Raw genomic sequence first — 56,939 nt, 5'->3', positions numbered from 1 at the left:
TGGGCCTCGGCATCGGCGCGATGTACGTCCGTTCGCTCACGGTCTACCTGGTCCGCGAGGGCACCCTCGACGACTACGTCTACCTGGAGCACGGCGCGCACTACGCCATCGGCGCCCTGGCCGCGCTGCTGCTCATCACGATCAAGTTCCACATCTCCGAGGTCATCACCGGCCTCATCGGTGTCGCCCTGATCGCCGCCTCCTTCTGGTCCTCCGTCCGCCGCAACCGTGGGCTGGCCGCCGAGGGGCACGCGGAGGAGACCAAGGTGTCGCCGGGAGTGTGACCCGGCGCGGAGTGTGACCACGCTCCGAATGAGGAACGCTCTGTGCGGGGCGGCCACCAGGCGGCGGACCCGGAAACGTCCGGGCCGCCGGCCGCCGTGGCCGCCCCGCGGTGCTGCCCGGTCCGCGCTCCGGCGGCCGGGTGAGGGGACGAGAGCAGTGGGGGTGTGTCCAGCGTGGCGTTCTGGGACAGGGACTGGAACAGGGACTGGTCCTGGCCTGCCTGGCTGCGGCCCGGCGGCGGCCGGTCGGTCTTCGAGAGCGGCAACCCCGCGACCAACGCGATAGAGCTCACCAAACGACGGCAGACCGTCTCGCTCACCAAGCAGGGCGCGGCCGGCGGGAACCTCCGCGTCAACCTCTCCTGGCGGATGCGGACCTCGGACATCGGCGGCTACACCAAGCGCGGCGGGCTGCTGCGCAACCCGGGCAGCCTGTTCAAGCCGGAGATCGTGCAGGCGCAGGGCCCGGCCGTGGTCAAGATCGACCTCGATCTGGCGTGCATGTACGAGCTGAAGGACGGCACCAAGGGCGTCGTGCAGCCGCTCGGGAACTTCCTGGGCGACATCAACAGCCCGCCCTATGTGAAGCTCAGCGGTGACGACCGGTTCGGCGGCACCTCGGGTGAGACGATCTACATCAACCTCGACCACCGGGACGAGTTCAAGCGGCTGCTGGTCTTCGTCTACATCTACGACGGCACTCCCGCCTTCGACCGCACCCACGCCGTCGTCACGCTCTACCCCAGCAACGGCCCCCGGCTGGAGATCGGGCTCGACGAGCGGGCCCCGCAGGCCCGTTCCTGCGCCGTGCTGCTGATCGAGAACGTCAAGGGCGAGCTGATGGTGCGCCGCGAGGTGCGCTACGTCTACGGCTTCCAGGCGGAGCTGGACCGGCTGTACGGCTGGGGGCTCCAGTGGGGGCCGGGGACGAAGGAGAAGGTCTGACGACGGCGGGGCGGCCCGGGACGCCGGCGGCTTCCGCCGTCCGGGCCGTCCGGGCCGGTTCCGCTCCGCCGGCCGTCAGCGGTGACGCCGGCCGTCAGCGGTTCCGCTGGAACTGCGGCCCCTGCGGCGGCAGCGCGAAGGCCGGGTCCGGCACCGGCGGCGCGGGGGCCTGCGGATAGCCGTAGGCCGCCGCCGGCTGGTGCGGATAGCCGTACCCCGGCGCGTGCGCCGGAGGTGCCTGCGGGACCGGGGCCGGGGCGGCCGGCGGGGGCGGGAACGGCGGCTGCGCGGGCGGCGCGGCCGGCGGCGGCGGGGGATAGCCGTAGCCGGGCCGGTGTGCGCGGGTGGCGTCGTCCGGCGCCGCCGCGGGCGCGGTGGCCGGTTCCGGGCGGGGCGCGGGCACGGGCTCGGTGAGCGCTTCCGGCGCGGGTGAGGCCGGGGCGGACGGCGACGGGGCGGGCGCGGGCGCGCCGCCCTCGGCACGGGCGGTGCCGGACGGCTCGTCCTCGGGGTCCTCCACCGAGATGCCGTACTCGGTGGCCAGCCCGACCAGCCCGGTGTCGTACCCCTGGCCCAGGGCGCGGAACTTCCAGGTCTCGCCCCGCCGGTAGAGCTCGCCGCAGATGAGGGCCGACTCGTCGCCGGTCTCGGGCACGAGGTCGAAGACCGCGAGCGGCTCCGCGCCGTTCCCGGACGCTTCCGGTGAGGCGTCGAACAGCAGCAGCCGCAGATCCGGCACACCGCCGAAGGCGCCGCCGTCGGACGACGCGGCGAGCACCACCCGCTCCACCGCCGGCTCCAGCCCCGCGAACTCGGCCTCGACAGTGTCCGTCAGCGCGTCCGCCAAGCGCTTCTTGGGCAAGTGCCGTACCAGGCCGGAGGGGTGGCGGGGCTGGTTGTAGAAGACGAAGTCCTCGTCCGAGCGCACGCGGCCGTCCGCGTTCAACAGCAGCGCGGACGCGTCGACATCGGGCACCCCCGGGCCGGGAGTCCAGCGGAGCACCGCCCGTACGGCGGATGCGTCCAGCGGGATGTTCGACCCCTTCACCATCGCGTGCGTCATAGCGGTCATCCTGCCTTCCCGGGGCAGGCGGGTACAACGCGGGGACCGCATCAGCCGCCCGGCGGACAGCCAACGGACACGGGCGGGATACGCGATTTTCACGCCCGCAAGGGCTTTCGAGCCTGAACGCAACGTACGATTACCGGCCAGATCGCGTCACAGCGCGACAGATCACTGGGGAGTTCCATGCGTCACTTCGGGTATGTGCCACCCGATGTCCGGACGGCCCTGTTCCACCGGGAACCGGGCCGGTTCGACGTCGACTCCCCAGCTCAGCGCCTCGCCGTCGCGCTCGGTGCCACCCTGTACAGCCCCGCGACCCGGCCCACGCTGGCCGAGGACGTGGTCAAGCAGATGAGCCGCGGGGTCGTCTCCATGGTGCTGTGCCTGGAGGACTCCATCGACGACGCCGACGTGACCGGCGCGGAGGAGAACCTGGTCCGGCACTTCCACACCCTGCTGGAACACGGCTCCGAACTGCCGCTGCTCTTCATCCGGGTGCGGTGGCCGGAACAGATCACCGACCTCGTGCGCCGCCTCGGGCCCGCGGCGCGGCTGCTGTCCGGATTCGTCCTGCCCAAGTTCACCGAGGAGCGGGGCGTTCCGTTCCTGGAGGCGCTGGCGGAGGCCGAGAACGCCTGCGGGCGGCGGCTGTTCGCGATGCCGGTCCTGGAGTCCCCGGAGCTGCTGCACCTGGAGAGCCGCGCGGAGACCCTCGCCGGCATCCGGCGCAGCGTCGACAAGTACCGCGAGCGGGTGCTGGCCCTGCGCCTGGGCGTGACCGACTTCTGCTCCGCGTACGGGCTGCGCAGATCCCCGGACATGACGGCGTACGACGTGCAGCTCATCGCCTCGGTGATCGCCGATGTGGTCAACACGCTGGGACGGGCGGACGGCACCGGCTTCACCGTGACGGGGCCGGTGTGGGAGTACTTCCGGCTCCAGGAGCGGATGTTCAAGCCGCAGCTGCGGCGCAGCCCCTTCACCGGCCGCGCCGAGAAGCTGCGGACCGCGCTCATCGAACACGACATGGACGGACTGCTCCGCGAGATCGAACTGGACCGCGCCAACGGCCTGCTGGGGAAGACCTGCATACACCCCTCCCATGTCGCGCCGGTGCACGCCCTGTCGGTCGTGAGCCACGAGGAGTACAGCGACGCGGTCGACATCCTGCGGCCCGAGCGGGGCGGTGGCGGGGTGCTGCGGTCCGCGTACACCAACAAGATGAACGAGGTGAAGCCGCACCGCGCATGGGCCGAGCGGACGCTGCTCCGAGCGGAGGTCTTCGGGGTGGCACGGGAGGACGTGACCTTCGTGGAGCTCCTGGCGGCCGGCATCACGTGACGGGGGACGGCCGGGATGCGGGCGACAGCGAGAACATGGGAAGCACCGGAGACACCGCAGGCAGCGGAGACACCGGAACGTGCGGGAACAGCGGAGAGGCGAGGCGTTCACAGGATGCGGCAGGAGCGGGAGTGGTCCGGGGCATGGGTCGCGGAGCGGCTCGGGGTCGAGCTGCGCGAGGCGGACCGGCCGGAGGACGGCGACGGCCCCGGCTCCGCCACTGGTGACGCCGCGGCGGACACGGCCGGCGAGGCCGGCGTGGGCGGCGAGGCCGTGCACCGTGAGCCCGGGGAGCCCGGGGAGCCCGGGGAGCCCGGGGAGCCCGGGGAGCCCGGAGAGGCAGGAGAGGCAGGAGCGAGCATGCCCGGCGGCGCGCGCACGCTCCGCGGCCTGCTCGGGCTGGCGCTGCGGCGCAACCCCAGACGGGCCCATCTGCTGGTCTCCCAGGTGCTCGGCAAGCATGTGCCGCAGCGCCCCGACGTCGTCCACGGGGCCGGGCTCGACCTGGGCCGCCGGGTGCGGCGGCTGCTCGGCGAGGAGGCGGCCGTGCGCGCCGTCGTCCTCGGCTACGCGGAGACGGCGACCGGCCTCGGGCACAGCGTCGCCGACGGGCTGGAACCGGCCGCGTATCTGCACTCGACCAGGCGTCCCGTGCCCGGCCTCGCGCCGGTCGGCGGCTTCGAGGAGGAGCACAGCCACGCGACCTCCCATCTGCTGCTGCCGGAGGACCCGGACCTGCTCGGCGGGGACGGGCCGTTGGTGCTCGTCGACGACGAGTTCTCCACCGGCCGCACGGTGCTCAACACCGTCAGGGCGCTGCACGAGCGGTTCCCGCGCGACCGGTACGTGATCGTCGCCCTCGTCGACCTGCGGACCGCCGAACACCGGGACGCCCTGCGGAAGGCCGCGGCCGACCTGGGCGCCCGGGTGGACCTCGTGACGCTGGCCTCCGGAACGGTCCGGCTCCCGGAGGACGTCCTGGAGCGGGGGCAGGCGCTGGTGGCGGAGTACGAGGCGGCGGGCGCGGCGGCCGGCGCCCCGGCAGCCGGGGAGTCCCGGGCGGAGGGAGCTCCCACTTCGGCGACCGGTGCGCAGGTCAGCGGTGTGCGGCACCTGGAGGGCGCAGGCCTGAACGATGGCTCCGCCACCGGGGCCACGGCTGCCACGGCTGCCGCGGCCGTCCCGGCCCCCGCGCACACGGCTGCCGCCGCCTCCGGCGCGGTCGCTGCAACGGCCGCCCGCGTCACCGGTGTTCACATGCCTGCCCGGGTCATGACTGCCCCCGGGTGCTCTCCGGCGGCAGTACGGCGCGTGGAGCTCGGCTGGCCGGACGGACTGCCGGACGGCGGACGGCACGGCTTCACGTCCGAGCACCGGACGCGCCTGGAAGCGGCGCTGCCGGCGATGGCGGCCCGTATCGCGGAGGCGCTCACGGCGGACGGCGATGCGGCCGCCGTACCGGGCGCCGTCGCCGACGTACCGGGGTCCGGTGTGGCCGTACCGGGGAAGACCGTTCCCATTCCGGCGCAGGGCGGCCCCGTATCCGGGCAGGCCCCCGTATCGGGGCACGCCGACGCCGACGCCGACGCCGACGCCGACGCCGCCCCGGCCGGGCGGGCGGAGCCGGGTGCCCCGGGGCGCGTACTCGTCCTGGGCTGCGAGGAGTTGATGTACGCGCCGCTGCGGCTCGCCCAGGCACTGCAGCGCGCGCTCGGTGAGCGGACCGAGGTGCGGTACTCGACGACCACCCGCTCACCCGTTCTCGCCGTCGACGACCCGGGTTACGCCATCCGCACCCGGATCGTGTTCCCCGCGCACGACGCGCCGGCCGACGGTCCGGGGGAGCGGTACGCCTACAACGTCGCGCCCGGCGCCGACCCGTCCCGCCGCTTCGACGCCGTCGTGGCGGTCGTGGACTCGGCCGCCGACACGGCGGAGCTGCACGCGCCGGGCGGGCTGCTGTCCGAACTGGCCCGCCACACCGACGGGGTGCTGCTGTCGGTCGTCCCCTCCTACGCGCCGCGCCCGCACGCGGAGCGGGCGGAGGACGCGGCCGGGCCCGTACCGGACAGCCCGGCGCCGGGGGATTCCCTCCCGGCGGCACGAGCGGCACGAGCGGCACGAGCGGCACGAGCGGCACGAGCGGCCCGGGGACCGGAGTCCCCGGACCCGGGCCACCCGGGGACGATCCCGGACCCGGGCGCGGCGGAGGCCCGGGCTTCGGGCCCGCGGAGGATCGAGGCCCACGGCCCGGTGGCGACCCCGGGCCCGGGCGGGGGGCCGCGCGCGGCGCTGCCCGGGCCGCTGCGCGGGCCCGCCTTCTCCTCGTACCGGCCGGACGAGGTCGGCTGGCTGCTCCAGGACCTCTCGGACGTCCCGCTCGAAGCGCCCGTCGAGGAGCGGGAGGAGGCCGTGCAGCGCGGCGGCGCCCACTACGCCGAGTCGCTGCCGGTCGAGTACCAGCCCAGCGAGGACTACCAGCGGCTGTTCCGCACCGCCCTCGACACCTCGGCGGCGCGGATCGCCCGCGCCGTCGGCACCGTCACCGAGACGCTGCTCGCCGAGCGCGCGGGCCGGGGCACCGGCCGCCCTGTCCTGGTCTCGCTCGCCCGCGCCGGCACCCCCGTCGGCGTCCTGATGCGCCGCTGGGCGCTCCGCGCGCACGGGCTCGACCTGCCGCACTACGCCGTCTCCATCGTGCGCGGCCGGGGCATCGACACCACCGCGCTGCGCTGGCTCGCCGAGCACCACGACCCGGCGGACGCCGTCTTCGTCGACGGCTGGACGGGCAAGGGCGCCATCACCCGCGAACTCGCCGCCGCCATCGAGGACTTCACCCGCACCACCGGCATCACGGGCTTCGACCCGGAGATCGCCGTGCTGGCCGACCCGGGCGGCTGCGTCCGGACGTACGGCACGCGCGAGGACTTCCTGATCCCCTCCGCGTGCCTCAACTCCACGGTCTCCGGGCTGGTTTCGCGGACGGTGCTCCGCGCGGACCTGGTCGGGCCGGACGACTTCCACGGCGCCAAGTTCTACCGGGAGCTGGCCGCGTCCGACGTGTCCGGGGACTTCCTCGACGCCGTCTCCTCCCGCTTCGGCGAGGTCGCGGAGCAGGCCGCGCGGGACGCGGCGGAACTGCTGTCGGCCACCGGCCGCGCGCCGACCTGGGAGGGCTGGGCGGCGGTGGAGCGGATCAGCGAGAGTTACGGCATCCACGACGTGAACCTCGTCAAACCGGGTGTCGGCGAGACGACGCGCGTGCTGCTGCGCCGGGTCCCCTGGCGGGTCCTGACGCGGCGGGGCGCGGGTGCGGACCTGGACCACATCCGCCTGCTGGCCGAGCAGCGCGGGGTGCCGGTGGAGGAGGTCGGCGACCTGCCGTACAGCTGCGTCGGACTGATCCACCCGCGCTACACGCGCGGTGCGACGGGCGCGGACGGCAAGGCGGTGACGACCGCGTGAGCACCGACGAGACGGCGCCCGAGCCCGAGCCCGAGCCCGAGCCCGAGCCCGAGCCCGAGCCCGAGCCCGAGCCCGAGCCCGAGCCCGAGCCCGAGCCCGAGCCCGCAGTCGCAGCCGCAGTCGCCCGGTCCCGTCCTCGTCGCCAGCGATCTCGACCGCACCCTGATCTACTCCGCGGCCGCCCTCGCCCTCGACATGGCCGACGCCCTCGCCCCGCGTCTCCTCTGCGTCGAGGTGTACGAGCACAAGCCGCTCTCCTACCTCACCGAGACGGCCGCCGGGCTCCTCGAACACCTGGCGCGCGAGGCCGTGTTCGTCCCGTCCACCACCCGCACCCGGGCGCAGTACGGCCGCATCCGGCTCCCCGGGCCCCCGGCCCCGTACGCCGTCTGCGCCAACGGCGGGCACCTGCTCGTCGACGGGGAGTCCGACCCCGGCTGGCAGCGCCAGGTGCGCCGCTCGCTCGACGAGGGCTGCGCCCCGCTCGCGTCCGTGCGGGAACACCTGCTGCGCTCGGCCGACCCGGAGTGGCTGCTCAAGGAGCGGGTCGCCGAGGACCTCTTCGCCTACCTGGTCGTCGACCGCGCCCTGCTGCCCGAGGCCTGGGTCAAGGACCTCGGGGAGTGGGCCGACGGGCAGGGCTGGACGGTCTCGCTCCAGGGCCGCAAGATCTACGCCGTGCCGAAGCCGCTCACCAAGAGCGCGGCCGTCGCGGAGGTCGCGCGGCGCACCGGCGCCTCCCGGGTGCTCACCGCGGGCGACTCCCTCCTCGACGCCGACCTGCTGCGCGCGGGCGACGAGGGCTGGCGCCCCGGCCACGGCGAACTGGCCGACACCGGCTGGACCGCGCCGCACGTCACGGCACTCACCGAGCGGGGCGTGGCGGCGGGGGAGGCGATTCTGCGATCCCTGGTGCGGGCGGTGGCGGTGTGAACGAGGATGACGCCATGGCTGATACGAACACCACCACGGGGGCGGCGGCACGCGAGGCGGGGCAGCGCAGCCCGCTGGACCCGGACCAGGTCACCCCGCTCACGCCCGAGCTCTACGACTACGTCCTGCGGCACAACCCGCCACTCGACCCGGTGCGCCGGGAGCTCGTCGACACCACGTACGAGAAGCTGGGCGGCCGGGCCCGGATGCAGGTCTCCGAGGAGCAGGGGCCGCTGCTGGCCTTCCTGGCGAAGCTCGTCGGAGCCCGGCTGATCGTCGAGGTCGGCACGTTCACGGGGATGTCGGCGCTGTGGATGGCGGAGGCCCTGCCGGACGGCGGCAAGGTGATCACCTGCGACGTCTCGGAGGAGTGGACGGCGTACGGGCGCGAGGCGTGGGCCAAGGCGGGCGTCGCGGACCGCATCGACCTGCGCATCGGCCCGGCCCTCGACACCCTGCGCGCCCTGCCCGCCGAGCCGGAGATCGACATGGTCTTCGTCGACGCGGACAAGGAGAACAACGGCCGCTACTGGGAGGAACTGGTGCCGCGGCTGCGCCCGGGCGGGCTGATCGTCGTGGACAACGTCTTCTTCCACGGCGAGGTGACGGACCCGGATGCCACGGGCGGGGGCGGTGCGACCCGTGAGTTCAACGAGAAGGTGCTGGCGGACGACCGGGTGGACGCGGTGATGCTGACGGTCGCCGACGGCCTGACCCTGGCCCGCAAGCGCTGAGCCGCGGCCGGCCCCGGCCGGGCGGGGCGGGTGCTCGGCCGGGGCCGGCGGCCCGCCGTGCGGCACGGCAACTGCCGCCCCGGACCGGACAGTTCCGGGGCGGGTCCGGCCCGGCGCCGTCCCGGCCGAGTGGTCGTGACGGTGCCGGCCGCGCCCGGGCTGCCCGGCTCGGGGCCGGCCGAGCCGGGCCATCGCCGGAAGCCGCCGGGCGCGGAGCCGTGCGCGGCGGGAATGCCCGGACCGAACGGGGCCGCGCCCAGGGGGCGGCGCGGGCGGACCGCCCGGATCCGCCCCCTCGGCCGGGCGTCAGCCGCAGCAGCCTCCGCCGCAGCAACCGCCACCGCCGCCACCGCCGCCACCGGCGGGGGCTGCGGGGGCGGGACCGGAGGCCGTGCCTCCGACGGCCACGGTGGAGAGCAGCTTGACGGTGTCCTCGTGGCCTTCCGGGCAGACGGCCGGAGCGGAGGACTCGGCCATGGGACGGCTCAGTTCAAAGGTGTCGCCGCAGGACCGGCAGCGGTACTCGTAACGGGGCATGCGGCCAGATTAACCGCCCGTCGGGCGGGGTGGGGCGGGCCCCGGGTTCGCCGCCGGCCGTATCCCGGGCCCGAGGCTCGTCCCCTGCCCTACCGGGTGTCCGGCGGCTCCGCCCGGACGGGCCGGGGCCGAGCCCCGTCGCGGCCCAGCCGCCCGGGTGACAGCCGGGCGGTCACCCACCGTCCGGTCTGCCGGCCGCGCCGGCATCCGGTCGTCCGGTCCGCCGCTCCGGGAGCCTGCCGGCCGGCTCCAGGCCCGTAACCCGCCGCCGGTTCACCGCCGGAGGCGTCTCAGCGGCCCGCGCCCAGTTCCTCGCGGATGTCGCCGACGACGCGGGCGACGGTGCGCCGCACCGCCTCCGTCTCCAGCAGGAAGTGCCACCAGTCGGGGTGCCGCCCTTCCAGCCCGTCCACCGCGCGGTCCAGCCGGGCCACCGCGTCGTCCAGGGGGCGCGCGTGCCGGGGGTCCGGGGTGGAGCGGCCGGTCATCGCCAGCCGCTGCGCGTCGCGGATGGCGAAGCGGGTTCGTTCGATCTCCTGGGACGGGTCGGCGGAGACCTCGTCCAGCCGGCGCAGCCGGTCACCGGCCGCCGACACGGCCTCGTCGGCGTCGTTCAGCAGGGCCCGTACCGTGCTGAGCCGGGCCGTGGCGTCCGGCCAGCGCTGTTCGCGCCGGGCCTCCTGCGCCTCGCGCAGCTTCTCCTCGGCCTGCCCGACGGCCCGGGCGGCCTCCTCCGGCACCGGCTGGAGGTCCTGCCAGCAGGCGGCGCTGTAGCGGCGGCGGAGCTCGCTGAGGATCGGGCCGACGCCTTCCGTGCGGGTGGTGATCGCCTCGGCGCGGGTGCGCAGGGTGACCAGGCGCCGGTCGGTCTCGGCCGCCCGGGCGGGCAGTTGTTCGGCCTCGCTCCGTATCGCCTCGGCCTTGCGCAGCACGTCGTCCGCGCGCCGCAGGGTGTCCTGCACGCCGTGCTGCCCGGCGCCCTGGTTCAGCTTGGTCAGCTCCGGGGAGAGGGCGGCGAGGCGGGCGGCGAGGTCGTCGGCCCGGAGGCCGGAGGCCCGTACGGAGTCGAGGGCGCCGGTGGCGGCGAGCAGGGCCTGCCGGGCGCGTTCGACGGCGGGGGCGAGCCGGGCGAGCTGGGTCTCGGCCTTGTCGAGGAGAGGGGCCAGGCCGCTGGCGAAGCGGTCGAGCTCCGCCTTCGTCCGCCGGAGGTCGTCCTTGGCCCGGTCGAGATCGGCGCGGGCGCGGGAGGCGGTGGCCGAGTCCAGGTCGTCGCGGTCGAGGTCGTGGGCGTCGACGGCGTTGATGTAGCGGTGGCTGGCCTCGTCGATGCGCTGCCCGAGAGCCTGGAAGTCGGCGGCCGCGCGGCGGGCGGGCGGCGAGCTGTCCACGGCGACGATGGTCTCGATGGAGATGCGCAGCTCGCGCTGGGCGGAATCGAGCTCGTAGAAGGCGTCGGCGGCGGCGTCCTTGGCGGCCTGCGCCCGCGCGCGCTGGTCGTCGCGCCCGCCGCCGAACCAGCGCCGGGTGCCGCCGCCGGAGAAGGCGAGCGGCGCGGCGGCGGCGAGGAGGGGGAGGAGCGGGAGCGGCAGCAGGACGATGCCGAGGAACGGCCGGAGCGGGCCGCTGCCGCTGGGAAGGCGGCGGTCCGTCGCCGGCCGCCCGTACGGCTGCGCAGATCTCGCCGTCACATCCCTCTCCCGTGCCGCGTCCACCCCCTCCGGCAGATCACTGCCGGGTAGGGACATTGTCCCACCTGGGGTGAACGAATACACGGGCCGATTCGTTCGCGATCTCGCGCAGCCGGCCGGGGACCTCGTGCAACGCAGCCGTCCGGCGATCTCGCGCAGCGGCCCGGCTACTCGGCCGTGCGGACGGTGATACCGCCGTTGTCGCTGCGGACGGTGATCCGGTGCTTGCTCTCGGTGTCGCGCGGGACGGTGACGTCCGTGTCCCCGTTGCCGGCCTTGGCATCGACCCGGTAGGAGGCGCGCGGCAGGCCGATGGAGACGGCTCCGTTGTCGGTGTTGACGTCCACGCGATCCGGCACCCGCGCGAACCCGAGCTCAACCGCCCCGTTGTCGGCCTCGGCGGACACCCGGCCGGCGGTGACACCGGTGGCCTTCACCTTGCCGTTGTCGCTCTTGAGTTCCAGGCGGCCCCTGGCGTCCTCGACCCGGACCGATCCGTTGCCGGAGCTGAGCTTGAGCGCGGTGGAGAAGCCGGTGGCGGTGACGTTCCCGTTGTCCCCGTCGACGGTCACGGCGACATCGCGCGGCACCTCCACCCGGTGCCGGGACTCGCAGTTGTCGATCAGCCCCTCGCAGCGGACACCGATCCGCAGGGTGCCCTTCTCCATCGTCCAGAACTCCTCGACGTCCCCGCCGATGGCACTCCATCCGCTGAACCACCGGGTGACCCGGACGTCCTCCACATCGGCGGGCACCAGCTCGACCGAGGTGTTCTCTGCGTCGATCTTCAGAACCTCGCCGCCACCACCGCCGCCGCTGCCGAAGGAGAACGCCCGCCGCTCGGGCGTCTCGTCGTCGCCGGCGTCACCGCCGCACCCGGTGACGGCCGCGACCAGGCCGACGGCGCCCAGGGCGGCGAACAGGCCCCGCCGCCGACGGCGCGCAGGAGTGCCGGGGGTGCCGGGGGTGCCGGGGGTGCCGGACGGAGGCGGAAGGCGGCGGTGAGGCATCACGATGATCTCCGAAAGGGCCGGTGGAACTCGGGTGGAGTGGAGGAGAGGAACTCCGCTGGAAGAACGGTCACTCCGACCGTAGGGACCCGGCCCGCGCCGAACGATCCGGCCGCCCACCCGATCCATGGTGGGGCTGGCCCCCGTACCCGCGGCCGCGGGGCCCTGCCGGCCACCGCTCCCGTCCCCGGCCCCGGTCCGACTCAGACGCTCCCCGGCGGTCCCGGGCGGTCCCGGGCGCTCGGCCGGCGGTCCCGGGCAGGACTTGGCGGGGGACCGGGCGGGCCATCGCCGGACGGCCGCAGGCAGCCCCGCGCGAGCCCGTCCGCCACCCTACGCCGAGGGCTCCGCCCGGGGCTCCGGCCCGCTACCGTCACGTTTAGGGGCAGAAGCCGTGGGCCATGTAGTCTGTCCAATCGTTCCCGAGGGCGCATAGCTCAGTGGTAGAGCGCTGCTCTTACAAAGCAGATGTCGGCGGTTCGAACCCGTCTGCGCCCACCAGCCAGAAGACCCCCGGCCAGTCGCGGCCGGGGGTCTTTGACATCCGTTTCTGACATCAACGGGCTTGATCAGCCGGTGTCCGGCCGCCTCTTCAACAGCCGGTCCATGTGGCTCACCGCCTACCGCCGGGTGTCCTGCACGACGTGCGTGTACGTGTTCATTTCATCGTGCTGATCATCCTGCTGGCACCGTCCAGTACTTCAGGTACCAGTCCGCATGTCGTACCGCCCAACTCGGCTGCCAACGCCCGCAGTTCCTTGCCCGAAGGTTGACTTATCGTCAGCAGGTCCGTCACGAGTTGTTTGACCGCGGGCATGGCGCCGACCATCTCGGGTGAGAGCTTCTGGGCCGCGCGCACGGCCGCCACCGCGTCCCCGATCTGGCGGCGCTGGGCGTGGGCCCGCGCCAGGTCGAGGCAGAAGCGCGTCTGCCGCTCGGAGGAGAGCGAGGAGGCGTCCACCCGGGCGGCCGTCCGCAAGGCGACCCCGGCGTCGCCGAGGTCCACGGCCACGGCCACCTCGTGCAGATCCACGTTGGTCGGGCCGAACTCGGTGTTGTAGTCGTTCCGTCCCTCCCCGACCTCCGCGGCCATCTCCCGCGCTTGGCGGATGAACTCGTAGGAGTCCTCGTCCCGGTTGGCGCGGGCGGCGGCCACGGCCCGTTGTAGGGTCAGCGCTCCCCGGAGGGCGACCGCTTGAACGTCACCGGTGTCGGTCAGGGGTTGCAACGCGTCGGCGGCGCTGCCGGAGACCTGCGCCGCCTGCTCGTAGTGGCGGGCGCCGAGGAAAACGACGGACAACCGGAACTCCCCGGCCGCCATCAGCAGCGGGTCTTCGGCCCGCTCGGCGGCGACGACGGCCCGGTCAACCGCGATCCAGGCCGTTTCCGGCTCACCCATGTTCGCCAGCGGGGCGCTGCACGTGTGGTACATCCGGGCCAGGAGCCGGAACATCTCGAGACGCTCCGGTTCCGGTGCCGACCGCACCGCCGTCTCAAGTGCCGGCACCAGCTCGGCCAGCAGCTCGGAAAGATCCGCGTAGTTGCTCTGATGGGTCAGCTCCCACGCCTGTTCCACTTGGGCGCGGAGGGCGGGAACGTCCGGCGGCTCGTGCTGCCCGAGGAGCGCCTTGAGCGAGTGAGCCGCGCTGAGCATCAGGCGCAGACAGCCGGCCCCGGGCGGCTCCACACTCGCGGACGCGACGATCGGCGCCTCGGCGGCCAGTTCGGCGACGGGCACCTCCAGGACCTCGGCGACCTTCTCCAGGACGGTCATGCGGTCGATGCGCCGAACACCCCGCTCCACCTGGGAAACCCAGGCTTCGGACCGGTCCAGCAGCGCGGCGAGCTCCTTCTGCGAGAGGCCCCGGCGCTTGCGGTTGAACGCGATCTTGCGCCCGAGGGCCTGTCAACGGCCGTGGTGGCGACGGCTCGCGCTCGGCGAGGAAGGTCTTCACGTATTCCTGATCCTCGTGTGCCTGGAAGGCCGCTTCGTCGCGGTACAGCTCGTAGAAGATCCGCTCCAGGGGGGCGGCCCTCCACCCGGTGCGCGGTGGATCAGCGTCCCGGGCTCGTGCGCCTTGATCTGCTCGCCGGTCCGCGCCACCAGGTCATCGAATCGCTTCCTCTCCCGTCTTCCAATCCCCCGAGGGCATCAGTTGCGCCTGACGTCCAGAATCGGCCATTTGTGAATGTAGGCCAATTGGACATCGGCAGGGTTCGTGAGTAATACAACAACAATTGTTTCCGGGGGTTGTGCAGGTCAAGAGTTGTCGGGTTGCCTACTTCAAACTGTACCCGGGGTGGGTGGCTACAATTGTAGCCGACCGAGTTTCACTCTGAAGCCAATGGCCTGATCGTGAACCTTGCTACCTTCTTGGATCAGCAAAACGCCCCGGCGCCGACGGAAAACGAGACGGCGGGGCGTCGCCTAGTCGAGTCAATTGGACGGCTAAGCCGGCCAGTCCAAGGAGTATCGTGAACCAGTCGGGGAGCAGAGACCAAAAAGTGAACCCTGGATTCGGTTTCCAGAATCCAGATACGGAAAAAGCCTCAGAAAATGACGACCAGGACACTCGGAAATCTAGCCGCGTCAACGTCAACTGGGTTGCGTCTGCCGCAATGCTAATCAGCTCTCTTTCAGCGCTGATCACGGCGATCAAGGCTTGACCAGATCGCTGCTGTGGACCCCGGGTGGGCAATCGCCGATGTGATCGGACTGCTCATGCTGTACAGCAGTGAAGTGCAGCAACTGACCATGACCGGCAACCCCGGTCAACGGACGGACGGAACCTAAATGAACGTTACTGGCCGATTAATCAAGAGCTATGGATCGGATCAGAAGGCATGTGACTCCACGGCTGACATCAACGACGCCGGACGGAGGCGTACACCAGCGCCTCTGTCCGGCCGCCGCACCAGTCGATGGCAGCATTCCGAGTAAACTCGGATCGAACTTACAAAGCAGATGTCGGCGGTTCGAACCCGTCTGCGCCCACCAGCCCTCGCACACGACGAAGGCCCAGGCCATCCGGCAGAGAACCGGAGCCCTGGGCCTTGTCCGTTGTCCGCCGACACAGGGGCCGGAAAAGGCGGCGTACCACGCGGCGCCGGGTCCGCCTGGTCCACCCCCCGTCGGCTGCCGACCGGCGGAGGGCCACAGCTCGGTGATCTTGTCCGGTTGTCCCCGGGATGCGGAGGTCCGGCGGCTGGGTGACAGTGGTGGAAGTTCCCGTCCCCGGAGACCAGGGAGACCCACGATGATCCAGAAGCTGCACGACAAGGGCCTGCGCAGCGAACACGCGTACACCGCGGGCTTCGTGTCCATCGGCCTCTCCATCGCCGCCTGGGCGGCATCACTCGCGGCAGAACCAGGGCGCGGACTCGATCGCGCCGACCGGTGGGGCATCTTCGTCGGCGAATGGGCCCCCACCTTCTTCGGCCTCGGGCTGGCGCTCTCCCACTACGAGTTGCAGGACGGCACCTTCACCGCCGATGTGCACGAGCTTCACCGGGAAAGGGAACGCCAAGCGGTGTAGGGCGCGTGCAGGCGCGTGCAGGTGGGGGTGGCCATGGGCCGGCTCAACATTCCGGGCGGCGGCCGATGGCAGCGCTGACCGTTCTGCCAGGGGGCCAGGCCGGCACAGCAGATGTCGGCAATCCGAAGCCGTCCGCACCCAGCAGTCATAAGACCCCCGGTCGGCTGTGGCCGGGGGTCTTCACCTGAGCACGGCCTCGCTGTCCGCTGCCGCGTCATGACCGCTGCCGGTCCCGTCACCGCACGGCAGATGAGAAGTCCCAGTACAGCCTCTGCTCCTCGTCCACGGCGGGCGTGTAGCCGTTGAGGGACTGATGGTTCTCAAGAGACTTGGCGATCGCCTCCATGAGTGCCGCAAGGGACGTCCACATCGCGTGTGATCCGCGCACAACGCCCAGCTCGGCCTCGGCTTCGTGGACGCGCCCCCGGTCGATCCCTGGAGGGTGGTCCAGGACGAGGCAACCCCCGCGGACGTCCCGCGCGATGGGGATCAACTGCGGGTGCCCGTAAAGGGCATGGCTGGCCCCCATCCTCATGAAGTCGTAGTCCGCCTCTTCTTCCTCGTCCGCGGTGTGCTCGTCGTAGAAGCCGGTGAGGAGTTTCCACTCAGCCGCCGTCTCGCGGGCGCGATCAGAGCGGTATTCGCGTGAGACAGGCCCGGGCGTTCGAATCCCCGTGGCGCAGGACCATGAGTCGAAGCGGTTACCAGTTCGCATTGTGTATTCGGCAGTTCTTCCGCTTCATGCCCATGGCGATAATGGGCCGCTCCCGGCCTGGATGGCGCACCGGCAGCCTGGTGGGGATCTTGTGGCCCCGGTAGATTGGGTCGTCGGTGCAAGGCGGAGCGCAGGGGGACTGGAATGGTGGAGACGCCACAGGGCGGGCAGGTTGAGATCGTCCGAGCCGGACCGGAGCACTTGGAGCAGATCACCCGGGTCGCGGAGTCGCGAAGTCTAGATCAGGCACGCAGGCCCCATCGGGGTGCGCCGGTAGAAGGCGGCTTCCTGGTATCGGCCTATACCGAGGCGGACTACCGTGCCCGTCTGGAGACTGCCGAACACTTTTATGTGGCGGTCAAGGGGGAGGACGTGCTCGGGTTCCTGCTCGCTTATAGTTCCGATCGAGTTGAACCCGATGAGTGGTTGAACCGGCGTATCAAGTCCGCGCTTGGTGATTTCCTCGTGGTCAAGCAGGTCTGTGTGGCGCGGGAGGCGGCTCGCCGCGGGATCGCTTCGATGCTCTATTACCACGTCCTGGACCAGTGGAAGGAGAGCCCGGTCATCGCGGCGGTGGTCAACCACCCGCCGAACGAGGCCTCCGCGGGCTTCCACCGCAAGTTGGGATTCGAGGAATTGACGGAGTTAACGCCTCCGGACGGCATGCCGCGAATGGTCTGGGTGTGGCGCAAGCCGCGAGAGGCCATGCTGCACACTCAGTACATGGTCTCTGTCGACCTTTACAAGCACGAAGACAACGTCAACTGGCAAAAGTTGAACAATTTCTTCTACATCACGGTAGGTCTTGCCGCCGTTGCGGCGTTCTCGGTTGGGAAGGAAGGCGCCGGAGGGTCTCTCGGAAAGGCCTTGGCCGCCATCATCTCAATCATCGGACTTGGCGTGTCCCTGGGATTCTCCCAGATGCTGCGGTTCGGCCGGCGGTATCTGCTGGCGCGCAAGTCGGCTTTGATCGAGCTCGAGGAACACCTGGCCTGGCACGGGGGGCGGCGGATTGTCACATGGCATTCCTCGGACCCGGGCAACGCCTACCTGAAGATTTCGCCGACCGGGGCCATCATGGCGCTGCTGCCGGCCTTTGTGGCGTTGTGCTGGACGACTCTTCTCGGTGTGCTCATCACTGACTGAAGTGGTCGAGCGTGCGCCGGCGGGCCAGCTCTCTGATCTCCTCCGGCAGCGCGTCGGCGGTGGGCAGGTGTGGCAGCAGGTCCGGTTCGAGTGTCATCGCGCGGAAGACGAGTGCGACGGTCACCTCGTGTTCGGGGCGGTGCACGATCTCTATGGGATCGGTGGCGCGGATGTCCCCCGGCTCGATCACGCGCAGGTACGCGCCCGGCAGCGCGGCCTTGGTGAAGCGCTTGATCCAGCCGTCGCGCTCCAGCCAGCCCTGGAACGTCGCGCACGGGATGCGCGGGCATGACACCTCCAGGACGACGTCCGGCCCTATGCGCCAACGCTCCCCGATCAGCGCGCCGTTGACGTCGAGCCCGGCGGTCGTCAGGTTCTCCCCGAAGGCACCGTTCGGGAGCGACCTGCCCAACTCGGCCTGCCAGCCGTCGAGATCCTCGCGCGCGTAGGCGTAGACGGCCTGGTCGGCGCCGCCGTGGTGCTTCACGTCGTAGACCCGGTCACCGGCCAGACCGACCGCCCCGGTCCCTTTGGGGCCCGGGGCGGCCACGGCCACCGGGCCGTCGACGGGCCGCTTGTCGATCCCTGTCGCGCTGAGGCCCTTCCAGGGGTTGGGGCGCGGCTTGCCGATGTTGACGGAGAGCAGCTTCATGAGGGCGACGGTATGGTTCGCCGCTCCCGGGGGCGACACAATTTCCCGGCCGTTGCCCCGCCTCGCCGGCCCCCGCCCGCCCCGCTGGGAGGGCGCCGCGCGGGGCTCAGCGGAAGGTCTTGGCGAGGCGGAGCAGGCCCTCGGCGATTTCCTCCGGGGTGTGGGTGGTGAACGACATCCGCAGCGTCGCCCGGTCCGGCGGGCCCGCGTAGAACGGGGCGCCGGGGACGAAGGCCACGTCGTGGGCCACGGCTTCGCGGAGGAGCGCCGTCGCGTCGCGGCCGTCGGGGAGCCGGACCCAGAGGAACATGCCGCCGTCGGGACGGTTCCAGGTGCTGCCCTCCGGCAGGGCGGAGGGCAGGCCGTCGAGCAGGGCGTCGCGCCGGGTGCGGTACGCGGTGCGGACGCGCGCCAGATGGGCGTCCAGATCGGCGTCGGCCAGATAGCGGGCCGCTGCCGCCTGGTCGACGGTGGAGGAGTGCAGGTCGAGGGCCTGCTTGGCGATCACGCAGGCGCGGCGCAGGGCCGCCGGGGCCCGGAGCCAGCCGAGCCGCAGCCCCGGAGCCATGATCTTGGAGAAGCTGCCGAGCAGGACGGTGCGGTCGGCGGCCGCGCCGAGGGACGCGATCCACGGCACGGGGTCGCCCGCGAACCGCAGTTCGCCGTACGGGTCGTCCTCCACGATCCACAGCCCGTGCCGCCGCGTGACGCCGGCCACGGCCTGCCGGCGCCCGGCGGGCAGGGTGCGGCCGGTCGGATTCTGGAAGTTGGGGACGAGGTACAGCAGCTTGGGCCGCTCGCGGATCACCAGTTCCTCCAGCGCGGCCGGGTCGATGCCGTCCTCGTCGGAGGGCACCGGCACCGCCCGCGCGCCCGCCATGCCGAAGCACTGCAGCGCCGCCAGATAGGTGGGGTTCTCCACGAGCACGGTGTCCCCGGGCTCCAGCAGCGCCGTCGCGACGAGCGTCAGCGCCTGCTGGGAACCGGCCGTGACCAGCAGATCGTCCGGATCGGTCGGCAGCCCGCGGGCCGCGAGCCGGGCCACGACCGCCGCGCGCAGCGACGGGTCGCCCTCGGTCGTCGAGTACTGGAGGACGCGCTGCGGCGCCTCGGTCAGAACCCGGTCATACGCGGCCCGCAGCCCTTCGGCGTCGAAGAGCTCCGGCGCGGGCAGCCCGCCCGCGAAGGAGATCACCTCGGGACGGGCGGTGAGCGCGAGGATGTCGCGTACGGGCGACGAGCCGACCGACGCGGTGCGGCGGGCGAGGGCGGGAGGCTGGGGTGCTCGGTCGGCTGCTCGGCCGGCTGCTCGGCTCGTCATGGCCGCAGCGTAGGGGAGATCGATGCGGTGCCCATCTAGTTTCCGCGATGTGGACGGCTCCGGGCCCCGGCTCCGGGCACGGGCCCGCTCCGCGCCTCGGCTCCCCGCTCCCGAGCTCCTGGCATGCCCCCTGCTCCGACCCCCGCTCCGGCCGTCCCCCGGCTCCCGGCCTGCTCCCCGCGGTCCCCAGCCGCCGCCCGGTGCCCGGGCGGTGGCTCGGCGGGCGGGACCCTTGCCGGGAAAGGGGTCCGGAAGACCCATGTGCCGGGCGGGCGCGCGGGCTACGGTCGCGCGGGTGGGGGAGAGAACGAGTGGTCGAGCCGTGAGGAGACGGTGCCGGTGAACCGCCGACGCGATCTGCCGCTGGTGTACTCCTGTTCCGGGTGCTCCAGCGCCGCCCAGATGACGAACTGGCTCGCCGTTCAGCTCGACCGGCGCGGCATCGCCGAGATGTCCTGCATCGCGGGCGTCGGCGGTGACGTGCCGAGTCTGGTGCGGAAGGCCACGAGCGGGCGCCCCGTCATCGCCATCGACGGATGCGTGCTGCGGTGCGCCCGGAACTGCCTCGCCCGGCACGGGGTGACGCCCACCGTGCACCATCTGCTCAGCGATGACGGGGTGCGCAAGCGGCTCGGGGAGGACTTCGACCCGGAGCAGGCCGAGCGGGTGCTGGCCGGCCTGGTCTCCCGTCTCGCCGCGGCACCCGCGGCATCCGCGGAAGGGAGTGAACGTGATGCGTACGGCGCGGAGGCCGGCCGGTAGCGTCCGGGCCGGCCGGACGGGGAGCCAGGGGGGAGCGGCTCCCGGAGGTATGGACCCCGCAGGCGCGGCCCGGACGGGTACGGCCCCGGGGCACCGGGCGGCCCGGACGAGTGCCGTCCCGGCGGGCCCGGCCGCCCGGGCGGAGGGCTCCTCGGCGGGGCCGGGCGGAGCTGCGCGCGGTATGGCCGAGCCGGGCAAGGCAGAGCCGGGCAAGGCGAAGCCGAACGGACCCGGGCCGCACGGGTCGGCGTCGAAGGACGCGAAACCGGGCACGGCGCAGCCGGGCGGTGGGACCGGGCCATCGTCCCCGGCCGGGTCCGCCCCCGCACGCCCCCGCCCTCGGCGGAAGAAGAAGCGCGGGCAGTGGGTGCCGCCGCAGCACGGCGCGTGGGCGATGCTGCTGCTGCCGTATCTCGCGGGGCTGCTCACGGCCGGGTACGCCTGGCCGGACCTGCCGCTGCTCGTCGCGTGGATCGCCGGCTACCTGCTGTCGTACTTCGCCCTGCTCGCCGTGAAGACGCGCCGCCCCGCCCGGTACCGCGACCAGCTCCTCGCCTACGGGCTGACGGCCCTGGCGGCCGGAGCCGTCGTCCTCGCCGCGCGGCCCCAACTCGTCCTCTACGCCCCCGTGTTCGCGCTGGCGCTCGGCGTCAACGGGTTCTTCGCCTCCCGGCACGACGACCGCGCCCTGGTGAACGGACTGGTCTCCGCCGCGGCCGCGACGCTGATCCTGCCCGTCGTGGTGAGCGTCGCGGGCGGCTCGCCGTGGGACGCCGGCGGGACGTTCACCGTCGTCCTGCTCTACCTCGCCGGGACCGTCCTGTTCGTGAAGAGCTGCATCCGCGAGCGGGGCAACAGGGCGATGTACTCCGCCTCCGCCGCCTTCCACACGGCCGCCCTGGCGGTGGCGGCCTGGATCGCCCCCGTGTACGCCGTGGCGTTCGGCTGGTACCTGCTGCGGGCCATGGCCCTTCCCCGGCGCGGGATGACGCCGCTCCAGCTCGGCCTGGTGGAGATCGCAAGCTCGCTGCTGCTTCTGCTCTCCGTGGCCCTGGCCGCCTGACGCCGGCACCGGGAGGCGCTCACTCCGGCGGGCCACGGACCGGTCCGCCGCGCGCCGTCCCGGCTGCCACCCAGCGCGCGGCGGACCGGCGCGGTCCGGCACCGGGGGCGGTCGGTCACCCGGCACGGCCAGAGCCCGAAACGGGCACAGCTCCGAAACGGCCAGAGCCCGAAACGGCCAGAGCCCGAAACGGTCAGAGCTCCGAGGCGGCCAGCAGGACCGCGGAGTCCAGCGGGAGCGGGTCCGGGGTGAAGCGGATGCCCAGGGCGGCGATGACGTCCGTGATGGGATTGGCGATCCAGTACGCCCCGTCGGTGCGGCCGGCGAAGAGCAGGCCCACCGCGCGGTTGCGCTCGTCGACCGTCAGGCTTCCCGAGTCGCCGCCCGCGACGACCGGGTCGCCGTCCTCGGACGACACCGTGAACTGCCCCCGGTACAGCCAGCCCTCGACCGTCACATCGAGACCGACGGTGTCGACGATGCCGCCGGTGACGCCCGTGGTACGCCCCGACTTCCGCGCCCGCGTGCCCAGGCCGGGCTGCCCCACGCCGCTGACCAGGCCGATGCCCGCGATGGCGTCGGACAGGAAGCGACGGCCATCGAGCACGGCCACGGCGGCGTCCACCCGGTCCGTGTGGGCGTAGCGGAGCAGCCGGGCGAGGGTGTCCCGGGGTGCCGTGCCGCCGTCGAACGGGCCCGGCTGGACGATCTCCTCGCCGGCGGCGCAGTCCGGTACCCCGCACAGCACATGCCAGTTGCTGAGCAGGAGCTGCGAGCCCCCGCCGGTCGCGTCGTACACCGCCGCGCCCAGTGTGCCGGCCGTGACGCGCAGGCCCGCGACGCTCGTTCCGGGGACGGCGAAGGGGAAGTGGCGTGCCCTTCTGCGCTCCGGGGGCAGGGGCGGGGCACCGTTGCGGAGGTGGGTGAACTCGCCCTCCACGACATCGACGGTGACGCCCTCCAGCTCGCGGGGCAGGACCTCGGACGGGCGGAGTTCGGCCTCGGGCACCTTGTGGCGCACGAAGACGCGGACGCACGGCTCGGGCAGCCGCCGGCCGGCCCTCATCCGCAGGCCGACGCCCACTCCGGTGACGTTCGGGTACGCCATGAGGCGGCCGGCGAACCGCTCCTTGACCACGTCGATGCGATGGTCGTGGGCGATGGGGCCCGCGGGGCCCTCCGGTCGCGGCTCTTCCCGGGCGCCGTCCTCCCCGGCCCTCCCGCGGTCTCCGGCGGCGGTCACGGGGGCGCCTCCACGGTGACGCGGGTGATGTAGGCGCTGTCGTCACCGTGCAGCAGGTTGACGCGCAGGCCCCGGGCCAGGGCCAGGGACAGCTCGGTGGTGAAGAGGGCGACGGGGCCCTCGGAACGGTCGCCGAACCAGATGATCAGCAGTTCGTTGGGCGGATCGTCCGCCTCCCGCCGGACGTTCACGAATCCGAAGCCGTCGGCGAGCTTGAGCGATTCCACGCGGCCCACTGTCTCCGCCATGTCCGCCTCACTCCCCGCAGATCACGGAGACACCGGTGTCACCGGATGCCTTCCGCAGCAGACGGGCGGCCAGGGCGGCGTCGCCCAGCACACGTAGCCGGCCCTCGGCGAAGGCGTCGAGGGGGGAGAGACGGCCCTCGGCGATCTCCCACCAGGTCGCCTCACGGGTGATGAGTTCGATGTCGGGCGGGCCCGGGGTGGCGCCGCCCTCCACCACCCGGTACTTGCGCTTGGCCGGCGCCAGCGTCCACCGCCGGTCTCCGCCGCCCCCGCGGTCTCCGCCGCCCGGTCCGGCCCCGCCCTTCCCGCCGTCACCGGCGGGCGCGAGGAGCGTGAAGCGGATGGTGGCCTGCTCGCCGCTGTCGCTCAGCAGGTCGGCCAGCCGGTGGAACGTCTGTCCCACATCGGGCTGCCGTGCTGCGGTCAGCGGGCGGATCCTGGCGTATGCGGTCACGGGGCCCCTCGGAGTCGTCGTACTGGCCGGGCACTCCGTCCCAGACTGCGGGGCGGGACGGGGACCGGCCAGCCCTGGGACCCGGGATTCACCCGGCCGAGTGGCCGGCGGACGCCGCGAGGTGACGAGTCCCCCGGCGTGCGGAGGCACGGGGCACCGGGGCGCGGCGTTGCGCCGTCGCGTACGTACGAGCGTGTGCGTGCGGGCGGGCTCGGGTGAGGCGCCCGGGGACGGACCGAGGACGGACCGGGGGGAGCGGGGGGAGCGGGGCCGGCGGTCAGGGCTGGGGAGCGGCCGCGCGGTCCATGTCCCTGTCCATGTTCAGGTCCAGATGCGGGAGGTGGTGCCCGAAGCGCTCGCGCTTGGCGACGAGATACGCCAGGTTCTCCTCGCGCGGCGGGATCAGCAGCGGGACCTGCTCGGTGATCCCGATGCCGTGACGGAGCAGGGCGTCTCGCTTGAGCGGGTTGTTCGACATCAGGCGGACGGAGCGGACGCCGAGATCGTGCAGCATCTCCGCCGCCACCCGGTAGTCGCGGGCGTCGGCCGGGAGGCCGAGGGCGAGATTCGCCTCCATGGTGTCCAGACCCTCCGCCTGCAGGGCCATCGCCTTCAGCTTGGCCAGCAGGCCGATGCCGCGGCCCTCGTGTCCCTGGAGGTAGATGAGCACGCCCCTGCCCTCGGCCACGATGGCGCGGAGCGCGGCGGAGAGCTGGTCCCCGCACTCGCAGTGCTTCGAGCCGAAGGCATCCCCGGTCAGGCACTCCGAATGCAGGCGGGTGAGGGCGCCCTCGCCCTCGATATCGCCGTGGACCAGCGCTATTTGTTCGTCGCCGCGAATGCGGTCCAGGTAGCCGACGGCGAGGAATTCACCGTGCTCGGTGGAAAGCTGGACCTGTGCCACACGTTCGACACCGGGGGCGAGAGCACTGTCGCGGTATGCGACATCACTGTCTGTCATGGCTCGATCCTATCGGTAAGACCCTGGCGGTGGAATCGGAAACGGTGAGAAAGTATCAACTGGTTTTGTTGTTCGTCACGTTCGGTCGTTGGGTTCGTGATTTCCGCGTAGGCTGCTCGCGTTGACGGCGTGCGGTGTGTCTTCCGCGTGCTCCGGGTCCGTCCCGGACCGGGGTTCCGCCGCGGCCGTGCGGTGTCGGAGAAATACGGAAAGGGCCGGGATACATGAGGAGTTCGGGTACGGGACTGCCCGTTTCGGGGCTGTTGCCGCTGGACACGACGGAGGACGTGGGAAGCCGCGGAGCCGCCGTCGCCGTGCTGCCCATCGGGAGCTTCGAGCAGCACGGCCGCTTCCTTCCGCTGGTCACGGACACGGTGGTGGCCTGTGCCGTCGCGCAGGAGATCGCGGCCGCGTACCCGGTGCGGCTGCTGCCGCCCGTGACGGTCTCCTGCTCGCACGAGCACGCCGACTGGCCCGGGACGGTGAGCATTTCCGCCGCCACGCTGTACGCCGTCGTGAAGGACATCGCGGAATCGCTGCGCCGTTCCGGGGTGGAAAACCTCGTACTTGTCAATGGGCACGGCGGAAATTATGTGCTGCGCAACGTCGTTCAGGAGTCCGCCGGCAGCGGTACCCGCATGGCTCTTTTCCCGGGCTCGGGCGACTGGGACGCCGCGCGGGAGCGGGCGGGTGTGGTGACCTCCTCGCGCAGCGATATGCACGCCGGTGAAGTGGAGACCTCCATCCTGCTGCATGCCCATCCGGAGCTTGTGCGCCCCGGTTATGAGACGTCCGATTGGCTCTCCGACGATCGTCAGCATTTGCTCACTCTCGGTATGCGGCCTTACACCGGTTCCGGTGTGATCGGCCGGCCCTCAATGGCTTCTGCGGAGAAGGGGAAACAATTGCTGGCCGGGCTTGTGGATTCCTTCGGTGAATACCTTTCCGTGCTGGGCTCCGCGCCGGGCTCGGTGCCGGGTCCGGAGGGGCGGGCCCCCGAGCCCGCGGAGTCCTCCGAGCCCGCGGTGCCCCGGCCCCGTTCCGGGCCCCGGCCCACTGGCGGCACCGAGGCCGGGCGGGGGGCGCTGTGAACGCGGAGGGCGCGGACCGCGGCGCCGAGCGGGGCGCGGGAGCGGGCGCGGGGGTACTCGGCGCATCAGAAGCCTGGCAGCGGTTGTGCGGTGTCCGGAGTGAGGCGGACGCCGAAGCCGCCGGACTGGTCGCGGACGCGGACGGCGCGCGCCGGTGGCCGCACGCCTCGCCCGGGGCGGCCCTGCTCGCCGAGCGCTATCTGTCCCTCTGCCTCGCCGGCCCCCGCTTCACCTTCGCCCAACTGGGCCAGAGCCTGGACGGGTTCATCGCCAGCCGCACCGGCGACGCCGACTACGTCACCGGCGAGGAGGACCGTGCCCATCTGCACCGCCTGCGCGCGCTCGCCGACGCCGTGGTCGTCGGCGCCGGCACCGCCGCCGCGGACGATCCCCGGCTGACGGTCCGCGCCTGCGCGGGTCCCAACCCGGTGCGCGTCGTCCTCGATCCGCACCGCCGCGTTCCGCCGGGGCTGCGGGTGTTCCAGGACGGCGAGGCGCCCACCCTGTGGGTGGTGGGCGGCGACGGCGAGCGCGGGGAGCACGGCCGGCCGGGCGGCCCCGGCAGTCGGGTGGACGTGCTCGTCCTCCCGGACAGCGCCGCGTTCGCCCCCCGCCGCCTGGTGCACGAGCTCGCGCGGCGCGGGCTCGGCCGCGTCCTGGTCGAGGGCGGCGGCGTCACCGTGTCGCGCTTCCTCCACGAACGCGCCCTGCACCGGCTGTACGTGACGGTGGCCCCGGTCCTCCTCGGAGACGGCGTCCCGGGGCTGCGCTTCACCGGCCCCGAGCTGATGCGCGACGCGCTCCGCCCGCCGGTCCGGCGCGCCGTCCTCGGCGAGGACACCCTCTTCGAACTCGACCTGCGGACGCCGCAGTCCGGCGCACCACTGGGCCAGCAGCACGCCGACACCGGGCAGGCTCGCGGTGAAGGACAGCAGCCCGTAGACGACGGCGACGGTCAGGCCCTGGGCGGCGCCCAGGCCCGCGGCACCGAACGCCCAGGCGGTGACGCCTTCGCGGGGGCCCCAGCCGGCGACGTTCAGCGGTAGCGCCATCGCGAGCAGCGCCAGCACCATCAGGGGCAGCAGCTCGGCCGCCGGGGCCGTCGCTCCGGCGGCCCGGGCCGCCAGCAGGAACATGCCCAGATAGCCGCCCAGGACGACGGCGGACGAGACCACCACGCCCGGCCAGCTGCGGCGGCTCAGCAGTCCGAGCCGTGCCTCCGTCAGCGTGGTGCGCAGGGCGCGGCCCCAGCGCGAGCCGCCGGCACGCTCCGCGCCGGGCGCCTCGTCGGGCTTCCCGCCCGGGTCTCCGTGCGGCCGGAAGCGGCGCAGCAGGACGAGCAGCAGGACCACCGCCACGGCCGCGGAGAGCGCCGGCAGCACACCCGGCGCCGTGGCCACGCGCCACGCGGACCGGCCCGCCTCCGCCAGGGCCGCCGACGGCCGCGCGATCAGCAGCGCCACGCCCACCGCCACCAGCACGCCCTGCCCCGCGCACCGTTCGAGGACGACCGCGCGGACGCCCCGGCCGACGTCGCCGGAGCTCCGCCCGTGCCGCACCGCCCGGTGCACGTCGCCGAGGACACCGCCGGGCAGTGCCGCGTTGAGGAACAGCGAGCGGTAGTAGTCGGCGACCGCGCGGCCCAGCCCCAGCCGGATGCCGAGGCCCCGGGCGACCAGGCACCACCGCCAGGCGCTGAACACGGTGGTCAGCAGACCGATGCCCAGCGCGGCCAGCAGCGTGGTGCCGTCGAGCCGGCGCAGCCCGTCCAGGAAGGCGCCGGTGCCCAGCTGCCACAGCAGGACGGCCAGGATGGCCAGTCCGCCGACCATGCCGAGACGGCCCCGGACCGCGCGGGCGATCACGGCCTGCCGCCCGCGGGCGGAGCGGGGAGCGCCAGCAGATCGCCGTGGTGGACGACGGCCCGGAGCCCGTCCGCCGCGCACAGCTCCAGCCGGTCCCGCAGATACGTATCGGCGGGACCGGCGAGCTCCGGGCGCTGCTCGACGGCGGCGCCGACCCAGCCGCGCAGCCACTCCGCCGCCAGCGCGGCACCGTAACCGCCGGGGCCCAGCCGCCACGGGCTGGCCTCGGTCCGCACGGTCAGGCCGTGGCGGGTGAAGGCCTCGGCGGCCTCCGCGACGGCGTCGGGGCCGAGGAGCCGGCGGCCGTCCACGGCCCGGCGCTGGTGGGCGTTGAACGCCTCGGTGATCTCCTCGTCCAGCGGGTCGGCCGGGGTGAGTTCGACGCGCCCGGCGACCGACAGCACCAGCAGCGCCGGGCAGCCGGCGGCGGCGCAGGACGCCGCGAGCGCGTCCAGCTCCTCGCGGGTGAGCAGGTCCAGCAGGGCGGAGGCGGTGACGAGTGAGGCGCCGGCGAGGACGTCGGCGGTCAGCAGGGTGGCGTCGCCCTGCCGGGTCTCGACCGTGACGGGGCTGCCGTCGGCGGCCGTGCGCGGCATGCGGGCGGCGGCCAGCTCCAGCAGCTCCGGGTCGTGGTCGTGGAGGATCCAGTGCTGCGGGCCGGGCAGCCGGGGGGCGAGCCAGCGGCTCATGGAGCCGGTGCCGCAGCCGAGGTCGCGGATCACCAGCGGGGCGCCCCGGCCCGGGCCGCCGGCCGGCCCCGGCTGCCCGTCCCCGCCCGGCTGTCCGGACCGGTCCCGGTCTCCGTCCCAGTGCCGGCGCAGCGGGACGAGGAGCTGCTGGGCCCGCGCGGCGGCGTCGGCGCCCTCCCGCAGGGCCAGCCACTCCGGGGCGTAGCGGGGCGTCCCCTCCCCGTCCCCGGTGCCGGGCCCGGCACCGTCCAGGCTTCCGCTGCCGGCCGTGCCGGCCGGGGCCGTGCCGGCCGGGGCCGTGCCGGCCGGGGCCGTGCCGGCCGGGGCCGTGCCGGCCGTCGTGTCAGCGGCTGCTGTCGTGCCGGCGGTCGCCGCCGTGCCGGCGGTCGTGGTCTCGCGCACGCTCTCCGTCTCCGTCTCAGCAGGCATGGGTCCTCCGGAGTTCCGTGCGGAGCCGGAGTTCGTCCAGTACCGCGGCCAGACGGCGCGCGGTCGTCTCCCATCCGGCCAGCGCGGTGCGCCGGCGCCGGGCGGCCCTCCGCCACCGGTCGCGCACATCCGGCTCGGAGAGCCAGCGCCGCAGGGCGGCGGTGAGCACCGCGGGTTCGTCCGGCGGGACGAGAGCACCGGGTCGGCAGCCGTCGGGCGTGTGGCCGACGGCCTCCGGGACGCCGCCGACGGCCGTTGCCAGGACGGGCACACCGCGCCCGAGCGCCTCGGTGACCGCCATGCCGTACGTCTCGGCGTACGAGGTCAGGACGAACAGGTCGGCGGCGGCGTAACTGGCGTTCAGCGCGGCGCCGGTGCGCGGGCCGGTGAGCCGGACCCGGTCGCCGAGGCCGAGGCCGTCGATCAGCTTCCGGAGCCGGGCCACATAGCCGGGGTCGTGCTCCAGGCCGCCGACGAGTTCGCAGCTCCACGGCAGGTCGGCCACGCCGGCCAGGGCCTCGACCAGCCGGTGCTGGCCCTTGCGCGGGGTTACCGAAGCCACGCACAGCAGGCGCGGAGCGCGCTGCGCGCCGTCTTCCGCGCCGCCCTCCGCCTCCCGGCCCTGCCGGCCGTCGTCCGTGCCCGGCGCCAGGGGGGCGATGTCGGCCCCGGGCGCGGCGGCGTGCACCCGGGCGGGTGTGAGCCCGTGCTGCTCCACCAGCCGTCCGGCGGCCCACTCGCTGGTGGCGACGACGGCCGGCACGGCGCGCAGGGTCTCCCGCTCCGCGGCGTCGAGCGCGGCGGCCGTCTCCGGGTCGAGCCCGGTCTCGTCGCCCAGCGGGAGGTGCAGCAGCACCGCCAGGCGCAGCCGTCCGGCCTCCGGGACGACGATCTCGGGCACGGCGCAGGCGACCAGTCCGTCGAGCAGGACGAGGCTGTCGTCCGCCGTCTCCCGCAGGACCCGGGCCAGTTCGGCGCGTGCGCCGGGGCCCGGCCGCGGCCAGCCGCCGTCGACGGCGCGGGGGTGGACCTGCCAGCCGAGGCGGGGCAGATCGCGGCAGATCCGGAGGTCGTAGACGTTGCCCCCGCTCGGCGCGGACGGGTCGGCCACACCGCCCGGCATCACCACGTGCACCGAGCGCGGCGGCAGGGTGGTGGTGGCGGCCCCGTTCACAGCGTCCGCTCGTAACTCGCCCACGCGATGTGGGATTCGTGCAGGGTGACGGAGATGCCGCTCAGGCCGCGGGCCCCCTCGCCCAGGGCCCCGGCGTGCACCTTGTCGGCCAGCCGGTCGGCGATGACCTTGGCCAGGTACTCCGTCGAGGTGTTGACTCCGGCGAACTCGGGCACCTCGTCGAGATTGCGGTAGTTGAACTCCCCGACCACGGCCCCCAGTTCGCTGGTGGCCAGGCCGATGTCGACGACGATGTTGTCGGCGTCCAGGTCGGTGCGGCGGAAGGTGGCGTCCACGAGGAACGTCGCGCCGTGCAGACGCTGCGCGGGTCCGAAGACCTCGCCGCGGAAGCTGTGAGCGACCATCAGGTGCTCACGGACGGTGACGCTGAACAACGACCGACCTCCAGGTCTTCTGGGCTGTGCGGCCCGCTGCCGGGCCGTGCCATGCAGTACGGCCGGAGCGTAACTCCTGTTCAAAGCCCGGGACGAGGAGAATGCGGACGTCGTCGTGCGGCGGTGGCGCCGCCGCGCGGGACGCCGGCGCGGGGGCGGCTCACACGCGACGGCGCGCGCGGGCGGCTCGCACGCCGGGTTTCACGCGGGACGGCTCACGCGGTGCCGCTCACGCGGACGGCTCACGCACCGCGGCGGCTCACACAACACGGTTCACGCGGGCGCGTCGTACCGGACGCGGTGGCACAGCCCGGGCAGCTCGCCGGAGGCGATCCGCGAGAGCGTCAGCGGCAGTTGCTCGAACGCGCATTCGCCGGAGATGAGGGCGTCGAGGGCCGGGTCGGCCAGGAGTTCGAGCGAGAGGGCGAGCCGGTCGGCGTAGGTGCGGCGCGCGGCGCGGGCGGGGGAGACCGTCCCCACCTGGCTGCCGCGCACGATGAGCCGCCGGGAGTGGAAGGCCTCGCCGAGCGGCAGGCTGACCCGCCGGTCCCCGTACCAACTCAGCTCCAGGGCCGTGCCCTCCGGCGCGAGGAGCTCCAGGGCGCGCGTGAGCCCGGCCTCGCTGGCGCTGGCGTGGACGACGAGATCGCAGTCGCCCAGGGCGTCTCCGGGGAGGGCGAACCCGGTGCCCAGCGCCTCGGCGACGGCGGCGCGGGACGGATCGGCGTCCACCAACTGGACGCGGACGCCCGGGAAGCGGGCGAGCAGGGCGGCGACGGAGCAGCCGACCATGCCGGCCCCGATGACGGCGATCCGGTCGCCGACCAGCGGCGCCGCGTCCCACAGGGCGTTCACCGCCGTCTCCACCGTGCCGGCCAGCACGGCGCGGGCGGCGGGGACCCCGTCCGGCACCGGGGTCACGGCGCTCGCCGGGACGACGTACCGGCTCTGGTGCGGGTAGAGGCAGAAGACCGTACGGCCGAGGAGGTGCTCCGGCCCCTCCTCGACAAGACCGACACTCAGATAGCCGTACTTGACGGGGCCGGGGAACTCGCCCTCCTGGAACGGCGCCCGCATCAGCGTGTGCTGACTCTCCGGCACACCCCCGCGGAAGACCAGGCTCTCCGTGCCGCGGCTGACGCCCGAGTAGAGCGCGCGCACGACGACGTCACCGTCGTCCGGCTCGGGCAGGGTGACGTCCCGTATCTCCCCGTGGCCGGGCGAGTTGAGCCAGAAGGCGCGGGCGGTGCGCGGCATCGGCGTCCTCCTGCTGAACGCTGGGGGTTCGGCTCACGTTGTTAAGCGCGAGGCCGCACACGGTACGCGGCCGCCCCGACTCTGCCACAGAGTCACCCGGCCGGCCCCGGCCGGACCCCGCCGCGGAGCGGCGCCGGGATCCGGCACCGGACCGGGAACGGGAACGGGACATGAGACGGCACTGAACTGACAGCGGGAGGATGCGCGGTGGCCCTGAGCGACCTTTGCGAAACGAGGCTCTTGCGCCAGGAGACAACCGCGGGGGCGGGCGCGCAGATCCTTCTGCTGGTCCTTCTCGACACGGCCGTCGGTCTGGGGCTCGCGGGATGGCTGACGGGCCTGGCGTTCACGGCCGGCACCTGGGCCCTGCTCACCCGCGCCCTGCACCGGTCCTGGCCACCGAGGCCCTTCGGCCCGGCCAACGCCGTCACCCTGGCCCGTACGACGCTCGTCGGCGGTGTCACCGCGCTGGTCGCCGACGCTTTCACCGGGCCGGTCCCGGTGGGCGCGCTGGTCGTGTTCACGGCGGTCGCGCTGAGCCTGGACGCGGTGGACGGGCAGGTGGCCCGGCGCACCGGGACGGCCTCCCCCCTCGGAGCGCGTTTCGACATGGAGGTCGACGCCTTCCTGATCCTCGTGCTCAGCCTCTACGACGCCATGGCGCTGGGCGGCTGGGTGCTGCTGATCGGCGCCATGCGCTACGGCTTCGTCGCGGCGGCGCGGTTGATGCCGTGGCTCAACGGGCCGCTGCCGCCGAGCATGGCCCGCAAGACGGTGGCCGCCCTGCAGGGCGTACTGCTGCTCGCGGCGGCCTCCGGTCTTCTCCCGTACACGGTCGCGTACGGGACGGTGCTGGGGGCGCTGGCGCTGCTCGTGTGGTCCTTCGGCCGGGACATCGGGACGCTGTGGCGCTTCCGGGCCCGCGAGGGCGACGTCCCGTCCGGGGAGACCGGCGGCCGCGCCGCGACGCGGGGCAGGACCCGCCGGGGCACCCGCCCCGTGGCCGTCCGGGGCGCGGCCGCGGAGAGCGTCTGAGACCGCGGACCACCGGGCCGCGGAGCGGCGGAGGCCGGCTGCCCCACCCGTCGCACGGGTGGGGCAGTCGGCCTCGGACTTGCGTTCCCCCGGCCGAGCCCGGCCCGGTAGGGCCCTGGTCAGACCTTCTTGTCGACGACCTTCAGGTTGTACGGGTAGCCGGAGGAGCCGCAGTTGAGCGTCGCCGCCTTCTCCACACCGCGCGTGCGGTAGCCGGGGGTGCCCTTGTAGGGGCCCCTGGCGCCACCCGGGCCGCCGCAGTAGGCCTGGACGTTCCAGGAGCCGTTGCCGGAGTTGCACCAGCCGACGGCCACGTGGTCGTTGGTGTGCGACACGTAGGCGCTGCAGCCGGACGGTCCGGCGGCGGCCTGCGCGGACGGCGCGAGACCCAAGGTCATGCCCGCGGCGAGCAGACCCATCGCCGAGGCGGTGGTCCCGAACTTCTTCAAGGTGCTGGTCATGCACCCTCCCCGTTCGATCGGATATTCCGGAAGTGACGGTAGTCGAACACAGGTTCGCGTGCGTCCTCCCACAAGATGATCGAAATGGGTTCCCAGGGTGGATTGACATGTCCCAACCTGCTGTACAAACAACCTGGTTGGGGACCGGTGGGCCATTCGACCGCTTCCCTGTACGGAGTCGCGCCGACGGCAGAGAGCCCCGGGCCGTCGGGCCCGGGGCTCACCTGTGCTGGTGCCGGATGGTGTTCACCGGCCGCCGGTCACTGCTTCGTCGGCTTGCCCGACTCCGTGCCCGACTCCGTGCCCGCCTCCCGCGCGGCCGGGCCATCGCCCTGCGGGCCGTATGCCGTCAGGAAGCGGTCGCGGAAGGTGTCCATCCGCCAGACCGGGGCGTCCGGGCCCGGCTTGAGGCCCTCGTCCCACTCCCAGTCGGCGATCCGGTCCAGCACGGCCTCGTCGTGGGCGACGATCGAGATCGGCACGTCCCGGCTGGCCCCGTCGCCGGCGACGGTCGGCACGGGCTGGTGGTCGCCGAGGACGACGAGCACGGTGTCCTCGTCGCCGTACTCCTCCAGGTATGAGACCAGGCTGTCCATCGAGTACTCGACGGCGCGCCGGTACTCGGTGCGCACCTGCTCGGGGTCCTTCCAGACCTCCTCCGGGTCCTTCCCCTCCTCCTTCATGGCGTGGTAGACGGAGCCGTTGCCGACCTCGTCCCAGCCGATCATCCGCGGGATGGGCGCCCAGGGGTTGTGGCTGGTGGCGAGGATGATCCCGGCCATCAGCGGGTCGCGGTCCCTCTTGGCGCGCTCCAGCCGCTCGAACGCGGACAGGGTGTACTGGTCGGGGACCGGCGTCCAGCTGAACTTCGGCCCCCGGTAGCCGAGTTGCTGGGAGTCGTAGATGGCGTCGAAGTCGTAGAACTTCCCCTCGGGCCAGGCCCGGGTGACGCCCGGCATCATGCCGACCGTCCGCCAGGCACCGGAGCGCTGGAAGGCGCCGGTGAGGGTGAGGCGGTCGCTCGCCGTCACCGTGCGGTAGCGCCGCTGGTTGTCGACCCACAGGCCCGACCACAGGGTGGAGTGGGCCAGCCAGCTTCCGGCGCCCGTGGTGGGCGAGCGGAGGAAGCCGCTCCGGGAGGAGAAACCGGCCTTCTCCAGCCGGCCGGTGTCCTCCGCGAGGGCCGCGCTCATGCGGCGCGACATGTCCGGGTTCTCGTCGATGGCCACCCGGCCGTAGCTCTCGATGAAGGCGAAGAGGACGTCCTTGCCGCGCAGGGCGGTCAGCAGGTCGTCGGGCGGGGTGTCGCGGAAGTCGTCGACGGCCGCCACCCTGGCGAACTTACGTTCGTCCTCGATGCCGGCCTCCACCCGGTTCACCCGGTCCTTGACGAGCCTGGCCGCGGCGCTGGAGGCCACCGGCGTGCTGCCGATCTGCAGGCCGATCGCGGAGCAGGTGATCCAGACGATGGCGACGGTGAAGGTGGTGCGGGTGGCCGTGGCGCGGTGCCGGACCAGGATCTCGCTCAGCCGGATCACCGCCAGCGTCATCAGGACGGGCAGGGCGGCGGCCAGGGCCACCGCGCCGATCAGGGCCGCGGTGGCGCCTGTCCCGCCGATCGTGGATTCGAGGAAGGAGTGGCCGTCCTCGAAGAGGATCCAGTCGAGTACGAGGTCGAACGGCCGGCTCAGGACCGCGTAGAAGCCGATGTCGATGAACTTCAGGACGAGCAGCAGTCCGAGGCCCGTCCCGGAGAGCGCCGCGACCCACCGCCGGGCCCTCGGCGGCAGGAAGAGCAGGACGGCGGCGGCGACGACCGCCTCGCCGGGGATGCGCGTGAAGGCGGAGGGCTTGAAGCGGGTGAGCCCGTTCGGCAGCACGAGGGCGGCGTAGACGAGGAGGACGGCCAGGGCCGTGAGCGTGTACGCCACGGCGCGTGCGGCGGCCGGGTGACGGGCCCGCAGACCGCGCAGACCGCGCGGGCCGCGGCGCTCGCCGCCGGTGTCGGGCCCGCCACCGGGCGGGGCCTCGGCCGTGGTGCCGTCGGCGGTGCCCGTGGTGGCGTCGTCGGCGGGGCTGCCGACTGTGCTGTCCGGGGCCGGTGTTCCGGGCTCAGCCTTGCCCGGACGGGCGAGGGCGCTCCGGGCCGGGGCGGACTCCCGTGCGGCGGTGGGCTGTTCGGGGCCGCTGTCCGTGCCGTCACCGGTGCGGGCCTCGTCGTCGGCCCCGTCGGCCCGGGCGGGGTTCCCCACCGCGGTGGGCTTCCCGGCGGCCTCGGCGGCGGCTTCGCTCTCCGCGGCGTTGCCGTCGCTGCCCCGGCCGTCGCCTGCGGCGCCGCCGGTGGTCTCCCGCCGGGCGGCGGATGCCGCGCCGGGGGCGGCGGTCCGGGGTCCGGGGGGTTCCGCCGGGGTGTCACGGTCGGTGTCACGCGTGGTGGCGGCCGCGGGGGCGCCGTCCGTGACGGCGTCGTCCCGCTTGTCGTCACCGCCGCCGGTGGTCGCGGTGTCGTCCCCGCCCGCGGCGGCGTCCTGGTCGGTGAGGGGGGTGTCGTCCGGTGTGTGCTCCCGGGAGTCGTCCGGCGCCGGGCCGTCCTCCTTGGTGGCGTTGTCCGTGTTCGGAAGCTGACGAGAGAGCGGCAACCCGAAGGTCCTTCCATGCGAAGCCCGGTGGTGGCGCGGCGGGCCGGACACCCGGGAGCGGGGCCCGCCGTCATGAGTACGGCCGGTCGGCGCCAACCACTCAATCACCGGGCGGGCCGGGTGAGGAGAACCGCCGGTCATGGCGGGACGGCGCTGCCCGCACCCCCGGGCCGGCCGGCCGCGCCGGTCCTCCCGTACCGGGTTGCCGCCCGCGCGGCGCGGGGCGAGTCTGGAGGGAGAGGCGCGGTGGCGCCCGGACCGTGCGCGGGGCGGTGCGGAGAGGCGGTGGCGTGGACGGTACGGAAGCCGGCGGGCGGCCGCGCGGCAGCGGCCACCGGACCGTGCCGCACACCGCCGATCTGCGGGTGGAGGCGTGGTCGGAGACGGCCGAGCGGTGCATCACCGAGGCGGTGCGCGGCGCGGTGGAGAGCTTCGCGGACCTCTCCGGGGCCGCGGCGGTGGCCGAGCGCGAGTTCGAGGTCACGGCGCCGACCGACGAGGATCTGCTGGTCTCCGTCCTCGACGAGGCCGTCTACCGGCTGGACGCCGACGGCGAGATCCCGCTGGAGACCGCGGTGGGCCCGATCCGCGCCACCGGCGGCCTGCGGGCCGCCACCGTCCGCTGCCGGATGGCCGACGCCGCCCGCACCCCGCTGATCGGTGCCGTACCCAAGGCCGTCTCGCTGCATGACCTGCGGCTGCGCGGTGACTCCGGGGGGTGGACCTGCGCGGTGACCCTCGACGTCTAGGCCGCACCGGCCCCGGCACCGGACCGGTCCGTACGCGGAACACCCCCCACAGGTGCGACGCGGCATCCGGACGGGGCGCCTGACCGGGACGCCACAGGACACGGCCGTCCACGGGGCGGCGGCGGTGGCGTGGAGAGCGGCCGAGGCGTCGTACGAAGGCAGCGGGCAGGCCGGCCCGGTCCCCGGCGGACCGCGCCCGGTCCACCGAACCGGAGGTGAGGATGTGGAGATCGAACTGACGGAGGAGACCCCGTACCGCTTCCGGATCGAGGCGCGGGGGGCGATGCGCGTACCGGGAGTGGTGTTCGCCTCGCGCGCGCTGCTGCCGCAGGCGGCCGGTGACAAGGCCCTGGAGCAGGTCGCGAACGTGGCCACCCTGCCCGGCGTCGTCCGCGCCTCGTACGCGATGCCCGACGTGCACTGGGGGTACGGCTTCCCGATCGGCGGGGTCGCCGCCACCGACATCGACGACGGTGGTGTCGTCTCGCCCGGCGGGGTCGGCTTCGACATCTCCTGCGGGGTGCGGCTGCTGGCCGCCGGGAGCACGCGGGCGGAGTTGGACCCCGGTGCCTTCGAACGGCTGATGGACATCCTCGGCCGCACGATCCCGCGCGGCATGGGGCGCGGCGGGCTGTGGGAGCTGTCCGGCCCGGACGCGATGGACGACCTGCTGGTGGGCGGTGCCCGGTACGCCGTCGAGCACGGCCACGGTGTGCCGCGGGACCTGGAACGCTGCGAGGACTCCGGGACGCTGGAGGGCGCCGCGCCCGGCGAGGTCAGCCGGCGGGCGGTGGAGCGGGGGCTGGGGCAGGTGGGCAGTCTGGGCTCCGGCAACCACTTCCTGGAGGTCCAGGCGGTCGACCATCTCTACGACCCGGAGGCGGCGGCGGCCTTCGGCCTGCGACCGGACCAGGTCTGCGTCATGATCCACTGCGGTTCGCGCGGCCTCGGCCACCAAGTGTGCACCGACCATGTCAAGGTGATGGACCAGGCTCTGCACCGCTACGGCATCGATCTGCCGGACCGTCAGCTCGCCTGTGCCCCGGTGGACTCCGCGCCGGGCCGCAACTACCTGGGCGCCATGGCGGCCGCCGCCAACTACGGCCGCGCCAACCGGCAGTTGCTCTCCGAGGCGGCCCGCCGCGCCTTCACCACCGCCCTCGGGACCGGTCTCGACCTGGTGTACGACATCTCCCACAACATGGCCAAGGTCGAGACCCATGAGGTGGACGGCGGGCGGCGCCGGCTCTGCGTCCACCGCAAGGGCGCGACCCGGGCCCTGCCCCCGGGCCATCCGGACCTGCCGGAGGACCTCGCCGACGCCGGGCAGCCCGTGCTCGTCCCCGGCACCATGGGCACCGCCTCGTACGTCATGACCGGCCTGCCCGGCAACAACGCCTTCCACTCCGCCTGCCACGGCGCCGGCCGGGTGATGAGCCGTCATCAGGCGCTGCGCTCGGTGCGCGGTGAACGGTTGCGCGCCGGCCTGGAGGCGAAGGGGGTGGCCGTCCGGCCGTCCTCCTGGCGGGGCCTGGCCGAGGAGACTCCGGAGGCGTACAAGGACGTGGACGTGGTCGCCGACGTCACGGAGGGCGCCGGCCTCGCCCGGCTCGTCGCCCGCCTGGTGCCGCTGGGCGTCGTCAAGGGCTGACGGAGGGCCGGCCCGGCGAAGAGCCCGGCGGAGGAACGGCGGGTGAAAGAGCGGCGGGCGGTGAGGGCTCGGCGGGCCCGGCGCGGCACGGCGAAGACCCCCTGCCCACGGAGGTGGCAGGGGGTCTCCTGGTCCGGTCCGACGCCGGTGGAGGTGATCAGCCGGGCGCTGTCAGAGCCGCCGGCCGGGTGGTGTCGGGCCGGTGCGGGTGGAGCGGGACGGCTGCCGGACGCGGAGTCGGGACCGGGTCCGGCGGCCGGCCGTGGTCACCGGCGGCCGTGGCCCCAGTTGCCGTGGCCGTGTCCGCGGTGGTGCCCGCGGCCGTGGCCCCAGTGTCCGCGGTGGTGCCCGCGGCCGTGGCCCCACTTGCCGTGGCCGTGACCGTGCCCGCCGTGCCAGCGGCCGTGCCCGTGTCCGCGGCCGTGACCGCGGCCCCGGTGATCCGCGACCCGCTCGTTGTCGTAGCTCTGCTCGTACCGCTGTGTCTGACGCTCGGACTGCATGTCCGACTGGGCCAGGGCGGTGCCGGTCCCGAGGAACCCGATGGTCCCCAGCATGGCCATGACCATGGCGGCCTTCTGCATCGTGCGCATGAAGTCTCCTCATCCTCCTGTGATGTCATCCGGTGAACCGGATGCGGTGGATAGAGGCTAACCGCCCTTTTCTCTCCATAGTTGGCGCATAGTCCGGATAGGGGTTTTTCGGTATGTCTGTTCGTTACTGTGCCGGTCAGGGGCCGACGGGCCGGCCCGGGAGCGGCGGATGCCCGGGGAAGCGGGCCGGGCCCGGGGCCGGACGCGGGCGGTCCGGCCGGCGCGGCTGGGCCGGAGGGGCGGCGGCGCGGCCGGGAACACGGCCGGGAACGGCCGGGGGTGGCGGCCGGGTGCGAACCCCGGACACCACCCCCGGCTCTCCCCGCCCCGGCCACCCTTTCGAAAGGCGGGGAAGACGGAAAACGCTGTCAGTTCGGCCAGACCTGGGCCTTGAGGTAGCTCTTCTCGACCGTCACCGGCTCCTCGCCGTTGTGCAGGATCTGCAGTGAATCTTGCGATCCTTGCGCGCCTTGCCCGAGAAGGGGAAGGCCAGGAAGGTGCTGCCGGCCGTGCCGACCGCCTCGCCGATCGGATGGGTCTGCACGGTGTCGCCGGAGGCGTCGTCCTCGACGATGCGGGCCTGGAGCTCCCGGCCCGGGGTGAGGCCGCGGACCCGTATCGAGGCCACGCCGTTGTACTGGCAGTTGGTCGCGAACGTCCGGCCGCCCGCGGCGTGGTGCTTGAGCGGGTCCGACCACTCCTGGTCCCAGGCCACCGAGTACCAGGTGCCGGGGGTCATCGCGAATTCCTTGTGCATGCCGAGGCTGAGGTAGTGCGGCACGTCGTCCTCCGGGGCGGTGTCGTTCTGGCCGGGCGGGCGGGAGAGGAGGGCTTTCACGCGGGACCGGAAACTGCTCATGGTGAAGCCGCGCGGATCCACCTTTCCCGGTTGCCACTCCAGATGCCCGATGACGGAGCGTTCGTTCCAGCCGTGCGCGCGGCAGATGGCGGCGGCCCAGCGGGCCGCGGCGTCGAGCTGGGCTTCGGGCCAGGGGTCGCGGCCGTTGCCGAGGTTGATCAGCTCGATGCCGTAGAAATGGCGGTTGCCGTCGGTGTTGGCCTCGTTGTCCGCCGGCAGGGCCCGCTCGTCGATGACGGCCCGCAGGACGTCGTCATCACCCGAACCGGCGTGGTTGGCGCGGCCGTTGCCCACCATGTAGAGCGTGCCGTTCTTGGCGCCGACGGTGTGGCAGAGCGGTCCGGGCAGCGAACTGTGCCCGTTGTAGCAGAGGGCGACGGACGAGTCGGTGCCCGAGGTGACGGTGTGGTGGATCATCACGCCGTACACCGGCCCCCAGGGGCCCTTGTGGTTGCGGTTGTGGGTGCGCCAGCTCTTGTACTCGACGACCTTGCAGCCTTCGGCCTTGATCGCTGCGAGGAGCCGGCTCGCGGAGAGGGGTGTGGCCATGGAGGATCCCTAGGGGCAGCTCGATGGACGAGAGCACGCTGTGGGGGCGGGACGTGCCGGGAACACAGAAGGTAGCCAACTATCCGTAATATCAACGGACTTCGGGGAGTTTCGGCGTGTTGGCAGAGAGGTGATGCCCGTGGTGCGGCGGTGCGGAAACGCCCCGCGGGCAGAACGCCGCGAAATGGCGGGTAACGGACCTTGACGCCCTCGCGGTGACCCGGAGTCACTCCGGCAGGCGCAGCCGGCTGACCGTCGTCACGGGATGACGGGTCGAACCCTGCCGCACCTCCACCGTCAGCACCGGCGGAACGGGCAGATACGGCGTCCCGTCCGTGGTCACGGCCTCGCCCGTCGCCGGAGCCTCGCCGGGGGGCAGACCCGCCAGGGCCCCGGCGAGCTGTGCCCGGACCGCGGGGGCCAGCGGGGAGGTGAGGACCGGGGTGTCGTCACCGGGCAGGATCACCGCCAGCGCGCGCGGATGCGAACGGGAGCCCGTCACCCCGGCGACCACCGCGTCGCGGGTGTCGGAGTGCCGCAGTTTCAGCCAGTCCCGCCGGCCGCCGCGGTAGGTTCCGTCGAGCCGTTTGACGACCAGGCCCTCGACCCCGTTCGCGGTCAGCGTCTCGTACCAGAGGGCGGCCAGGTCCGGATCGGTCGTCATCGGCACGGCCTGGAGGGGCGGGCCGACGGGGGCCAGCAGTTCGGTCAGCGCTGCGCGCCGCCGCCGGTACGGCAGCGGCCGGAAGTCCGTGGTGCCGGTGGCCAGCAGGTCGAAGGCCGCGTACGAGGCGGGGAGCCGCCGGGCGAGCTCGGCGGCCCGGCCGCGGCGGGCCATGGCGCGTTTCTGCACGGCGGCGAAGTCCGTACGGCCCTCCGTCCAGACGACGACCTCGCCGTCGAGCACCGTGCCGGCGGGCAGCGCCTCGGCCGCCCGCACCAGATCGGGGAAGGAGTCGGTGACGATCCGGCCGGAGCGCGCCTGGAGGAGGACGCGGTCCGCGTCGCGGAGCAGGACGACCCGGTGGCCGTCGAACTTGGGCTCGTACGCGAGTCCGGCGCCCCGGGGCAGCCGCTCGACCGGCCGGGCCAGCGCCACCTCCACCGGCGGGCGCGGCGCGGCCCGGCCGTACGGGCCCCCGGAGCCGGCGCCGGAGCCGGCTTCGGGCGCGGAGTCCGCGCCCCGCGCGGGTTCCGCCCCGGGCCCGCTCACGGTGCCCGGAGGTCCGGGAGCGGGTGGCCGCGTTCCGGATCGAGGAGCCCGGCCAGCAGGTCCCCGTGCGCCGCCAGCCGCTCGGGCAGGTCGCCCGCGCGGAAGGCGAGCTGCTCCGGGTCCGCGCAGGCGCTGATCTCCGTCCACTCCACCGGGGCCGAGACGGTCGGGGTGTCGCGGGCCCGCAGCGTGTACGGCGCGGCGGTGGTCTTCGCGGCCGCGTTCTGGCTGAAGTCGACGAACACCTTCCCCGGCCGCAGCGAGCGGGACATCCGGTGGGTCACCAGCCCCGGCAGCGCCCGCGTCGCCTCCACCGCGAGCGCCTTGGCGTAGGAGGTGACCTCGCGCGAGGGCGCGGGCGGGTGCAGCGCGACGAGCAGATGCAGCCCCTTCGAGCCGCTCGTCTTGGCGTGGGCGCGCAGTCCGTCCTCCGCCAGCCGCGCCCGCAGCCAGTCCGCGACGACACAGCACTCGACGACCGTGGCCGGGGCGCCCGGGTCGAGGTCCAGGACGAGCCGGTCGGCGAGGGCGGGGTCCGCCGCCTTCCACTGCGGGGTGTGCAGCTCGGTGACGAGGTTGGCCACCCAGATCAGCGTCGGCAGGTCCTGCACCAGGATCTGCCGCGCCCACTTGTCCTCCGAGCGCGGGACCTCGGCCGTCTTCACCCAGGCGGGGGCACCGGGCGGCACGTTCTTGGCGAAGAAGTGCTCGCCCTCCGTGCCGTCCGGATAGCGCAGCAGGGACAGCGGGCGGTCGTGCAGGTGGGGCAGGAGCGCCGGTGCGACGGCGGCGTAGTAGTGCAGGACCTCGGCCTTGGTGAAACCGCTCGGATAGAGGACCTTCTCCAGATTGCTGAGCGCCAGCCGCCGCCCCTCCACCTCCGCGATGATCGACATAGCATGGATCATCACATGAAGGCACGAAAGGTGTGAATCGTGCGATCCATCTGGAAGGGTTCCATTTCCTTCGGCCTGGTCAGCATCCCGGTCAAGGTCTTCGGGGCGACGGAGAACCACTCGGTCTCGTTCCGCCAGGTCCACGCGGCCGACGGCGGGCGCATCCGCTACCGCAAGGTGTGCGAGCTGGACGAGGAGGAAGTCCCCACCGAGGAGATCACCAAGGCCTTCGAGGCCGCCGACGGGACGACCGTGCCGCTCAGCGACGAGGACCTCTCCGCGCTGCCGCTGCCCACCGCCCGCACCATCGAGATCCTCGCCTTCGTGCCGGCCGACACCGTGGACCCCCTCCAGCTCGACCGCTCGTACTACCTCGGTGCCGACGGCGGCGGCGCGGTGAAGCCGTACGTGCTGCTCCGCGAGGCGCTGAACCGCAGCGAGAAGGTGGCCATCGCCAAACTGGCCCTCCGCGGCCGCGAGACCCTGGCGATGCTGCGGGTCGTCGAGGACGCCCTCGCCCTGCACACCATGCTGTGGCCGGACGAGATCCGGCCCGCGACCGGCGTCGCACCCGACACCGAGGTGGGCATCCGGGACGCCGAACTCGACCTCGCCGACACCCTGATGGAGACCCTCGGCGAGCTGGACCCGGAGGAACTGCACGACGAGTACCGGGAAGCCGTCGAGGCGCTGGTCGCCGCCAAGCTGGAGGGCGTCGAACCGGAGGAGGCGCGGGAGCGGGTGGAGGCCGGGGGCAAGGTCATCGACCTGATGGCCGCGCTGGAGAACAGCGTCCGCGCCGCACGCGAGGGCCGCGGCGAGCAGGCCGCGGCGGCCGGCGGGGACGGCGGAGGCGGCGGGGGCGGTGGTGGCAAGGGCGGCGGGGCGGCCGGCGGGAAGGAGGACGCCGGGACGGAGGGGGAAGTACGGGAGCTGCGCGCCGGGAAGACGGCGGCGAAGAAGAGCGCCGCCCGGCGCGGTGGCGCGGGGCGGGGAGAGGGAGAGAAGGCGGGGGAGGGGAAGGGGAAGACCGGCGGGAAGGCCGGCGGCCGGAAGAGCACGGCGAAGAAGAGCGCCTCGTCGGCGAAGGACTCCCGGGGCCGGAAGAGCACGTCCGGGGCGGCCAAGAAGACGGCGTCCGCCAAGAAGAAGACGGCATCCGCCGGGAAGCGGGACCGCGCCACGGGCTGACGGGCGGCCGGCCGCTGATCGTCCATGCGGCCCCGCCCGGCCGGGGCGGGTACGGACTGCTCCCGGCTGCTCCCGGGGGTCAGCGGGCCGGGGCCGTGCGGGCGCGGCGGCGCAGATACAGGCCGAGCGCGGCGGCCGCCAGCAGCAGGGCGCCGCCCGTCGCCGTCACCGTCCCGCGGAAGCCGCTCGCTCCGGCCTCCGCCGCCTCCCGCGAGACGGTGACGCGCGTGGCCGCCGAGCGGCCCTCGGGTCCGCCGCACCGCACGCTCACCTGGTGGTCGCCGGTCCGGGCGTGGAGATGGACCGTGGCGCTGCCGAAGAGATGGCCGGCTTTCAGATCGCCCGGTTCGAGCCGGATGCGCCCGAAGGCCGGGGACGAGGCCGTGCCGGTGCGGCTCTCGCACCCCGTGGCGCGCAGCCGCAGTGTGCCGCCGGGTGCGACGGTCGACGGCTCCGTCTCGACGGACGGCCCCGGCGGGGCGTCGTCCGAGGCGGCTGCCGCGGCGGGGACCCACGGGACCGCTGCCATGAGCGGAGCCGCGCTGAGTACGGTGGCGGCCAGGGCGGCCGTCGCGGCGAGGCGTGTGCTGCGCATGGGCCCGTTCTCCTCCACGTTCACGGCGGACTCCGACCGTCGTGTGTGCGGCCGGACGCCCGCGTTCCGCTCCCTCTGGGGAACGCTAGAAGCCCGGCCCGGACACGGCGATCCGGGCGCCGCGAACGAGTGGCCGTACCAACGGCCGTACGGAGGAACGGCCTACGGAGGTGCGGCCGCCGGGGCGAAGCGCCGTGCCGGGATGCGCTGCTGCCGTCCGGCCGTCAGGGGCGTCCGGGCGGCTTGACGCGTGCCGGGGCGGCCTGGAGGCGTGCCGACGGGACTCGCGCACCGAATCGTGCGAGCCGGGGAAGCGGGACGGTCGGCCGTGTGAACCCCGGTCGCGGGAAAGGACGTTCGCACAGCGTTGTGCGTTGTGCGGCGTGCGACAGACGCGGTGGCGTGGCTCGGCGGAGGGGTGGTGGCGCCGTGAGGCAGGCCCTGAGATGCGGTGGCCTGGCGGCGTGCGGCGTGCGGCGTGCGGCGTGCGGCCGACGCGGAGGCGCCGGCGCGCGCCCCCGCAGTTACGCCGCCCCGTCCGGGCGCGGGCCGGACGGGCGGGGGTGGCGGCGCAGAGCGTACGCGGCCGCCGAGCCCGCCGCGAGGAGGGCCAGCACCGAGACGGCGGCGCCGAACCACGACGCGCCGAGCCACTGGCCGCCGAGATAGCCGAGGCTCACGCTGTAGCCGGCCCACACCAGGCCCGCCAGCGCGGACCACGGCAGGAACTCGCGGACCGCCCGGTGCGCCGCGCCCGCGCCGAGGCTGACCACCGACCGCCCGGCCGGCGCGAAGCGGGCGAGCAGCACCAGCGGCCCGCCGCCCCGGACCAGCGCCGTGCCCAGCCGGGCCTGCGCGGAGGACAGCCGCCGGGACCGGGCGATGGCCCGGTCGAACCGCTCACCGCCGCGCCGCGCCAGGCGGTAGGCGGCCAGGTCGCCGAGGACGGAGGCGGTCGCGGCGCAGAGGGCGAGCACCAGAAGGTCGGGCACGCCGGCGGCGGAACCGGCCGTGCCGGTGGCGGCGGCTTCGACGGCGTCGGCCGCACCCGCGCCGGCCGCCGCGGTGGCGGCGGCGATCACCAGGAAGCCGCTGGGCAGGACGGGCAGGAAGACGTCGAGCAGCACCGACAGCGCGACGATGACGTAGATGCACGGGGCCGCCGTCAGCGACCCCAGATCCTCCAGCACGGCTTCTCCCATCCGAACCCCCGACCGCGCGTCGCGGGGGTGCGGCAGAAGCGGTCATGTACCGCCGTACAGCGTACGCCCGGGGACACCGGAACGATGTCCGGCCCCACACCGCGCCGACGGCGGGCGCGGAACATCCGCAGCCGCGTCGGCGGCCCGTTCGGCCCCTGGCCCCTTCGGCTCAGCGATCCCCGGGCCCGCCGGGGCCCGGACCGGTCAGGCGGCGGTGCAGGACCGTGGCCAGGCGGCCGCCGCCGGTGCCGTCGGGTTCGGCGCGGTGGAGGGTCAGGGTGGCCTCGCGCCCGCGCAGCGTCAGCGTCATCAGCTGGTTGCCGAACCACGGGCCGCCGGCCTTCCGCCAGCTCACGGGCGACCGCCGGACCCGCCCGTGCCGCGCCAGGACACGCCCCAGCAGGCGGCCCGCCCGGCTCCAGCCGAAGCGGAAGCCGAGCTTGATCACCGCCGGGACGCTGTTGTGCAGCGGGGAGCAGGTCAGCTGGAGCACCCGCGCCGAGGGCCGGACCGCGCCCTCCGGCCCGGCCCCGCCGGTCCTGACGGCCCCGTTGGCCGTGGCGATCCCGCCCGGCCCGGTGGCCCCGCCGGCCGCGGTCGGCCCGGCGGTCCCGGCGGCCTTCTGGACGGGTCCGCCGGGCTCAGCGGCCCCGGTGGTTCCGGCGGCTCCGGCAGCCCCGCTCGGCTCGGTGGCCCCATGGGTCCCGGCCGGCTCGGCGGCCGGGCCCGGCTCGCCGGCTCCCGGGGCCCCGCCGGCCCCGGCCGGCCGCCCGCTCCGTTCCTGACGTCCGGCCGGGTCCGGCCACCGCGGCTCGGCGATGTACGCGTGATGGACGTCGCCTGACAGGACACAGACCGTGGCCGGTGCCTCCGGACCGCTGCCCGCGCGGGCGACCAGGTCGGCCAGCGCGTCGAACGAGGCCGGGAAGGCCGCCCAGTGCTCCAGGTCCGCGCCCTGCCGCACCTTCTCGCCCCAGCGCGCCCAGCGGGCGCCGCGCTCGCCGCCGCACAGCGCCGCGTTCCACTGCTCGGTGTCGTGGATGGCGGGCGGCAGCAGCCAGGGCAGCGAGGTGCCGATCAGCAGGTGGTCGCGCGAGCCCGGGTCGGCCAGCGCCTGTTCGCGCAGCCAGTCGGACTCCTCCTTGCCGAGCATCGCGCGCCGGTGCTCGGGCAGCACGCGGGCGGCGCGGGTGTCGACCATGAGGAGCCGGGTCCGGCCGAAGTCGCGGCGGTAGCTCCAGCGGACGTGGGTGGGGTCGGCGTACGCGGCGGCCGCGAACTCCCGTACGAGCGCGGTGCCGTCGGCCGCCTCCCGGACGGCGGTGAAGAGCGGGTCGGCCGCCAGTTCGGCGGGGGAGAGGTTCCCCAGATGCTGGTAGACCCAGTAGGACATCAGCCCGGACAGCACCCGCTCGCGCCACCAGCCGGTGGCCTCCATCTCCGTCAGCCAGGCCTCGCTGGTGTTCCAGTCGTCGATGACGTCGTGGTCGTCGAAGATCATGCAGCTGGGGACGGTGGCCAGCAGTCTGCGCAGCTCGGGGTCGGACCAGGACTCGTCGTAGAGGCGGGTGTACTCCTCGTAGTCCGCGACCTGGTCGCCCGGCGGCTCCTCCAGGCTGCGCCGCTCCGCGATCCAGCGCCGGGTCGCCTCGGAGGTCTCGTCCGCGTACACCTGGTCGCCCAGGAGCAGCAGGACGTCGGGGCGCTCGGCGTGCGGGTCGGCGGCCAGCCGGAGGGAGAGGGTGTCCAGCGCGTCCGGGCCGAGACCGCCGGCCGTGGTGGTGGACGGCGGGGCGGCCCAGCGGCAGGAGCCGAAGGACACGCGCAGCGGGCGGCCGTCCGTGCCGTCGGTGCCGGGGCGCGGAAGGGTGCGGATGACGGGGAGGGGCTCGTCGCCGCCGGACGGCGGCCACACCTGGCGGCCGTCGAGCAGCACCCGGTACGGGGTGGTGCTCTCCGGGGCCAGGCCGGTGACGGTCACCAGCGCGTAGTGGTGGCCGCCGACCCGCCAGCTCCGGGCCGTGCCGCCGGGCGCCGCCGGGGAGGCCGTGCCGCCGGGGGCGGCCGCGCCCGCGCGGGGCGTGCCGCCCGTGCCGGTGGCGGCCTCCGCGCCGGGAATGCCGCCCGTGCCGGTGGTGCCCTCCGAGCCGAGCGCGCCGTCCGCGCCGGCCGTACCCGGAGCGCCGCCCGCGCTCGCTCCGGGGGTGCCTCCTGTGCCGGCTGTACCGGGCGCGCCGTCCGTGCCGAGCGCGGTGCTCGCGTCATCCGGGCCGCCCGCGCAGCGGACCTCCGCCTCGCACGGGCCGTCCGTCTCGATCCAGACCGTGGCGCTGTGCGCGTCCACGTACCGCAAAAGCGGTCCCAGCCGCAGTCCGGTCATGGTGACCGCCTCCCTCCGTCGTCCCGCAACGGTACGGAACGACGGAGGAAGGCGGGGAGTCCCGGGCGGCGGGCGGTCCGGCCCGGTGGCCTGCCGGGGGAACCGGCGAGCCCGAGGAGCCGTCTCAACCCCACCCCGCCGGCCGGGACTTGGGTGCCGGACGGTTCAGCAGCCGTTCAGCACACCGCTGAGCGCCGACTTCTCGGCGGAGTCGACCGAGAGGGCGTAGTGGTGCTTCACCTGGACCCACATGCGGGCGTACATGCAGTGGTAGCCGCTGCTCGGCGGCATCCACTCCGCCGGGTCCTGGTCGCCCTTGGACTGGTTCACGTTGTCCGTGACGGCTATCAGCTGGGCGCGGGTGAGGTCGTTGGCGAAACCCTGCCGCTTGCTGGTCGTCCAGGAGGAGGCGCCGGAGCGCCAGGCCTCGGCGAGCGGCACCACGTGGTCGATGTCGACGTCGGAGGCGGCGGTCCACACGCCGCCGTCGTACGGGGAGCGCCAGGTGCCGCTGACCGCCGCGCAGGAGCTGTTCTGCTCGACGTTCGTGCCGTCGCGCTTGAGCACGACCTCCCGGGTGTTGCAGCTGCCGCTCTGGGTGCTCCAGTGCGGGAACAGATCGCGGCTGTACCCGCTGCTGGAACCTTCCGCCTTGACCGTCAGCTGGGAGAGGTAGCTGCGGGCGGTGGAGGCGCTCGGCGGGGTGGGGGGCGCCGCGTGCGCGGAGGGGCCGCTGAGCAGCACCGTGCCGAGCAGGGCGGCGAGCCCGGCGGTCAGCCCGGCGCGACGCGCGTAGACCTTGCCGCGCGGGGTGGTGGCGGAGTGGGTACGGGGCATGGGAACTCCCTGGGAATGGGGGGACGTTGGCCGGTGGGGAATCGGCCACAGGCTGCCGCCGCCAGATGTCCTGGGGTGGGGCGCCGGGTTACAGATTGACGACATGGGCACGTCAGATCAAGGGTTTGACGTGTCCATACCCGCCGGCCCGGTGGACGAACAGGGGCACACCCGTGCGAGTGGGGCGGCAGCGTGCCGGGGGTCGCCGTCAACTCGCCGCCGCCGGAGCCCTGCTGTGGTCGCGCCCGTGCCGGGCAGCGTCCCTCCCGGCCCGCTCTCCGCTCCCCGCTCTCCGCTCTCCGCTCCCCGCTCTCGCTCCCTGTCCCGGCCCGCCCGCGGGTCCCGTGCCGGGACGCGGAGCCGGCGGGGCATCGCGTAGGCTGAACGCGTCTGAAGGGGAGTAGCTCTTCGCCGGACCGTCGACATACCGCTCGGCCGCTTCTCGTGGCCGGGCCGGCGCCCGGAGGCAGGCAGCGCGCGGCAGTGCGCGGCCCGCCCGGCGAGACCTTCGGCCGCAGTGTCCAGACGCTGCCGGGCCGAAGCGACCCCTGAAACACAGCCAGGTCACCGGTCGGGCAGCCCAGCCATCGACCGACAGAGGGAAACACCGCTGTGCTCAGCATCGGCACCATCGCACTCGTCTTCGGCGTCGTCTTCCTCGCCGAACTGCCCGACAAGACCGCGCTCGCCGGTCTCCTGCTCGGCACCCGCTACCGCGCCTCGTACGTCTTCGCGGGCGTGGCCGCCGCCTTCCTCGTCCATGTGGTGCTCGCCGTCGCCGCCGGCAGTGTGCTCACGCTGCTGCCGCAGCGGATCGTGCAGGCCGTGGTGGGTGCGCTCTTCCTCGTGGGGGCTGCGGTCCTGCTCTTCAAGAAGGACGGCGAGGAAGACGAGGAGAAGAGCGCCGAGCCGGCCGGCCAGAGCTTCTGGAAGGTGTCCGGCGCGGGCTTCATGCTGATCCTCGCCGCCGAGTTCGGCGATCTCACCCAGATCATGACCGCCAACCTGGCCGCCCGCTACGACGACCCGCTGTCGGTCGGCCTCGGCGCGGTCCTGGCGCTGTGGGCGGTGGCCGGTATCGGCATCCTCGGCGGCCGCACCCTGATGAAGTACGTGCCGCTGCGGCTGATCACCAAGGTCGCGGCGACGGTCATGCTCGCGCTCGCGGCGTTCAGCCTGTACGAGGCCGCGACGGGCTGACGGGCCGGCGGTCCGGCGGTCCGGGGGCGGGGCGCGCCGAGCTCCGTGGAGGCCGGGGGCCCGGCCCCCGTCCCCGCCCCACGGGCTGGGCGCTCACGCCGCAGTGGGGAGGGTGCGCCGCCCTCAGCCGCCCGGCCGGCGGACGGAGGCGTGTGGTCCGGGTCCGGACCCGGACGGGTCCGGCGGCGGTGGTGGGTGCTCGCCGGCCACCGCGGCGCCGGGGCCGTCCGCTACGGGAAGTCCGGTCGGGCGGTGAACGTCAGGACCAGCCCGGTGCCGTCCCCGGCGACCCGTACCGGCTCCAGGTGCGGCACATGGACGGTCGGCTCGCAGGCGGCCGCGCGGGCGCCGACGCCCACCACCCGCATCCCGGCCGCGCGCGCCGCCGCGATGCCCACCTCCGAGTCCTCGAAGGCCACGCAGTCCGCCGGGTCGAAGCCCAGTTCGGCGGCGGCCTTGAGGAAGCCCTCCGGGTCCGGCTTGCTCGCGCCCACGCACTCGGCGGTGACGCGCACCGCGGGCATCGGCAGCCCGGCGGCCGCCATCCGGGCGCCGGCCAGCCCGCGGTCGGCGGAGGTGACGAGGGCGTGCGGCAGCCCGCGGAGCGCGGCCATCAGCGCGGCGGCGCCGGGGACCGGCACGACCCCGTCCATGTCGGAGGTCTCCCGGTCCAGCATCCGGCGGTTGTCCGCGTCGTTGAGGGCCGCGGGGCGGTCGGGCAGGAGCAGCGCCATCGTGGCCTGGCCCTGCCGGCCGTGCGCGTGCCGCATGACGTGGTCGCCGTCGAGGCCCTGCTCCGCCGCCCACTGCCGCCAGCACCGCTCCACCACCGCGTCGGAGTTGACGAGGGTGCCGTCCATGTCGAGGAGTACGGCGCGGGCGGAGAGGGGCGCGGCGGGGGTGGCCGTCATGGGCTGCTCCTGAGCGCGGGCGTGCGGTGGTGCGGCGGGGGAACGCGAAGAACAAGGCGGCTCCGCCCGCCGGTCAGGGAGTGCGGGCGGAACCACTTTGTTCCTCAACCATACAAAAGGTGGGGCCAGGACGCCAGCCCCTCTGGGAACGGATGTGCTCCGGGTGCCGCGGCGGCGGCCGGGTGGCTGAGCGGGCCGCCGGTGTCCGGTGTGCGGGTTCCCGGGTGCCGGAGGAGGTGCCCCGGGGTGAAGTCCCGCCGTCCCAGCGGCTGTTGCTCCCGGGGCCGGGCCCGACGACCCGGCCCTGCCCGCGCGGACGCGGGATCGGGGCGGCCGTCCCGGCCCCGCCTACGGCTTCCGCGACAACCTCCGGAAGCCCGGCTCCCGGTCTCAGCCCGGCGACGCGGACGGGGCGCAGGCGTCGGCGATGGCCCGGGTGTCCCAGTAGAAGGGGCGGACCTCGGCGATCCGCCCGTCCCTGACCGTGATCGTCTGCAGGATGGGGAAGTCGAGTTCACGGCCGGTCGCACGAGCGCGAGCTCGGACCCTGGTGAGCACGACCGCGGTCTCGCCGGTGGCGAGGAACTCCTGCTCCACCATGTCGAACGTTTCCCAGGCCCGCCCCATCGCCAGGAAGAACCGCGCCATGCCGTCGTGCCCGCGCCACACGCCCCCGTACGGCAGTGCGTCCGCCTGGCGCAGCTCGACGTCCGGGGCGAAGAAGGGGGCGAGCAGGCCGAACGAGGCCTTGCCGGGGCCTCCGGCCGCCAGGTACTCCGCCTCTGCCGCGTACATGCCGGTGAGGACGGTCACCGGGTCCGTGGTGGGTGAGATCGTCATGCCGCCAGCGTGGTCGGACAGCGCATGTCGTGCCGGCGGAAATCGGACATCGTCGTGCCGGCGGAGATCGGACGTCGTCGTGCGGCACGGCCGGCGTGCTCGCAGCACGCCCTCAGCCCCCGGTGCGGCTCTCCAGTGAGCTGCGGGTCGCCGGGCCGTAGACGCCGCTCGGGTCGCCCTCGACGCCGTACATGTTCTGGTAGCGGCTGATCGCCCGGGCCTCGTTCCCGGTGTACCGGCCGTCCTCGTCCACCTTCAGCGACCGGCCGATCTGATTCAGCCGCCGCTGCATCTCCAGGACCTCCGGTCCGGACATTCCCCTGCTGAGGACCGGAGCCGCTTCCGGCCGGGTCGTCTCGTCCAGCGTTTCGGGGCCGGAGGTCCGGTCGGCGTCCGGGGATCCGGAGGCCGACTTCCCGGCGGACGGGCTCGCGGACGGGGACCCGCTGGGGGTGCCGGACGCCGAGGGCCCGGTGGCCGAGGCCGAGGGCCGGCCGCTGCCCGTCCAGGCGTCGCCGGTGGGCAGTACGGCGGTGGGGACCCGGGGGTTCTCGTCCGGCAGCGCGCGGTCCTTCTCGCTCTCTCCGCTGCCGGCCAGACCAACGGCCAGCACGCCGGCGCAGACGGCGGCCACGGCCACCGCCGCGGCCGCGATGGCCGCCCCGCGGCGGCGGTGCTCGCGGCGGTTCGCCCGGTGCTCGGCCCGTGAGAGTCCGGAGGCGTGGGGATCCCCGGCTCCGTGCCCGGCGGGTGCCGCGGGCGCGGTGGCGGGTCCGGTGGGTTCGGCGGGTGTGAAGTTCCCGAAGAGGCCCAGGTCCTCCTCGCGGGGGCCGGAGACCGGAGCCTCCGGCATCGACACGAGTGAGGTCGCCGGGGAGACCGGGCGGAGGGACAGCGGCCTGGTGCCGCTGCCGTCCTCCGGCTGACGGGGGTCGTCGTCCGCGAGCCCGGCGGTGCCGGGGGCCGGCGCGTCGCCGGAGGGCTGCTCCGCCCCCGGGGCCGGGCTCCAGGGGTCCGCGTCCGGGCCCGCCTCCGCGTACGCCCCGGGGTTCGAGTGCGCCGGGCCGTCCGTTTCCGCCGGGCCCTCCGCCGCCGCGTGGCCCGGCGCGGCCGGAAGGCCGTTACGCGGCTGCGCCGGGTCCGGGTCCGCGGCGGTGGCGGCCGGGCCGTTCACCGGGAAGCCGGTGCCGTCGTCCTCCGGCCCGGGCGCGCCGTGCCCGTTCTGGAAGTCGCCGGAGCCGGGCGTCCCGTGCGGCGGTCCGCCGGGGAGGTGCGGCGACGGATCGGTGGACGGCACGCGGGGCAGCGGGGCCGTGTCCCCGGCCGTGGAGGCCGCCCGCCCCGCGCAGTCGCAGCCGGGGCTGCCGTCCGTGGTCCGCTCCAGCCCGCAGTCCGGGCAGAGATGTGCCGTCACTTGGTGGATCCCCTCATCGCAGTGTGAGCGATTATGCAGACAGGGGTGTGAAGCGGAACGGACAGGTCCCCATCGGGGCGCTTTCCGCGAGGGCACAGCCCGGCAAAACCGGCCGGATGGGGCGATAGCGGCAGCGCCCGGGCGTGCTCCGTCCGCGGGCACGCCCGGCGGCACGGCGTCCCGGCGAGGTGACGAGAGGGCGGGGCACGGCGCCGGGTATGGCGGACGCGAACGGAGAGGTCCGGACGGGCCCGGGCCGGGGGCCTTGTCCGGACGGGCCGGACCCCCCGTGAGCCGCGCCCCGGCAGGTGCCGGACCGGCCGTTGCCCGCCGGGCCGTTCGCCGCCGGACGGCCCGGCGCGCGGCCGGGAACCGGTGGGGCCGGGGCGAGGGCCTTCGTCCGGACCGTGCCGGACCCCGTGAGCGCGGGGCCGTTCACGTGCGAGGCTTACGGCTCCTCGGTCCGGCTCTCCAGCGAGCTGCGGGTCTCCGGGCCGTAGACCCCGCTCGGGTCGCCCTTGACGCCGTTCCAGCGCTGGTAGTTGTCGATCGCCCGCTCGTCCTCGTCGTCGTAGGCGCCGTCCTCGTCCACCGAGGTGAACAGGCCCACCTGGTTGAGACGCTGCTGCATCTCCAGGACCTCGGGCCCCGACATCCCCTTCCGCAGCACCGGCGGCTCGCCCTGCCCGTCGCCCGGCTCGCCGGGGGAGACGGAGACGGAACCCGACGCCCGGGTGGGCTCGGGGGTGCCGCCGTCCGGCGCCGCGGACCCCGCCGTCCCGGACGGACTCGCACCGGTCGACGCCTCCGTGGCGGAGGCCGACGGGGAGCCGGAGGCCGAGGCGGAGGCCGACGGGGAGGAGGAGCCGCTCGGCGAGGCTTCGCCGTCGTCCGTGGGGAGCACGGCCGTGGGCGTGGCGCTGTTCTCGTTCGGTGCCACGCGGTCCTCCTCGTCGCCGCCCAGCAGACCGGTGGCGAAGGCACCGACGCAGACGGCGGCCACCACCGCGGCCGCGCCGGCGATCACGGCCGTACGGCGGCGGCGCCCGGGCCGGTCCGGGCCGGCGTTGCGGGCGTCCTCCGGGGTGCCGTCCGGTGGGAGGTCCTCGTGGAAGAGGCCCAGGTCCTCGGCGCGGGGGCGGGAGTCCGGGCCGTTCGCGGCGGCTACCGCCGCGGCGAGGGGGGAGAGGGGGCGGGTGGCGTCCGGGGCGCCGGCCTCCCCGGCCGGGGAGGCGGTGCCGTCGAACCGGGGGAGAGCCGAGGTCGGGGCCGCCGGGTGGTCCGCGGGCTGCCGCGGAGCCGTACCGGAGGGGGAGACGGCGGTGTCCGGTGTGTGCCGTCCGCTCCCCGGAGCCGTGCCGTCTCCGGGCGATCCGGGGCCTCCGCCGGTCGAGCCGGTCGCGCCGCCCGCGCCGCTCGCGCCAGGCGCGCCCGTGCCGTCCGGAGCCGCCTGTCCGCCCGGTCCGCCGGTGCTTCCCGGTGCCGGGCCGGCGGGCGGGGAGCTGAACAGCGTGTCCCATCCGGCCCCCGAGCCGGGGACCGCGGCCGGGGCGGGTCCGGGTGCCGGGGGGTGCGCGGACGGCGGAGCGGCAACGGAGGGAGGGGCGGGCGCGGCAGCGATCCCCGGGCCGGGAGCCCCGCCGGCGGTCCGTTCCGGAGCCCGGCCCGGAGCCGGCGGCGATGCGGGTCCCCGCTCCGGCTCCTGGGCGGAAGCCGGTTCCGAAGCCGCCGCGGGGCCCGGGGAGGCGGCGGAGCCCGGCGCGGAGGGGTCCGGGCCGGAACCGCCGGCCGCCCGCGGGGCGGAGGCGCCCGCCTCGGAGAGGGCGTCGGTAAAGGCCGGGGACTGCTCGGGCTCGGGTGCCGCCACCGGTTCGCGCAGTTCCACGTACGGCCGGATGCGGAGCGGGTCGAAGTCCTCGGCGGCAGCGGCCGCCCGGGCCGCGCACGCGCAGCCGGGCCGGCCGTCCCTCTGCCGTTCCGCCCCGCAGTCCGGGCAGAGATATGCCGTCACGGTGGGTCCCCTCCCTCGCAGTGGGAGCGATTATGCAGACACTTGTGCGACGAGCACAGGTGGGGCCCCGCCGACGGGCCCTTCCGGCGGGCCATACCCCGGCAAAAAGGCCAGGATGGGACGCGTAGACGCGCACCGCCGCCCGCCGGACCGCGCGGGCGAACCGGCGGGCGGCCCCAGCCCGGACCGAGGAGGCGTCCATGGCCGAGGACGCGACCCCACCCGCGGAAGGGCCGGGGCGGCCCGGCGGCCCCGCCGGGGCTCGGGGGCCCCGCACCCCCGGCGCAACCGCCGGGGCGGGCGTTCCCGCGGCCGCCGGTCCGGGCGCCCCCGCGGCCACCGGAACGGCCGGCCTCGCCGGCCCCGCCCGCGCGCCGCTCCCCGGGGAGGACCTGCCCCGGCGCACCGTGCGCCTGGCGATCGGCGCGCTGCTGTTCGGCATGCTGCTCGCCGCCCTCGACCAGACGATCGTCGCCACCGCCCTGCCCGTGATCGTCGGCGAACTCGGCGGCCTGGACCACCTCTCCTGGGTCGTCACCGCCTATCTGCTCTCGGCCACCGCCGCCACCCCCCTCTGGGGCAAGCTCGGTGACCAGTACGGCCGGAAGAAGCTGTTCCTGCTCGCCATCGCCATCTTCCTGCTGGGCTCCGCGCTCTGCGGGGCCGCCCGGGACATGCCGCAGCTCATCGCCTTCCGCGCGCTCCAGGGGCTCGGCGGCGGCGGGCTGATGGTGCTGTCGATGGCGATCAGCGGCGACATCGTCCCGCCCCGCGAACGCGGCCGCTACCAAGGGCTGTTCGGGGCGGTGTTCGGCGCGGCCAGTGTGCTGGGGCCGCTGCTCGGCGGCCTCTTCACGGAACAGCTCAGCTGGCGCTGGGTGTTCTACGTCAACCTGCCGATCGGGCTGGTCGCCCTGTTCGTCATCGCCGCCGTCCTGCACATCCCGGCGCGCCCCGTCCGGCACACCATCGACTATCCCGGCATCCTCCTGATCGCCGGCGTCGCGGCCGTGCTGGTCCTGCTCTCCTCGCTCGGCGGCACCGTGTGGTCCTGGCTCTCCTGGCGGATCGCGGGGCTGGCCCTGCTCGGCGCCGTACTCCTGGCCGCGTTCACGGCGGTGGAACGGCGGGCCGCCGAACCGGTGCTGCCGCTGCCGCTGTTCCGGATCCGCACCTTCACCCTCGGATCGGTCATCGGCTTCGTCGTCGGCTTCGCCATGTTCGGGACGATGATCTATCTCCCGACCTTCCTGCAGGTCGTGCGGGGGCTCAGCCCCACCGCCTCCGGGATCCGCATGCTGTGGATGGTCGCCGGGCTGCTGATCGCCTCGACCGTCTCCGGCCAGCTCGCCAGCCGCACCGGGCACTGGAAGGTCTTTCCCGTCGCCGGCTGCGCCGTCACCACGCTCGGGCTGCTGCTCCTGCACCGGATCGACCGCTTCAGTCCCGGTTGGGAGATCAGCGCCGCCTTCGCCGTCTTCGGGCTCGGCCTCGGCCTCGTCCTGCAGATCGTGGTGCTCGCCGTGCAGAACGCCGTCGGCTACGAGGACCTGGGCGCCGCCACCTCCGGCGTCACCTTCTTCCGCTCCATCGGCGCCTCCTTCGGCGTCGCCGTCTTCGGCACCGTCTTCACCGGCCGGCTGGGTGACAAGCTCGCCGCGGCCCTCGCCGGCGAGCGGCTGCCCGCCGGGGCCGGGCCCGACGACCTCGCCTCCGATCCGCGCACCATCGACCGGCTCCCGGCGCGGCTGCGGCCGGAAGTCCTGGACGCCTACTCCGCGTCGATCACCGATGTCTTCCTCTACGCGGCCCCGGTCACGCTGGGCGCGCTCGTACTGGCCGTCCTGCTCAAGGAGGAACCGCTGCGCGGCTCCGTCACCACACCGGACATGAGCGAGACCTACGCGAGCAACCCCGTCGAGCGCTCCTCCCACGACGAGGTGGCCCGCGCCCTCTCCCTCCTCGGCACGCGCGAGGGACGCCACGAGATCTACGAGGACATCACCGCCCGGGCCGGCTACAGCCTCGACCCCGCCGCGAGCTGGCTGCTGCTCCGCGTCCGCCGCGAGGGCGAGGCCGACCCGGCGGTCCTCGCCGGGCACGGCACCCTTCCGCTGGGCGTGCTCACCTCGGCGGTCCGGCAGATCGAGGGCCGCGGCCTGGCGGTGCGGGACGGGCTCCCGCTGCGGCTGACCCGGCGGGGGCGGACGGTCGCCGACCGGCTCGCCGCGGCCCGCGAGGACCATCTGGCGGCGCTGCTCGGCGACTGGTGGGGGCCGGACCGGCCGCGGGACCTGGTGGAGCTGGTCCGGGAACTGAGCACGGAGCTGTGCGGATCGGACGAGGAGTGGCCGTACCGCGGTGGCGGGCGCTTGCACGGGCTGGGGAACGGTCACCGGAACGGCCACGGGAACGGGCGGAACGGCCACGGCAACGGGACAAGGGGGCGCGGAAACGGCCGGGAGGACGGGCTCGGAGGCGGCGCCCGGCGCCACGCGGCAGCCGGGGCACGCACGCGCCGGGAGTGACGGCGGGCCCGTTCCGCCGACGCCCGTCCTGCCGCGCGGACCGGCCCCCCGCGCCGTGCCGGTCCCGCCGCGCCCGGTCCGCCGTGCCGGTCCCGTACCGCCGGCCAGCCCGTGCGGATCGCGGACACCGGCCCAGCGCCGTGCCGTCTTCGCGCGCCCGGCTCCGGGGAACCGTCCGCCG

General features: G+C 74.3%; 47 protein-coding genes, 1 tRNA gene and 3 pseudogenes (1 of these 51 running past the window's edge). 20 read left to right on the top strand and 31 right to left on the bottom strand.

The features are described 5' to 3' along the window. Positions 1–284 carry the end of a DUF475 domain-containing protein gene (locus tag IF83_RS0118085; RefSeq protein WP_030545327.1) on the top strand. Its footprint begins 850 nt before the window's first position, so 284 of the gene's 1,134 nt are visible here — the last part of the coding sequence; its start codon lies off the left edge, out of view; the stop codon is at positions 282–284. A gap of 174 nt (positions 285–458) precedes the next feature. After that, positions 459–1,229: a TerD family protein gene (locus tag IF83_RS0118080; RefSeq protein ID WP_394297346.1), complete on the top strand. Its 771-nt coding sequence runs from the start codon at positions 459–461 to the stop codon at positions 1,227–1,229. 94 nt (positions 1,230–1,323) lie between these two features. Here IF83_RS0118080 and IF83_RS0118075 read toward each other — a convergent pair whose 3' ends face one another. Next, entirely contained in the window at positions 1,324–2,292 is a 969-nt protein-coding gene (locus IF83_RS0118075) for a TerD family protein (RefSeq protein ID WP_030545323.1), read from the bottom strand. Positions 2,293–2,478: 186 nt separating this feature from the next. Between IF83_RS0118075 and IF83_RS0118070 the strand changes: the two genes are divergently transcribed. The 4 genes from IF83_RS0118070 (at position 2,479) to IF83_RS0118050 (ending at position 8,768) form a co-directional block, all read left to right on the top strand. Further along, a complete protein-coding gene (locus IF83_RS0118070; RefSeq protein WP_030545321.1) occupies positions 2,479–3,636 on the top strand; it encodes an HpcH/HpaI aldolase/citrate lyase family protein in 1,158 nt (385 codons plus the stop codon). 360 nt (positions 3,637–3,996) lie between these two features. Continuing rightward, complete coding sequence (locus IF83_RS0118065) at positions 3,997–7,101, top strand: phosphoribosyltransferase domain-containing protein (protein WP_051722919.1); 3,105 nt, start codon at positions 3,997–3,999, stop codon at positions 7,099–7,101. A 195-nt stretch (positions 7,102–7,296) separates the two neighbouring features. Further along, positions 7,297–8,034: an HAD family hydrolase gene (locus tag IF83_RS0118055; RefSeq protein WP_347877109.1), complete on the top strand. Its 738-nt coding sequence runs from the start codon at positions 7,297–7,299 to the stop codon at positions 8,032–8,034. A gap of 14 nt (positions 8,035–8,048) precedes the next feature. After that, on the top strand, positions 8,049–8,768 hold the full coding sequence (locus IF83_RS0118050; protein ID WP_078843585.1) for an O-methyltransferase: 720 nt from the start codon (positions 8,049–8,051) through the stop codon (positions 8,766–8,768). Between the two features lie 306 nt (positions 8,769–9,074). Here IF83_RS0118050 and IF83_RS0118045 read toward each other — a convergent pair whose 3' ends face one another. The 3 genes from IF83_RS0118045 to IF83_RS0118035 all read right to left on the bottom strand — a co-directional run bounded on the left by IF83_RS0118045 (position 9,075) and on the right by IF83_RS0118035 (position 12,003). Continuing rightward, the gene (locus IF83_RS0118045) at positions 9,075–9,305 is read right to left on the bottom strand and encodes an FmdB family zinc ribbon protein (protein WP_030545311.1); all 231 of its coding nucleotides are present in this window, start codon (positions 9,303–9,305) and stop codon (positions 9,075–9,077) included. 290 nt (positions 9,306–9,595) lie between these two features. Next, positions 9,596–10,993: a hypothetical protein gene (locus tag IF83_RS0118040; RefSeq protein WP_030545309.1), complete on the bottom strand. Its 1,398-nt coding sequence runs from the start codon at positions 10,991–10,993 to the stop codon at positions 9,596–9,598. Positions 10,994–11,160: 167 nt separating this feature from the next. Continuing rightward, positions 11,161–12,003, bottom strand: a complete 843-nt coding sequence (locus tag IF83_RS0118035) for a DUF4097 family beta strand repeat-containing protein (RefSeq protein ID WP_078843584.1) — start codon at positions 12,001–12,003, stop codon at positions 11,161–11,163. 426 nt (positions 12,004–12,429) lie between these two features. On the opposite strand from IF83_RS0118035, the gene IF83_RS0118030 reads away from it, so the two are divergent. Continuing rightward, positions 12,430–12,504 (top strand) — tRNA-Val (locus tag IF83_RS0118030). 157 nt (positions 12,505–12,661) lie between these two features. Here IF83_RS0118030 and IF83_RS0118025 read toward each other — a convergent pair. Continuing rightward, complete coding sequence (locus IF83_RS0118025; protein ID WP_051722888.1) at positions 12,662–13,891, bottom strand: helix-turn-helix domain-containing protein; 1,230 nt, start codon at positions 13,889–13,891, stop codon at positions 12,662–12,664. A 587-nt stretch (positions 13,892–14,478) separates the two neighbouring features. On the opposite strand from IF83_RS0118025, the gene IF83_RS33780 reads away from it, so the two are divergent. Then, positions 14,479–14,670, top strand: coding sequence for a hypothetical protein (locus tag IF83_RS33780; protein ID WP_158711062.1), 192 nt, complete (start codon positions 14,479–14,481; stop codon positions 14,668–14,670). Positions 14,671–15,260: 590 nt separating this feature from the next. Further along, the gene (locus tag IF83_RS0118015) at positions 15,261–15,539 is read left to right on the top strand and encodes a hypothetical protein (protein WP_030545302.1); all 279 of its coding nucleotides are present in this window, start codon (positions 15,261–15,263) and stop codon (positions 15,537–15,539) included. 235 nt (positions 15,540–15,774) lie between these two features. Here the strand turns inward: IF83_RS0118015 and IF83_RS0118010 are convergent, their stop codons facing one another. Beyond that, positions 15,775–16,254, bottom strand: a complete 480-nt coding sequence (locus IF83_RS0118010; protein WP_051722887.1) for an SMI1/KNR4 family protein — start codon at positions 16,252–16,254, stop codon at positions 15,775–15,777. Positions 16,255–16,398: 144 nt separating this feature from the next. Here IF83_RS0118010 and IF83_RS0118005 point away from each other — a divergent pair, with 144 nt between their 5' ends. Further along, complete coding sequence (locus IF83_RS0118005) at positions 16,399–17,400, top strand: GNAT family N-acetyltransferase (protein WP_030545292.1); 1,002 nt, start codon at positions 16,399–16,401, stop codon at positions 17,398–17,400. Here IF83_RS0118005 and IF83_RS0118000 read toward each other — a convergent pair. Both IF83_RS0118000 and IF83_RS0117995 read right to left on the bottom strand, forming a co-directional pair. Continuing rightward, positions 17,390–18,052: an MOSC domain-containing protein gene (locus tag IF83_RS0118000; RefSeq protein ID WP_030545290.1), complete on the bottom strand. Its 663-nt coding sequence runs from the start codon at positions 18,050–18,052 to the stop codon at positions 17,390–17,392. The two genes, IF83_RS0118005 and IF83_RS0118000, sit on opposite strands and share 11 nt — an antisense overlap. Positions 18,053–18,158: 106 nt before the next feature. Beyond that, entirely contained in the window at positions 18,159–19,373 is a 1,215-nt protein-coding gene (locus tag IF83_RS0117995; protein WP_030545288.1) for an aminotransferase-like domain-containing protein, read from the bottom strand. A 339-nt stretch (positions 19,374–19,712) separates the two neighbouring features. Between IF83_RS0117995 and IF83_RS0117990 the strand changes: the two genes are divergently transcribed. Both IF83_RS0117990 and IF83_RS0117985 read left to right on the top strand, forming a co-directional pair. Further along, on the top strand, positions 19,713–20,135 hold the full coding sequence (locus IF83_RS0117990; RefSeq protein WP_051722886.1) for a putative zinc-binding protein: 423 nt from the start codon (positions 19,713–19,715) through the stop codon (positions 20,133–20,135). Between the two features lie 367 nt (positions 20,136–20,502). Continuing rightward, entirely contained in the window at positions 20,503–21,198 is a 696-nt protein-coding gene (locus tag IF83_RS0117985) for a YwiC-like family protein (RefSeq protein ID WP_037680362.1), read from the top strand. Between the two features lie 193 nt (positions 21,199–21,391). On the opposite strand, the gene IF83_RS0117980 is transcribed toward IF83_RS0117985, so the two are convergent. The 4 genes from IF83_RS0117980 to ribA all read right to left on the bottom strand — a co-directional run bounded on the left by IF83_RS0117980 (position 21,392) and on the right by ribA (position 24,104). Continuing rightward, on the bottom strand, positions 21,392–22,441 hold the full coding sequence (locus IF83_RS0117980) for a chymotrypsin family serine protease (protein ID WP_051722885.1): 1,050 nt from the start codon (positions 22,439–22,441) through the stop codon (positions 21,392–21,394). Beyond that, positions 22,438–22,689, bottom strand: coding sequence for a hypothetical protein (locus tag IF83_RS0117975; protein ID WP_030545281.1), 252 nt, complete (start codon positions 22,687–22,689; stop codon positions 22,438–22,440). Before IF83_RS0117975 ends, IF83_RS0117980 begins: the two co-directional genes overlap by 4 nt. A 7-nt stretch (positions 22,690–22,696) precedes the next feature. Continuing rightward, positions 22,697–23,143 (bottom strand): SCP2 sterol-binding domain-containing protein, encoded by a 447-nt coding sequence (locus IF83_RS0117970; RefSeq protein ID WP_158711061.1) that lies wholly within the window; start codon positions 23,141–23,143, stop codon positions 22,697–22,699. A 277-nt stretch (positions 23,144–23,420) separates the two neighbouring features. Further along, on the bottom strand, positions 23,421–24,104 hold the full coding sequence (ribA, locus tag IF83_RS0117965) for a GTP cyclohydrolase II (RefSeq protein ID WP_037680359.1): 684 nt from the start codon (positions 24,102–24,104) through the stop codon (positions 23,421–23,423). 224 nt (positions 24,105–24,328) lie between these two features. Between ribA and IF83_RS0117960 the strand changes: the two are divergent. Together IF83_RS0117960 and IF83_RS34855 are read left to right on the top strand one after the other, a co-directional pair. Beyond that, positions 24,329–25,066, top strand: a pseudogene (locus IF83_RS0117960) (creatininase family protein); the annotation flags it as partial. Positions 25,067–25,191: 125 nt separating this feature from the next. Further along, positions 25,192–25,893 (top strand): annotated as a pseudogene (locus IF83_RS34855) (RibD family protein); the annotation flags it as partial. A 168-nt stretch (positions 25,894–26,061) separates the two neighbouring features. On the opposite strand, the pseudogene IF83_RS34850 reads toward IF83_RS34855, so the two are convergent. The 5 genes and pseudogenes from IF83_RS34850 to IF83_RS0117935 form a co-directional block, all read right to left on the bottom strand. Continuing rightward, a pseudogene (locus IF83_RS34850) lies at positions 26,062–27,027 on the bottom strand (lysylphosphatidylglycerol synthase transmembrane domain-containing protein); the annotation flags it as partial. Between the two features lie 29 nt (positions 27,028–27,056). Continuing rightward, entirely contained in the window at positions 27,057–28,178 is a 1,122-nt protein-coding gene (locus IF83_RS0117950; protein WP_078843577.1) for a class I SAM-dependent methyltransferase, read from the bottom strand. Then, on the bottom strand, positions 28,168–29,301 hold the full coding sequence (locus IF83_RS0117945; RefSeq protein ID WP_078843608.1) for a glycosyltransferase family 4 protein: 1,134 nt from the start codon (positions 29,299–29,301) through the stop codon (positions 28,168–28,170). The genes IF83_RS0117950 and IF83_RS0117945 overlap by 11 nt, the downstream gene beginning before the upstream one ends. 47 nt (positions 29,302–29,348) lie before the next feature. Continuing rightward, the gene (locus IF83_RS0117940) at positions 29,349–29,747 is read right to left on the bottom strand and encodes a 6-pyruvoyl trahydropterin synthase family protein (RefSeq protein WP_019709268.1); all 399 of its coding nucleotides are present in this window, start codon (positions 29,745–29,747) and stop codon (positions 29,349–29,351) included. Between the two features lie 273 nt (positions 29,748–30,020). Further along, positions 30,021–31,004 (bottom strand): zinc-dependent alcohol dehydrogenase, encoded by a 984-nt coding sequence (locus IF83_RS0117935; protein WP_030545266.1) that lies wholly within the window; start codon positions 31,002–31,004, stop codon positions 30,021–30,023. A gap of 207 nt (positions 31,005–31,211) precedes the next feature. Here IF83_RS0117935 and IF83_RS0117930 point away from each other — a divergent pair, with 207 nt between their 5' ends. After that, complete coding sequence (locus tag IF83_RS0117930; protein WP_078843576.1) at positions 31,212–32,039, top strand: CDP-alcohol phosphatidyltransferase family protein; 828 nt, start codon at positions 31,212–31,214, stop codon at positions 32,037–32,039. A gap of 119 nt (positions 32,040–32,158) precedes the next feature. On the opposite strand, the gene IF83_RS0117925 is transcribed toward IF83_RS0117930, so the two are convergent. Together IF83_RS0117925 and IF83_RS0117920 are read right to left on the bottom strand one after the other, a co-directional pair. After that, positions 32,159–32,500, bottom strand: coding sequence for a hypothetical protein (locus IF83_RS0117925; protein ID WP_030545262.1), 342 nt, complete (start codon positions 32,498–32,500; stop codon positions 32,159–32,161). Between the two features lie 260 nt (positions 32,501–32,760). Continuing rightward, a complete protein-coding gene (locus tag IF83_RS0117920) occupies positions 32,761–35,139 on the bottom strand; it encodes an alkaline phosphatase family protein (protein ID WP_208605895.1) in 2,379 nt (792 codons plus the stop codon). A gap of 290 nt (positions 35,140–35,429) precedes the next feature. Here IF83_RS0117920 and IF83_RS0117915 point away from each other — a divergent pair, with 290 nt between their 5' ends. Together IF83_RS0117915 and IF83_RS0117910 are read left to right on the top strand one after the other, a co-directional pair. Beyond that, the gene (locus IF83_RS0117915) at positions 35,430–35,888 is read left to right on the top strand and encodes an archease (protein ID WP_030545259.1); all 459 of its coding nucleotides are present in this window, start codon (positions 35,430–35,432) and stop codon (positions 35,886–35,888) included. A 223-nt stretch (positions 35,889–36,111) separates the two neighbouring features. After that, a complete protein-coding gene (locus IF83_RS0117910) occupies positions 36,112–37,539 on the top strand; it encodes an RtcB family protein (RefSeq protein WP_037680443.1) in 1,428 nt (475 codons plus the stop codon). A 266-nt stretch (positions 37,540–37,805) separates the two neighbouring features. Here IF83_RS0117910 and IF83_RS34320 read toward each other — a convergent pair whose 3' ends face one another. The 4 genes from IF83_RS34320 to ligD all read right to left on the bottom strand — a co-directional run bounded on the left by IF83_RS34320 (position 37,806) and on the right by ligD (position 41,649). Then, positions 37,806–38,132, bottom strand: coding sequence for a hypothetical protein (locus tag IF83_RS34320; protein WP_037680357.1), 327 nt, complete (start codon positions 38,130–38,132; stop codon positions 37,806–37,808). A 412-nt stretch (positions 38,133–38,544) separates the two neighbouring features. Then, on the bottom strand, positions 38,545–39,540 hold the full coding sequence (locus IF83_RS32240) for an N-acetylmuramoyl-L-alanine amidase (protein WP_078843574.1): 996 nt from the start codon (positions 39,538–39,540) through the stop codon (positions 38,545–38,547). A gap of 226 nt (positions 39,541–39,766) precedes the next feature. Next, the gene (locus IF83_RS0117895) at positions 39,767–40,645 is read right to left on the bottom strand and encodes an ATP-dependent DNA ligase (protein WP_030545253.1); all 879 of its coding nucleotides are present in this window, start codon (positions 40,643–40,645) and stop codon (positions 39,767–39,769) included. Positions 40,646–40,749: 104 nt separating this feature from the next. After that, entirely contained in the window at positions 40,750–41,649 is a 900-nt protein-coding gene (ligD, locus tag IF83_RS0117890; protein ID WP_030545251.1) for a non-homologous end-joining DNA ligase, read from the bottom strand. A 39-nt stretch (positions 41,650–41,688) separates the two neighbouring features. Here ligD and ku point away from each other — a divergent pair, with 39 nt between their 5' ends. After that, positions 41,689–42,840 carry a non-homologous end joining protein Ku gene (gene ku, locus IF83_RS0117885; protein ID WP_030545249.1) on the top strand — a complete coding sequence of 384 codons (1,152 nt, stop codon included), beginning with the start codon at positions 41,689–41,691 and terminating at the stop codon, positions 42,838–42,840. Between the two features lie 79 nt (positions 42,841–42,919). Here the strand turns inward: ku and IF83_RS0117880 are convergent, their stop codons facing one another. The 4 genes from IF83_RS0117880 to IF83_RS0117865 form a co-directional block, all read right to left on the bottom strand. Further along, on the bottom strand, positions 42,920–43,435 hold the full coding sequence (locus tag IF83_RS0117880) for a hypothetical protein (RefSeq protein WP_030545247.1): 516 nt from the start codon (positions 43,433–43,435) through the stop codon (positions 42,920–42,922). A gap of 524 nt (positions 43,436–43,959) precedes the next feature. Next, positions 43,960–44,625, bottom strand: a complete 666-nt coding sequence (locus IF83_RS0117875) for a DedA family protein (protein WP_030545245.1) — start codon at positions 44,623–44,625, stop codon at positions 43,960–43,962. A gap of 181 nt (positions 44,626–44,806) precedes the next feature. Beyond that, positions 44,807–47,017, bottom strand: a complete 2,211-nt coding sequence (locus IF83_RS32235; RefSeq protein WP_078843573.1) for an alkaline phosphatase D family protein — start codon at positions 47,015–47,017, stop codon at positions 44,807–44,809. 165 nt (positions 47,018–47,182) lie between these two features. Then, positions 47,183–47,854, bottom strand: a complete 672-nt coding sequence (locus IF83_RS0117865; RefSeq protein ID WP_051722882.1) for an HNH endonuclease family protein — start codon at positions 47,852–47,854, stop codon at positions 47,183–47,185. 612 nt (positions 47,855–48,466) lie between these two features. On the opposite strand from IF83_RS0117865, the gene IF83_RS0117860 reads away from it, so the two are divergent. Continuing rightward, on the top strand, positions 48,467–49,054 hold the full coding sequence (locus IF83_RS0117860; protein WP_030545239.1) for a TMEM165/GDT1 family protein: 588 nt from the start codon (positions 48,467–48,469) through the stop codon (positions 49,052–49,054). A 230-nt stretch (positions 49,055–49,284) separates the two neighbouring features. Here IF83_RS0117860 and IF83_RS0117855 read toward each other — a convergent pair whose 3' ends face one another. From IF83_RS0117855 to IF83_RS35330, 4 genes are all read right to left on the bottom strand, one after another. After that, positions 49,285–49,965: an HAD-IA family hydrolase gene (locus tag IF83_RS0117855; protein ID WP_030545237.1), complete on the bottom strand. Its 681-nt coding sequence runs from the start codon at positions 49,963–49,965 to the stop codon at positions 49,285–49,287. Between the two features lie 390 nt (positions 49,966–50,355). Continuing rightward, positions 50,356–50,805, bottom strand: coding sequence for a nuclear transport factor 2 family protein (locus tag IF83_RS0117850; RefSeq protein ID WP_030545236.1), 450 nt, complete (start codon positions 50,803–50,805; stop codon positions 50,356–50,358). 112 nt (positions 50,806–50,917) lie between these two features. After that, a complete protein-coding gene (locus IF83_RS31250) occupies positions 50,918–52,219 on the bottom strand; it encodes a peptidoglycan-binding protein (RefSeq protein WP_051722881.1) in 1,302 nt (433 codons plus the stop codon). A gap of 448 nt (positions 52,220–52,667) precedes the next feature. Next, the gene (locus tag IF83_RS35330; protein WP_051722880.1) at positions 52,668–54,230 is read right to left on the bottom strand and encodes a peptidoglycan-binding domain-containing protein; all 1,563 of its coding nucleotides are present in this window, start codon (positions 54,228–54,230) and stop codon (positions 52,668–52,670) included. A 200-nt stretch (positions 54,231–54,430) separates the two neighbouring features. On the opposite strand from IF83_RS35330, the gene IF83_RS0117835 reads away from it, so the two are divergent. Beyond that, positions 54,431–56,758, top strand: coding sequence for an MDR family MFS transporter (locus IF83_RS0117835; protein WP_167343600.1), 2,328 nt, complete (start codon positions 54,431–54,433; stop codon positions 56,756–56,758). Positions 56,759–56,939 lie beyond the last annotated feature (181 nt).

The organism is Streptomyces albus subsp. albus (assembly GCF_000719865.1).
Taxonomy (GTDB): domain Bacteria; phylum Actinomycetota; class Actinomycetes; order Streptomycetales; family Streptomycetaceae; genus Streptomyces; species Streptomyces albus_E.
This window is presented reverse-complemented; position numbering and strand designations above follow the sequence as displayed.

Coding starts and splice junctions, on each gene's coding strand:
- IF83_RS0117855 (WP_030545237.1), bottom strand. CDS start 49,965: ATGACGGCCACCCCCGCCGCGCCCCTCTCCGCCCGCGCCGTACTCCTC.
- IF83_RS0117850 (WP_030545236.1), bottom strand. CDS start 50,805: ATGACGATCTCACCCACCACGGACCCGGTGACCGTCCTCACCGGCATG.
- IF83_RS0118045 (WP_030545311.1), bottom strand. CDS start 9,305: ATGCCCCGTTACGAGTACCGCTGCCGGTCCTGCGGCGACACCTTTGAA.
- IF83_RS0117945 (WP_078843608.1), bottom strand. CDS start 29,301: ATGCCGGGCGGTGTGGCCGACCCGTCCGCGCCGAGCGGGGGCAACGTC.
- IF83_RS32240 (WP_078843574.1), bottom strand. CDS start 39,540: ATGGCCACACCCCTCTCCGCGAGCCGGCTCCTCGCAGCGATCAAGGCC.
- ribA (WP_037680359.1), bottom strand. CDS start 24,104: ATGACAGACAGTGATGTCGCATACCGCGACAGTGCTCTCGCCCCCGGT.
- IF83_RS0117835 (WP_167343600.1), top strand. CDS start 54,431: ATGGCCGAGGACGCGACCCCACCCGCGGAAGGGCCGGGGCGGCCCGGC.
- IF83_RS0118000 (WP_030545290.1), bottom strand. CDS start 18,052: ATGAAGCTGCTCTCCGTCAACATCGGCAAGCCGCGCCCCAACCCCTGG.
- IF83_RS0117935 (WP_030545266.1), bottom strand. CDS start 31,004: ATGCCGCGCACCGCCCGCGCCTTCTGGCTCAACTCGCCCGGCCACGGG.
- IF83_RS0118070 (WP_030545321.1), top strand. CDS start 2,479: ATGCGTCACTTCGGGTATGTGCCACCCGATGTCCGGACGGCCCTGTTC.
- IF83_RS0118005 (WP_030545292.1), top strand. CDS start 16,399: ATGGTGGAGACGCCACAGGGCGGGCAGGTTGAGATCGTCCGAGCCGGA.
- ligD (WP_030545251.1), bottom strand. CDS start 41,649: ATGTCGATCATCGCGGAGGTGGAGGGGCGGCGGCTGGCGCTCAGCAAT.
- IF83_RS0118015 (WP_030545302.1), top strand. CDS start 15,261: ATGATCCAGAAGCTGCACGACAAGGGCCTGCGCAGCGAACACGCGTAC.
- IF83_RS0117995 (WP_030545288.1), bottom strand. CDS start 19,373: ATGACGAGCCGAGCAGCCGGCCGAGCAGCCGACCGAGCACCCCAGCCT.
- IF83_RS0117880 (WP_030545247.1), bottom strand. CDS start 43,435: ATGCGCAGCACACGCCTCGCCGCGACGGCCGCCCTGGCCGCCACCGTA.
- IF83_RS0117950 (WP_078843577.1), bottom strand. CDS start 28,178: ATGCCTGCTGAGACGGAGACGGAGAGCGTGCGCGAGACCACGACCGCC.
- IF83_RS0118065 (WP_051722919.1), top strand. CDS start 3,997: ATGCCCGGCGGCGCGCGCACGCTCCGCGGCCTGCTCGGGCTGGCGCTG.
- IF83_RS34320 (WP_037680357.1), bottom strand. CDS start 38,132: ATGCGCACGATGCAGAAGGCCGCCATGGTCATGGCCATGCTGGGGACC.
- IF83_RS0118035 (WP_078843584.1), bottom strand. CDS start 12,003: ATGCCTCACCGCCGCCTTCCGCCTCCGTCCGGCACCCCCGGCACCCCC.
- IF83_RS0117975 (WP_030545281.1), bottom strand. CDS start 22,689: ATGGCGGAGACAGTGGGCCGCGTGGAATCGCTCAAGCTCGCCGACGGC.
- IF83_RS32235 (WP_078843573.1), bottom strand. CDS start 47,017: ATGACCGGACTGCGGCTGGGACCGCTTTTGCGGTACGTGGACGCGCAC.
- IF83_RS0117925 (WP_030545262.1), bottom strand. CDS start 32,500: ATGACCAGCACCTTGAAGAAGTTCGGGACCACCGCCTCGGCGATGGGT.
- IF83_RS0118075 (WP_030545323.1), bottom strand. CDS start 2,292: ATGACGCACGCGATGGTGAAGGGGTCGAACATCCCGCTGGACGCATCC.
- IF83_RS0118010 (WP_051722887.1), bottom strand. CDS start 16,254: ATGCGAACTGGTAACCGCTTCGACTCATGGTCCTGCGCCACGGGGATT.
- IF83_RS0117865 (WP_051722882.1), bottom strand. CDS start 47,854: ATGCCCCGTACCCACTCCGCCACCACCCCGCGCGGCAAGGTCTACGCG.
- IF83_RS0118050 (WP_078843585.1), top strand. CDS start 8,049: ATGGCTGATACGAACACCACCACGGGGGCGGCGGCACGCGAGGCGGGG.
- IF83_RS0118055 (WP_347877109.1), top strand. CDS start 7,297: ATGGCCGACGCCCTCGCCCCGCGTCTCCTCTGCGTCGAGGTGTACGAG.